The following is a 57,671-nucleotide window of genomic DNA, read 5'->3' as shown; positions in this document are numbered from 1 at the left end:
TTCCGGAATACCAACATTATACAAAAAGAGTCCGGCGTCCTGCCATAGATTGGGCTTACATTTTGCTCCGGTTCCTTACAATCATGTAAGGTTCCTCCGTTACTCTGCCTCAATCCGGGCCGTATCGAGATTAATCCGGATCCTGGTTCCCTTTCCCGGCTCCGATTCCACCGAAATCGTATGCGACAGCCTGCTTAAAATCCGGCGGCATAAATAAAGGCCGATTCCCGTTGATTTTTTGTCACTGTGTCCGTTGTATCCGGTAAACCCTTTTTCAAATATTCTTGGCTGATCCTCCGGTGCAATTCCGATTCCTGTGTCGCTGATGACCAGGGTTTTTCCCTCCTCTTCTTCCATATAAATGGAAATGCCGCCCCGCTTTGTATACTTTATGGAATTGGATAAAATCTGCTCTATCACAAAAACAAGCCATTTTTCGTCCGTCAGTACCTGGCAGTTCAGAGGTTCATAGGACAATGACAACCGTCTTCTTACAAACATGCCCGCGTACTTGCGTACAGCCTGGCGGACAATGTCGTCCAGGCTGTACGTGTTGAGGACCAAATCGCTCCCGCCGTCCAGCCTCAGATACTGGAGCACCATATTGACGTATTCTTCTATCTTAAACAACTGCTCCGCCAGTTCTCCGTCTTCACAGGCCGTCTCCTCCCCCGTCTGGAGCAGGAGACGCATGGCTGAGATTGGTGTTTTTATCTGATGGACCCACATCGTATAGTAGTCCGTCATATCACCCTTCGCCGCCTCAAACTCACCGTTCATCCGCTTCATCTTTTCGCACAGCATGAAGACCAGCTTCTGATACCCGTTTTCCCTGACGGAATGCGCCGCAGGAAGCTCATCCAGGTAAAAGCTGTCCGGATCCGTATACAGTTCATTCAGTATCTTCTCCATCAACCTGTACTCTTTTGCAAACCTGCCGTAATTCATGATTACAATGATGAGCCCCAAAACGCTGCAGAGAACAAAGCCATACAGCACGGCCTCCGCCGGAAGATGGTAAAGGTAAAATACGGCAGCAAATATCCCGCAAAACAGCAAAAAGAGGCCAAACGGCCTCTTAAACTGTGAAAGATAATTGCGGATAAGTTCCGCGTTCGTGAGCTTTTTCTCCATATTTCTGTTCCTCCCTGCACCTATCCCGGTGCTGCCCTCCTTCAGCCGATCAGATACCCGCTGCCCTTCTTAGTCGTAATAAATTCAGACAGCCCCGCCTGCTCCAGCTTCTTTCTCAGCCTGGTCACATTGACGGTCAGGGTATTATCGTCCACATAACTGTCCGACTCCCACAGCCGGGTCATCAGCGCGTCCCTGCTCACAATCTTTCCCCTGTGTTCCAGCAGGACCTGCAGGATTCTGTGTTCATTTTTTGTAAATTCAATCTTTTCCCCATTGTATGTGAGCGTTCCGTCATCACAGTTAAAGACCGCGCCTCTGTGTTCAATGAGGCGGCTCTGCCCGGCAAATTCATAGGTCCTGCGGAGCAGGGCCTGCACCTTTGCCGTCAGCACCGTGAGGTCAAACGGTTTTGCGATAAAATCATCGCCTCCCATGTTCACCGCCATCACAATATTTAAGTTGTCCGAAGCGGAAGAAATGAAAATGACCGGCACCCTTGAGACCGCCCTGATCTGGCTGCACCAGTGAAAACCGTTGAAAAACGGCAGTGAAATATCCAGAAGAACTAACTGCGGATTAAACGCAGTAAATTCCCCCAGCACATTTTCAAAATTTTCCACATTCCTGGCATCCCATCCCCAGGTCCCCAGGTGTTTCCGGAGGGCCGCCGCAATGACCGGATCATCCTCCACTATCAGAATCCTGTACATTTACTTTCCTTTCCAGGCCGTAGCTCAGGCAAGTCTGCCCCTGCCCTGCCTCTTTCGCGGGAATAAGGTTTCCGCCATCACCGTGAGCACCAGTCCCCAGCAGCCGATGGCCCGTATCGAATATGAAAAATCAGAGTTGAAGAAATTTTCCAGCCCCTGTGTATTCCATAAAAGCATCGTAAAGATGAAGGCAAAAAACACCTGATACAGGACGTCGGTAAATCCAGAACCTCTTCTGTCCACGTTCCCTCCGCTCTTCAAAAACAGCACCAGCGGAAGCGTCATATAAATTATCGTATAAGCTCCGCTCCACACCGGGAAGAATATCATGATACCCGACAGGAGCGCCATCTTTTTCCACAGTTCTTTCTGCAGCAGCACACAGCCGCAGGACAGTAGAAAGAAAAGGACTGAAACCACTTTCCCGGCCGCCAGGAGAACCAGCATTGAGATACCGAATTTCTGCCCCACCCATACCGTCGCATAGGTGGCGCTCCTCAGATCACCCAGCACAATCTCGCTGCTGATCGCTTTAAAATTAGAAAGGAGCACCGGAATTTTCCCAAACCCTCCGAAAAACACAAAGGGGAAGAATACGAGGAAAAGACCGTAAAACGTAAGTCTCGCAGCCTCCTTCCATCTCCCTTCCTGAAGGTACAGGAGCCCGAAGACGGCCGGATAAAGTTTCAGCCCTGCGGCCACAGCCAGAAGAATCAGCGCCGCCTCCCTCTTCCATGTCTCCTCGGAGTCCTTCAGCGCGGTGAAAGCAAACAGCAGGACCAGCACGATAAACGCCGAATTTCCCCGCTCATAAAGACCGATAAACGGTGCTGATAACAGTATAACCACCATCAGAAAGCACTGCTCTCCCCGGCGCTTCTCTCTCAGAAAATGCTGAACCAGAAAGATGAGAAGCACTACCAGGATCGCCGTATAGGCCACATACAGATTCAGTCCGAACAGGTTGTCCCTCACCGCCCGGTTCCCCGGCCCTTCAATGGCGCTGGCCGGAATAAATTTCCCCAGGAAATAGTAAAGGACGTAGGCAAGGGGAGGAAAACTGGCATAAATACTGGTGTCATACACATGAACCCGATCCCTCACATACCAGATATGGTTGAAAAAATCCATAAAATAATCATGCCCATAGTAAAAGAAAGAACGAAATACCTCCCCGTCCGTCTTCAAAATCAGTAGAAACGAAATTGCAAATCCCAGCAGGCTTAGGCCGTAAAAAAGCTTCTTTCCCTCTGTCATCTTAAAATACCTCACTTCATGCTGTATCAAATTCTCTGCCGTCTGCCATTATTTTTTGCTGTCTGCATCCGGCGTCTTTCCTATCAGGTATTATACAGACTGATCCGTTTTGTTGCAACCTTCTCCGTAAATGCCCTGTCGTGCTCGACAAAAATCATGGTCAGGCCGTATGACATTACAAGTTCCTCGATCTGCATCCTGGAAAACACGTCGATAAAGTTAAGAGGTTCATCCCAGATATAGAGATGAGCCTGCTCACAGAGACTCTTTGCAAGCAGGACCTTCTTTTTCTGCCCCTCGCTGTAATACTGCATCTCCTTTTCAAAATGTGTCCTGGAAAAGTCCAGTTTCCGAAGAATTGCCCGGAATAATGTGTCATCCAGTCCATATTTTTCCGTAAAAGCTCCGATACTGCCCGTCAGCCAGGACGTATCCTGGGCTACATAGGATATAATCAGCCCGGAAGCCGTCTCTATCCGTCCGGACAGCACATCGGGGGCATCGCTGCTTCCCAGTATGGCTTTAATCACCGTCGACTTTCCCGACCCGTTCCGGCCGTCCAGGGCAGTCCTGTCCCCCACCCTGATTTCCATGGACAGATGCTCACAGACCGTTTTCGCTCCCTGCGGATAACCAAGTGAGACGTCCTCCATTGTCACAAGAACCTGTTTGTGATGGCGCAGCGGAATAATTTTTAACCGTTCCGCCGTCTCCACGTCCTTTAAAAGCTTCTCCTTTTCCGAAGCCGCATTTTCCATCCTGTGTTCCGCATTTTTGGAGCGTTTCATCATCTTTGCCGCCTTATGGCCAATATAGCCCCGATCTGGCCTCAGTCCGGCAATCCTTGTTCCCTTTTTTGTCTTTTCCACGTCATCCGACCACCGTTCCGCCTGCTTTGCCGCCTCTTTAAGCCGTCCAATCTCTTTCTTCAGCTTTAAGTTCTCCTGGGCCTCGGACTCATCCCTCCGTCTCTTATTCTCCCACCAGCTGCTGAAATTTCCCTGTACCACCTCAATTGTATTCCGGTTCAGGGAAAGGATATGATCGATGCATCCGTCCATAAACACCCTGTCGTGGGATACCAGGATAAAACCCGTTTTTTTATTCAGATAGCGGCTTACCGCCTGCCTGGCGTCCATATCCAGGTGATTGGTCGGTTCGTCAATCAGCAGAAAGCTGTGTTCTTTTAAAAAGAGCACGGCCAGCATCACCCTGGTCTGTTCACCATTGCTCAGGGTGTCAAAAGGACGGTATAGGACTTCCGGATCCATCTCCATCAGATTCAGTTCCCTCATGAGCCTCCACAACTCACAGTCCGGATAAATCTCCTCCACAAGCTCCATCGTGAGCCTGGCCTTATCTTTCACCGGATACGGAAAGTACTCAAATTCCACCGGAGCCAGAATTGTACCCCGGTACTCATATTTCCCCATCAGAAGATTCAGGAACGTCGTCTTACCTCTCCCGTTCCGCCCCGTAAAGCCCAGTTTCCAGTCCGTGTCAACTGCGAAGGAAACGTCGTTAAATATCTCCTCGTAGCTCCCTTCATAATAAAATGTTAAATGGTTCACCTGTATTTGTGCCATTCTTTCATCCCTCCATTTCGAAAACCTGCATATAAAAATGCATTGAAAAAGGATGCAAGAATATTCCTGCATCCTGTATTCCGATTCCGAAACCCGGCTGACGTTCTGCCGGTATCTGCCCGCCGGCAAATGCCGCGGCAGCGGACAGCACAGACTTCCACCCGGAAGCACTCCGAAGGAAACCGTACTTCTATCAAATTCTAAGATGAGAGGATTCATACGCGACAGTCCGTCTAAGAACTGTAACTTCATATTCTTGCATCGCACGAAAACAGACAGATACATATGCCCCGGTATCTGAACGCCCTTCATGCCGTCTGTTAAATTCATTATCTGCAAGAATACATCTTCATCCTTCCATCTCCCGTCTTTCGAATATTAGCGGCAGCGATTCAGCGCCTCCATGGTTACCGCTTTGCGGAACGCTGTCCTTTACAGCTGCTGCAATTGCTACTATAACAGCAGAACGGGCTTATGTCAACCACCAAAGGTTTATGTTAAACTTTTAACTTTTTCTTAACACCAATTTCTTCTTTTCCGTCGTATAATATACTTTATCAATTTGACGGAATAAAAGGACACAGTTATAAAAAAGCATAGTACATATCCTGAGGCAGGCCGGCGTACCCTCACGCCGGCCTGTTTTTTACTGATTTCTGCTTACTTTTTCCCCGTTTACTCTTTTCCCCGTTCACCATAAATGGCATTTGTCCAGGCAGTCCTTCCATATTTATCGCTGACCTGGATTCGGATATAATCCTCATCGCCACGCAGCGCGTACTCTCCTCTTTGCAGCGTTTCCCCACATTTTCTGCAAACAAGGGAACGCCCGTCGTTTATATGGTTTCCCACGATAAAATCGATTCTGTATACCGGTGAGCATTCAATCCAGGCCGCCCCGTTTTCGATTCCCCAGCCGTAAATCTCCGGACCGGCAGAAGAATAGTAATTGCCTTTTATCATATTTTGCAAAATATCTTCATGAGTCAGTTTTTCCGCCCTCACCATAATAAAACCGCCGCAGGCATCGTCAAAGATACCTTCATTATGGTTATCGTCGGCCGCGGCCGCGCCGATGTTCTTCCCGCCGCGCAGCATCCTGTCCCAGCTGATGCAGTCATATCCCGTATTGCTCTCATTTACGGTGTTGTAATTGAAGATCTCCAGGGCCCAAAGCCCCTCCGTATGGATGAATTCTTCCGGCTCCACCCGCGACCATACGGGATGGTTATAGACCGTGATGCAGCCTCTGCTTCTGAGGTAATCACAAAGTCTCTGCGCCTCCCCGGCTCCGTCCCAGGTTCCATAGAATTTTTCCGGCTCCACAAATTCCTGCTCTTCAAACACCTTTGCCCCGGCCGCTCTCTGCATCTCCTCCGTTCCCAGGATCCCATGGATATGATGCACCTTCAGGCGCCGGCCCGGCCGCTCCTTCTCACACAGAATAACGGATGCCTCCAGCCCCGGAAGGATGATAAAATCTTCACAGTCGAACTCATCCCTGCGGTCCGTATACAAATCATGCTCGGAAAAGCAGAGAAAACTGTATCCGTTTTCCTTATAAAGCTCCACCGCCTCCTCCGGCGTCAGCCTGCCGTCGGAGCTTGTGGTGTGGCTGTGCAGATTTCCCTTATACCAGTTTCCCGATTTGTCAAATCCCATCTGATCTTTTATCATTTTTACTCCTCTCCTTCGGCTTATGGAAGTGATATACAGTTTCTCTCCGCCACGGACAGATAAACCCTCTCCCCATTATTAAACAGCACCCGGCTCCTGAACAGCACATCCGCGTGGATTTTCACCCCGTTCACATTAATCTGATACCGGAGTACATTGCCCCTGGGCATATTATCCTCGACAATTCCTTCAAAATGGTATTCTTCGTCATTTACAAGCGGTGCGGATGAGATGGAAAATGTCTCCGGCCTTATGGCGGCTTCCCCTGTCCTCTTTTTCCCCGTCATCGCATAAAATTGTTCCGGCGTCACCTGATTGTAATTGCCGATAAAGCTGGCGGCAAAACTGCTGACCGGCCTGGTGTAGACAGAAACCGGATCGCCGGACTGCTCAATCCGGCCCTCGTGGAAGAGGTTAATCACATCCGACATAACCATGGCCTCATCCTGATCGTGGGTGACAAAGATTGCCGTGAGCCCCAGCTTCTTTGTAATCTGCTTAATGCTCACCTGCAGGGACTTGCGCAGTTTGGCGTCGATTGCGCTGAGCGGTTCGTCGAGAAGCAGCACCTTCGGTTCCATTACAATGCTCCTGGCCAGGGCCACCCTCTGCTGCTGCCCTCCCGACAAGCTGGAAGGATACTGCTTTTCCTTCCCGTTCAGTTCCACCATCCTGACGGCGGCTGCCACTTTCTCCCGGATTACCTCCGGAGCCATCTTTTTCAGCTTCAGTCCGAACGCGATATTTTCCTCTGCCGTCATGTTGGGAAAGAGGCTGTACTGCTGAAATACCATTCCGATATTGCGTTCCTTCGGCTCCTTATCCGTGATGTCCTCACCATCCAGGAAAATCCGCCCTCCGTTTACCTCTTCAAGCCCGGCAAGACAGCGCAGGAGCGTACTCTTGCCGCAGCCGGACGGCCCCAGCAGGGTGACGAACTGCCCTTTTTCTATATTCAGGTCAATCCCCTTCAGGACCTGGTTGTCCCCATAGTATTTTTCTATCTTTCTGAATTCTATATATGACATTTCTTATCCTCTCTTTTCCCTCCCAGAAATACAAGGCCGGATATCAGCAGCGTGACACAGAAAAGCACAATGATAACCGCACATGTCCTCTGGCTGGATTTTTTCATCACGTCGTACAGATACATCTGCGCCGTTGGAAAATAATTTCCCGCCATCGTATTAATGACGACAAAATCCCCGAACACAATCGCCATTGCAAGCATCGCGGACACCATGACGCCTCCCATAATGTTTGGGACGACAATGTGAAAAAAGGCATAAAACGGTCCCGCACCCAGCATCTGCGCCGCCTCGATCAGCCGAGGGGCATTCATCCCGTTCAGATTATTGCGGATTCCCTGATACACGTAAGGCAGCACCACGATACAGTAAGTGGACGTCAGCATGAAAAAGCGGTTACTGAAAGGTTCCGGAGCGTCGGCATATAATGACAGCACACTGATTGGAAGAATGACTCCCTGGATTGCATAGGGCATCGTGCACAGTATTTTCATGTATTTATCAAGCCGCGGGCAGTAAACCACCACAACATACATCGCCAGAAGAACGGCCAGCGTGCAGAGGACAATCGGCAGGACCGAAATCAGAATGGTTCTTCCAAGCGACATCCAGAAAGCCCTGTCCGAAAAGATTTCCGTGTACGCCCTCAGGGTAAATCCCTCCGGCATAATCTCCATCCACTCGCTGAACATGGAGTACAGGAATGTAAAAAAGAGGGGAATCAGAAGATAAATTCCTATTGCGGCCAGGACGGCGCCCGAACCTGTTTTTTTCTTTTTCATCGGCTCTCCCCTCCCTGTTTTCGTGTAAGTGACTGTGTTATAAAAATTGACATTGTCATCATCATCATTAATACAACGGCCAGAGCACTGCCAAACTGTGGCCTCTGCACCACGTCCCCGGTAAACTGTTCCGAAATCCGGATCGGAAGGATGGAAAAGTTATTCATGAGCAGGGCGTAAGCCGTCGCATAGGCCGAAATGGCATTGGCAAACAGGGTGGAAAATGTTCCCAGGATGCTCGGCATTAAAACAGGAATTCCCACCTTTCTCCAGAATACGGCGCTGTTTCCTCCCATCAGGCTGACCGCCTCTTTCCACTCATTTCTGATTGAATCAAAGGCGGGAATCAGAAGCAGCGTCGCCAGCGGAATCTGAAAGTACACATAGGTCAGCATCAGCCCCCAGACCGTGTACAGAGGAAATTCAACAGCCCCGCCAATCCCCAGGCTGCGGCCCAGGATTGTGATTACTCCGGCGTTGCCGAGCAGGATGATAAAGGAAAAGGCCAGCGGGACTCCGGAAAAATTGGAGACCATGTTGAGCAGGCTCATAAAAATCCGCTTCGGGCGGCCTCCCCTTTCACATGCGGCCCGGCCTCCGGCAAAGGCGACGGACAGGCCGATTACAGCGGAAACCACGGAAATGAGCAGGCTGTTTTTGATTGCCGTCAGATACAGCGGTTTGCTGAATATATTCATATAATTTTGTATTGTAAAGCCGGTTTCTCCGCTCTCAGGCATAAAACTTTTCACAATAATAGTGAATACCGGCAGGATTTCAAACATTCCTGCCAGTATCAAGAACGGGATCAGAGCGGCGAAATAAGTTCTTTTCTTCACGCTTTCACTCTCCCCGTATTATTTTGCGTAAGCCACTACTTCTTCCTGCCACATGGCTCCGATTTCTTTCGTCGTCTTATCCCAGGCTGCCTGATCCTTCACCATGCGGCTGTTCTCATACTGCTCGTCAGGCAGCATTTTTTCCTTCACTTCCTGCGGAAGCTCCACGTCCCTGACCGGTCTTGCATACCCCTTTGCCAGATTGATCTGTCCTTCGTCACTCAGTATGTATTCACGGGCCATTGCGGCTGCGTGAGGTCTCTGGGAATAGGCGTTTAAAATCGTGCAGTATCCGCTCTGGATGGAGCCCTCCGACGGGACGTTGATTTCAAAATCGGCACTCGGATTGTTCTCCACAAACTGGTCACGGTAGCCGAGGGCATTATAGTCCCAGAGGAAAGCGACTCCCACTTCACCCTTTTCAATGCGCGCCATGGAGAATTCACCCAGGTCGAGCCTGCCCTGCTCGGCAATCTGCTTAAAGAAGTCAAGTCCGGGTTTAATATTGCTCTCATCCCCGCCCATTGCAATGGCCGCCGCCAGAACTGCGAACTGCGCCTGGTTTGCCGCCGATACGTCGCCTACCGCTATCTTGTAGTCGCCTTCCAGCAGGTCGGCAAAGGACTTCGGCGCCTCCTTGACCAGCTTTTTATTGGTCATCATCGTCATTGTGCCGTAATAGCCGATAATCCAGTCTCCGTCATCGTCCTTGGCCCAGTCCGGAATGGAATCCCAATAGCTTGTCTTATATTTTAAGGTGACTCCCTTTTCCTCGGCAATCGGCCCGAATGCCTGGCCCACATCCCCGATATCCTTTGTCGCCTTTTTTTTCTCCGCCTCAAAAAGGGAAATCTCCTCCGCGGACGACATGTCGGTGTCCGTATGCTCCAATCCGTATTCGGTCTTGATTCCTTCCCACGTCTCAATCCAGTTTGCCCATGTGTCCGGCATTCCAACTGAATCAACTCTTCCCTCTTTCTTCGCCTCCGTCAGGATTGCATCTACGCTCATACTGTTTAAATCTACTGCCTCCGATGCAGTCTGGCTGGAACATCCCGCTAAAGCTCCCACCGTCACGGCTGCCGCCAGCAGTATCGATAATCCTCTCTTTTTCATGTCATATCCTCTCTTTATTTATTATTCTGAATCACGTTCCGGTACTCCGCCGTCCGCGTTTTGCCCGGTGCAGTATTAAGTATACGGGAGTAATGTAAAGTCTGTTATCAGGGTTTTGTAAAGAGTTGGGAAAAGTTGGGTGGAAGAAAAGCTATGGCCAAAATTTGCACCATAGCTTTCGTAGAATTTGTTTTTCTTTTTTATAAATTACAGCATTTCTTTTTTTGTACCCATTACAGTTCCACTTCACGGAATCCGCCTCCCGGCGCCAGCACCGTCGTATGGGTAAAACCGCATTCCGCCGCCAGCCTGGCCGCCTGTTCGAACCGATATCCTATCGTATCGGCACGGTGGCTGTCCGAGTTGATCATAATCCGTCCGCCCATGTTCTTCAGTTCTTTCAATAGAATCCGGTTCGGGTATGGCTGAGTCTTATATCCTCTCGACATGACACCCGTGTTAATTTCAAAGGGCAGCCCCTCCGCATTCAGTTTTTTCATCGCCGCCAGGGCCGGTTCCAGGTATTCATCCCTTGTCTCGTCAAAGTCCCTGTAACCTTCATTAAACTTCGTCATCAAATCAAAGTGTCCCACCCAGTCACAGTGGGTCCTGTCATAGACCGTCGCCTCCAGCTCATAATAATCGCGGGCCAGGGCATACCAGTCTCCGTTCCACAGGCGGTTCACCGCAGCCGTCAGCCTCTCCCGGCCGGCATCTATCTCAATATATTCCCCGTTTTTAAAAACACAGTGGGTGGAACCAATGGCGTACTCCGCCTCCTGTACGGGTCCCAGGCAGTCCAGCTCTATTCCAACATAGAGATTCATTCTCCCCGCATATTCCTCGCGCAGTCTGTAAAGCTCTTCCCTGTATTGTTTCAGAACCTGATCCGGCATTCCAAAGTCTTTCAGGCAGAAAGAAAAATCGGCATGGCCGGAGACTCCGAAATCGGTCATCCCCATCTTATAGGCCGCCTCCACCATCTCCGCGGCGGTACTTTTTCCATCGCAATATGTTGTATGTGTATGAAAATCAGCTCTCAGCATAAATGAATCCTTTCCGGTTTGTTTCCTGATGCATTTATACTCTAGCCGATTATTTCTACGGAATCAAGCACTTTTCCAAAGTTTTACCGGAGCTTTACCTCCCCTTTGCCGGAAATCAACCGCAGGAGGGAGCGAAGCGGTTCCGTCATATACTTTTCTTTGTGCCGGATAACGAGAAGATCGTTCTTAAGCTGCAGGCCGTCCATCCGGATCGATATAAGACTCCCCTCCTCAAGCTCCTTCCCGACCAGTATATCCGGCAGCACCGTAAGGCCAAGTCCTGCCTTTGCCGCTTCGATCAGCGCGGTGGAATTGACGCTGGTCCATGCGGGATAAGCCGTGTAACCGGCCAGATACAGTGCGCTGTCCAGCGTGTCACGGATAGCGCTGCCCTTCTCGCGAAGCAGCAGACGCTCGGCACAAAAACGTTCCAGAGACAGACACGCGGCCTCAGCCGGATAACCGGCCAGATACCCCGGGCAGCACAGGATATGCATCTTATATGAATCAAAGGCTTCACAGATAAATGGCCCCTGGGGAGCCGCCCCTTCTATCAGCGCAAAATCGGCCTCGCCGTTTCGCAGCACTTCAACTGCCGTCGCCGCCGGGACCACTTCCACAGTGACCGGAAGGCCGGGCCACAGCTCCCCAAATTGTTTCAGTATGGCAGGCAGATAAAACGCCGCTATCGTAATGCTGGAAACAATGTGGACCGGAGCCTGCTTTTCCAGGCAGTTGATCCTGGAATCCAGCACTTCACACGACGCCAGAATCGGCGTCACCTCCTCCAGAAGCAGCCTGCCGCTTTCCGTTATGCTGATGCTCTTCGACAGCCTGTCAAACAATGCCGTACCTGCCCTCTCCTCCAGTTCCCTGATGGCGTGGGAAACTGCGGACTGCGTAATATACAGGCTCTCCGCCGCTTTCGTGAAGCTGCCTGTCTCCGCCACCGCCTTAAATATTCTGAAATGCCTGAGTGTCATCGCCAAACCTCCCGGTAATTTGTGCATAAATCAAAGTTGCAAAAAGCAATTTCATATGAGCTAAAATCGTACGAACCAAAGTCACATAATTGAAAATAGCATGAAAAAAAGTAATCGATATAACAAAATTATATCATTTTACAGATGGGTATGCAAACGGTATAATTAAGAAATGAGAACGCCGGGCGTCCCCGCATCTCAACAAAACTTATCATGATATCCCCAGGAGGAAAAACAAATGCGTCAAAACAGTGTTTCCATAGAAGAGGCATCCGTGAGGAAAGCCCCTTTAAAGAAGGAATCCCCAAAAACAGACCCCGGCCTGTACCTATGGCTGTTTTCAATCAACCTTTTTATCAGTGCGTTCACATTTGGCGGCGGATATGTCGTCGTTCCCATGATACGTAAGTACTTTGTCGAGCAGAAAAAGCTGTTCACCGAGGAGGAACTGATGAACATGGCGGCCGTCGCCCAGTCCGTACCCGGCGCAATCGCAATCAATCTGTCCGCTCTGGCCGGATACAGAAGCGCTGGCATAATCGGCGTATTTCTGTCCTGTCTCGCGGCAGTGCTTCCTCCCGTTGCAATTCTGTCCGCTGTCTCCGCATGGTACACGATCTTTTCAACCAATGTGATGATTGCGGCTGTCCTGAAAGGAATGCAGGCGGGCGCGGCGGCTCTCATCGTAGATTTAGTAATCGACATGACAGATATGATCGTAAAGGAACGTTCCATTTTCCTCACAGCGATGGTCCCCGCGTCCTTCATTGCGGGTTTTATTTTCCATATCAATGTGGCCGTGATTCTGGCCGTATGCTGCTTTTTATGTATTCTGCGCCTTCTCATCGGGGAACAGAGACGGGTCAGGGAAAATGAATCAGGCGGGGAAACCGCTTAGAATGAAAATAACAACAGCCTCAGGAGGTAGACAGACGTGAATCTTTTATGGAAACTTTTCACCGCATTTTTTCAGATAGGGCTTTTCAGCATCGGCGGCGGTTATGCCGTCATCCCCAATATCCAGGAGCAGGTTGTGGGAAAATACGGCTGGATCTCCCAGAAGATATTTACCGACATTATTACCATTTCCCAGATGACCCCCGGGCCTCTGGCCGTAAATACTTCCACCTTTGTCGGAATCCGGATCGCCGGGATCCCCGGCGCAGCCCTGGCTACCCTCGGCTGTGTCATATCGGGCATCAGCCTGTCCGTGGGCCTGCACTGTCTGTTCAACCGGTATAAAAAATCACAGTATGTGACAGAAATCCTGAAAGGCCTTAAGTCCGCGTCATTGGGACTCGTCGTCTCGGCCGCAGCCTCCATCATGCTGCTTACCTTCACAGGCTCGTCCGTCTTTACAGCTCATCCCGACATCGACCTGGGCGCCGTCCTGGTGTTTCTCGGTTCCATGCTGATTCTGCGGAGAAAAAAGGTGGGGCCGGTCTTTCTGATGTCACTGACGGGCCTGGCAGGTTTATTTTTATACCGGTAATTTCCGGTTCAATCAGTTTAGACGTGGAATACATCCCCAGTGAACAATAACCACTGTTTTCTTAATTAATTGCTTCAAAGAAAATTCAGTTGTATTTTCTCCCGTTGTGAAATACAATAGAAAAGCATGTGTAAAGGAGAAAACAGCTTATGGATTTTATCGAAATTGTAAAAGCCGTCATTCTGGGAATTATTCAGGGAATTACCGAATGGCTGCCAATCAGCAGTACCGGGCATCTGATTCTATTTGACAACATCTGGCCGATGGCTTCAAGCCCTGAGTTTTTTGAAGTGTTTAAGGTTGTGATTCAATTCGGTTCCATTCTGGCCGTACTTGTCTTATTCTTTGACAAACTGAATCCCTTTTCTCCGAAAAAAGGTTACAGGGATAAAAAAGAGACCTTTGACTTATGGAAGAAAGTAATTGCCGGGTGCATCCCCATCGTGATTGTCGGCCTGCCCCTGGATATGATACTGGAAGATTATCTGTCGGGCGTCTATGTGATTGCCGCCACACTGATTCTCTACGGTATTGCTTTCATTGTGATAGAGAGCAGAAATGTTTCACCCTCAATGACTTCACTACAGGATCTGACCTACAGGACGGCATTTTTCATCGGCTGCTTTCAGGTTCTGGCCGCAGTCCCGGGTACTTCGCGCAGTGGAGCGACGATTCTGGGCGCCGTCCTGCTTGGCTGCTCCCGCTATGTGGCAAGCGAATTTTCCTTCTTTCTGGCCGTTCCGGTTATGGCCGGAGCCAGCGGGCTGAAACTGCTTAAATACTTCCTTAAAGTCGGAATGTTCTCAGGTGCGGAATGGATCCTTCTGATTATTGGGACTATGGTATCCTTCATCGTTTCCATTTTTGCCATCCGGCTTCTCCTGGGTTATATCCGCAACCATGATTTCAAGGTATTCGGCGTATACAGGATTTTGCTTGGTATCGTCGTAATCGTATATTTTTCTTTCCTTGCATAACGGCCAGGGAAAAGCAGGGAAAAGACCGGGATTCCGGGTTTCCACCGCCAGTAAGCGTATGGAGCCCCGGAATCCCGGTCTTTTAATGATTTATCTTATTTATTCCGCATATAAGCTCTCTAAGAACTGCTCTGAAAACGCCACAGCAGCTTCAAACCTCTGATAAAACTGTCCGTAAAAATCATGTTCCGCTTCATAAGGCAGCATATAAAACTGCTTCAGGATATACATACTGATTTTCTTGATATCCCCTTCCTCCGGCTTATCCTTTACCGCATTCTGCAGCTTCTTCAGAAAATAATGCCAGTCCGAAACAAACTGCTCGTACTGTCTGATATCCGGCGTATCAATCCATTTGCGGACCTTTACCTTGGTCCTGTTCTCCTTCCGGCACTCATTTGTCTGGAGAAAATACCGGAAACCGCCGTCCTCATAGAAACGCCCGAGCGGGAAAAGCCGGCAGATTCCCGGCCTGTATGCATGAATGCTGCACCTGCCGTTTCCGTCCAGAAAGGCACACCGCTCATCCTGCCCTTTCATTCCGAGATTAGGGAGTATCAGCCCGTCTGCCAGGTTCAGCTCCACTCCGGACGCCAGCAGTTCCTCAAAGCTCATGCCCAGATGAACCGTCAGACGGTAAATATCAAGCGGATCGAGGACAATCGAGGTTCCCATCCCTCTGCAGCAGGCAGAACAGCCCTTACAGTCCTGGCAGTCTGCTTTCACCATATCATTCGGCCCGTACAGCTTGCCATCCGATATCTCTTCCATATTCACATTGCGTTCCATTATCTTATGTCAACCTTTCCAATCTCTCATTTCTTTCAGGCCCGGCACCAGGACCCTGGCGCTTGTTTCCAGGATAATCCGGCCCTTTTCGGCCGTAGCCCCGGCAGGATCCCCGCCGATTCCAATGGGTTTTCCGTCTTTTGTCTTCCAGTCCTCGGAAACCCATCCAATGGAAACATTGCCGTATGGTTTCAGAGCTTTATTATGTTCAAACGCCGTGGGGATACCCGCCTCGGAGAGTTCCAGCTTCACCAGGCTCTCATCCACGGCCATCACCATCGATGTCTCCATCTCGCCGCCATGGAAATCCCATATATTACCCTCGGAGATTGTCGCCGTCACATCCGGATGGCTGAATGCGCCCGAGGAGAGGATAAACGGGGAAATCGAAAACTCACTTCTCAGTTCTCTGCTGAGCACCTGGACAATCGGTGCATTTCCTCCATGACAAATCAGAAACGCCAGCTTTTTAAAACCGTGATGCACCAGGCTGACACTGATGTCGTAAAGCATATGGTAATAAGTATCCGGCTTCACCGTGATGGAGCCGCAGAAATTTTTATGTTCCGTGCTGAGTCCGACGGGAATGACGGGAAAAACCAGCATGGGGAAGTCTTCCTCCCCCTCCTTCGCCAGCGCTTTTTTTATCTCCTCCGTCATCGCTTCCGCGATAATATCATCCGTGCCCAGCGGAGCCTGGTTTCCATGCTGTTCCAGCGCTCCCAGGGGAATCAGGACAATTGTCTCCTCCTTATCCACCCGTTCCATTTCCCATCTTGTTAAATCCCGGTAATTGCGTATCATTTTCTTCACACCACCTTTGGAACGATCTTGGCTGCCAGCAGACGGCTGTAAAGCAGATGCGCCACCACGCTGTTGAGGCCGATTTTCAGGATATTAAACGGTATTGTTGCCAATATGATAAATCCGTTGAGGTTCTGGATAGCCGGGTTCACGGCCGCCACCATTGTAATCACCTGGTCAAGAGGCAGGTTCATTGCCTGTGCATAAAGGGGAAGGGTAATAAACGCGTTGGTAAAGCAGGCAAATGCCGTTCTGATCGGAATGCTTACCGCCAGGGCCTCAATTGCAGCCCTCTTACCTGCTCCCCTCTTTTTGTATACAAACCAGAGCGGCCCCACAAACAGGATAATTCCCATCAGGTTCGCGAACTCGCCCACATACATGGTGTTCGTTCCAACCGTGATTAACTTGATCAAGATCTTTATCACTTCCACACACACGCCGGACATCGGTCCCATCAGGAATACGGCCACGATAGACGGTACATCGCTGAAATCCACCTTGTAGAACGGCGGCATAAGCGGTACGGAAAACTCAAGCGACATCAGCACACCTGCCAGCGCCGCCAGCATACCCGTGTAAATCAGTTTCTGGACACTCCATTTTGAATTTGTTTTTGTTCTCATACTTCATTTCTCCTTTCGGTTATGTCGGTCTTGCAAATTTCTTAAATTCTCCGAAAAAGAGTCTGCCGTCATGATAGAATAAAAAATCCCAAATCGCGGGGATCTGGGATTAAAATTTCATCATATCAGACAACATCACACCGCGTTTTGAGTATATCAAAATAACGATGTATCTAATTGACTCTAATTTCTTCTCTCATCCAGACTATACTGTCGGTTTTGGATTTCCACCAAATCAACCGTTTAAAACGGGTCGCGGACTGTGACCGCCGGTAGGGACTTGCACCCTGCCCCGAAGAACTTATTCAACTTGTGATTTAAAAATAGCACAGATTACTATTATTGTCAATAGGGAGTTGAGGGTGTGCGGAAAACCTGTTTATTCTTAGTCCGTTTTGAAATGCTGAAGTTTATGGCTCTGCGCGGTAATTGGTGACTAAGTCAATGAAATATTTAATATGGTCCGAAAGGTAAAGCTCTTTGTCCCAGATCAGGTATATTTTCTGGATTACCGGGCCTTCTGATGAATAAAGCGGGAAAAAATTAATGTTTTTCTGTGTGAAATCACTGGTCGCCATCAGCGCTGATTTCGTTATAAAACTTACAGCCTGGTTCTGGATGCATATTGATGAAGTAATTCTGGAAAACGCGCTGGTCATGTAGATGTTTGGAGTCAGTCCCGCCTCTGCGAAACATCTCTCTATCTGCGGCCCCATACTGTTGGAAAGCATACAAAACGACAGTTTTGAAAAATCACTGACGTAGGCCTCTGTTTGTGATTTTCTCTTTAATGCTTCCGCTTCATTTGGATAATGCAGTTTTAACAATTCCTCCGGTACACACATAAGAATCGGATCATCTGCCAGGTAACGGAAATTCAGGCGGCTGTCCACATTGGAAGAATACGTAATTGCCAAATCCAAATCTCCCGTATAAATCATAGATGCCAGCTTTGAAGATAATGCACTGTTTGTATGAATCTCAACATTAGGGTAACGTTTTACAAATTCAGGGATGATTCTCGGAATACAGCTTTCAATTTCCAGAAGACTTGCCCCAAAACGGATTACCCCTTTCTCCCGTTTACAAATTTCTGAAATCCTGTCATTTAAATGATCCTGTTCTTTTAAAACTAAATTGGCAAACTCCAGCACGGCTTCTCCTGCCGGTGTAAAAGCCAGTACCGGTTTTCTTTTTAGAAGTTCCACACCATAGTGTTCTTCAAGCCGCTGTATATGGTTACTCAACGTTTGCTGCGACAGATACAGACGTTTTGCCGTACGGGTAATATGCAGATCTTTTGCTAATTCGGAAAAATAATACAGGCTTTGTATATCCATTGTCGGTCACCTTGCACAAAGTAATTTTGTTATGTTTAAAAAAAGACTGTTTGCATAAATTATATCCATATTCTACAATGAATTCATCATAATAACAAGGAAATCATGCATGATGCCCTATATGTAAATTTTGGTGTATAACGATTCACTCCGTGCCATGTAACACGCCTCGCGGAATACTGCCTGTGAACTGTGATTCTGGCGTTGCTGATATGGAGTGAACTGTAGCATTTGATGAGCAGTACAACAAATTTGTACGAAAGAAAGGGTGTGTTTTCTATGTCAGAAGTTTTAAATGATCTGGTTATTTTTGGTGTGTTTATGTTCATTGCCTTTTTTATCCGTGAGCGGATTAAAATATTCCAGAAACTCTACTTTTCAACTGCTATGCTGGCCGGTATCCTGGCGCTGATTTTGGGAAGTAATGTTCTGGGGCTTGTCCTTTCACCGGAAACATTTTCATCTTATGCCGGCGTGCTTGTCCGTCTTGTAATGTCTTCTATGGTATTTGGCGTACTTGTCAGTGTAGAAAAACTCCGTTCTGTCGCCGACTTTTTATGCATTGAAACAGGCGCCTTTGGATTCCAGTTAGCGTTAAGTGTTGGTGTCGGCATGATACTGTGTCTGTTTTGGCCCTCACTTCCACAAGGTTGGGGGTATATGGCCCTCACTGCTTTCTATGGGGGACACGGTGCGGCCGCCAATGCCGGGAGTATTCTTCAGTCCCTTACCGGAAATGCCGACTATACGACCTATGGCGCTATCCTATCTTCATTCGGCCTCCTCATCGCTGTGTTAGTCGGTATGGTCATCGTAAACATTGGAATACGAAAAGGTTATGGCACCTATGTAAAAGCGCTGGATAAGACAAAAGATCAAAGTGATGTACTTGGCGGAGTTCTAAGGGAAGAAAAGCGTGTCGTCCTTGGAAAGAGCATCGTTACCAGTTTGAGTATTAACGCCATTACTCTCCAATTCATTATGATACTGTCAGGCATGTTTCTCGGTGAGCGTCTTTTTGCAGCAATTGGCAGGTTTATTCCGTTTTTTGCAACGCTCAGTATTCAGGCTTGTGATGTATTTGGCTGCGTTATATTATTCTATCTTATGCGGGCCGTTAAACTGGATTCCTATATCGACAGAAAAACCGTTACGCAAATCAATGGCTTAGTTCTGGATCTTGTTGTATTTGGAGCTTTGGCTACTTTAAATGTAAAAGTTTTATTAGATAATTTTATACCGCTTCTCACGATTACGATTATTGTTTGTGCCGCCACGATAGCTTTTCTCTATTTTACCTGCAGGAATCTTTGTAATGGGGAATGGTTCGAAAAAACAGTTTTCTTTATCGGACAGATGACCGGAACCAATGCGACCGGATTTGCCCTTGTCCGTACCCTGGATCCGGATTCCCAGTCGATTGTATGGGAAGCCCAGGCTATTGTTGCCGGTGTCGGCCTCTATTTCGATTTGGCATATACTCTGGCCCCACAGTTTATCGCATCAGGCAACTTAACCGGCACTATTGGTATCGGTATTCTCATGTTTGCTGTGGGCATCGGACTGGCCTGGATTATTCGCAGAAAAAGAACAAATTAAACTGATATTATGCAGAGGATGATGATAGTATGAGTAAAAAAGAATTTAATTACTACTGTTTTAAAGGATCGTATCGTGAAGTGGGAATCCAATACGGAGAAGCCATGAAAGATGATTTAAAAATGTGGAATTCGCGGCAGTTGGAAAATCTATCAGAAAAATTCAGTCTCACAAAAGAAAACGTTTACCATCGGGTCAATACGTATTTGCCAATTATTAAAAAGTATGCTCCCGAACATATTGTACAGCTTAGGGGAATGGCGTATGGTTCGGGCCTTTCACTGGAAGATGCCTTACTTTTTCAGGTTTATGGGGAAATTACGTATGAGGGCAGCAATCCTTTACCTGAATGCACTGTATTTTCTATCTCTTCTGATTACGCCGGGAATGGTAAGCACTATGCGGGCCAAAACTGCGATATGAACGCCGCTTATGCGGAAAAATGCAGTGTTGTTACGTTTGCTGTGGAAAATAAACCGCGAATTACATACCTTTTGCCGATTGGATATTTAAGTTATCATGGACTAAACAGTGAAGGTATTTCCTGCGATCACAATGCACTTTTTGGTTCTCCATGGAGATTCGGTTTACCGCGTTTCTTTACCTCACGGCTCGCTCTTGAAAGCCATACCATGGAAGAACTGAGAGAAACGCTTGCCCGGATTACGCCCTCGGCATCACGGCACTCTTTTTTTGCAGATCGTTATGGAAACATGACATCCTATGAATTTGACGCAACGCATTGCGGTATCTACACACAGAAAGACGGTTATTTTGTTCATACAAACCATTACCAGTCTCAAAAAATGCAGTCGTTTCAAAGGATGACTCCCGAGGAACTACATAACTCTGAAGTCCGTCATGATCAGATGCAGCAATTAATCGAACGCAAAAAGGGAGTTATAACCGAACTGGAAATTATGGATATGCTTAGAAACCATGATAATGGAAAAGACAGCATCTGCGTTCATGACTTTGACGGTGTTTCTACATTTGCATCCATCATCAGCTGTCTGGATGAAGGAAAAATTCTGATTGCAAAAGGGAACCCCTGCTGCTCGGAATATAAAGCCTATCCTGTATAAAATTATTGAAAAACGAGAGGGACTCTTCCTAAATTTATCATTGCCAATCAATAACATAGACTGATACGCAACAGATGCATCAAAACAGCCTGAGCGTATCAGTCTTTCATTTATTTCTCTTCTCTCCCGCTCCGATTCACAGGATATCCGTTTCCCTGGAGGTCGGTGGTCAGTTCGTTTAAATGGCCGCACTCGTCAGTTCTCATTTCCCGGTCTGTGGTTCCGGCTTCGTATGCTCCCCTGGGGATTGTGTTGATTGTTTCTTTGTCTCTTGGTTTCTGCATAAATTACCTCCATTTTTTGCATTCATATTAAAAATAGTATAACCGGCCGCGGCGCGGATTATGATGGAGGCTTATTCCATATGCATTTTTCCGTTATGAAAATTTTAATATAAAGATAGAAGGGATTTACTTTTTTTATGATTTTCCGTCTCTCTGCCTTCCTTTACTGTACATTTTTTTGGTTCTTTATCGGTTAAGACAAATTATGTATATCAGTTTAAATTTTGTTTATTTACCGTATCTGTAATATGACATATAGTCAGATCAGCTAAACCAATTGCCCGAGAGGCTAAATTATCAAGGAGGAAATCACAATGAAAAAGCATTACCCAACCATCATCCTGACGGCCCTGGCACTGACGCTGGGACTGTCGGCCAGTGCCGCGGCCGCGGGGCCCGGCTCTACGGCGCCCGATGATCTGAACGCCTATCTTCTGGCCCACACCACGGTCAGCGACGGCGGCCGTTCGCTGCCAATCGATCGCAGCGAGGTCAATGAACATGCCATTACAGGTTATTACACCTACACATTTCAGGAGGGAAAAACAGCCGGGCGTTCATTTAAGCTCTATGCCGGCCGTCATGCGGCGCTGCGCTCCTATATTACCGTGATCGCCGTTCCCGACGGAACCGCCGACACCTATGATTTTCTGGAAAAACAGGGATGGCTGAAACAGGCCGATACATACGGGGAACTTCTCTTCGTCCTGGAGCCGGAAAACGGAAGCTGGAAGACTCCGGACGACGAGGCCGCCTATCTGGACGCCTGCCTGGGCGAGAGCGTGGCAACACTGCCTTCGGTACCCGTGAAACAAGTTCCGGCGGCATCGTCCAGAGCGGAAGGATTCCGGTCAGCGACGGTACATCCTGCCCTGTCTTCACCGGACATTCCTGTAACTATTATGTCGGTTATGGCAAAGGCTGCGCTGTCCTCGAGTCCTGGACCGCCAATCATCCTCTCTATGTCATAAGTCAGGCGTTTATTGAAGGAACGGGGGTGGGGACGGAGTATCTGCAGCGCTCTGCGGCCCGGACCTACAACGGCATAAATACCGGCTCCTACTATCCCGGCTTTCAGGATTCCTCTTTCTCAGCCACCCTCAGGAAAATGCAGAAAGACGGAGTGGGCAGCGGCAAATTTATCTCAAACGCCGATATTCCGGTTCCCACGCTGTTTGCCGGATACAGTGACGAAGACACGAGTATTCCTTACTGGATCAGCGTAAATGATGCCGTGCCGGTGCCCGGTGAACAGGGTCTTTACCGTCAGAGCATCTCTTCCGATGCATGGCAGACGGCATATGCCAACCAAAATGCCGCGAACTGGGAGCCGGGAACTGCTTACGGCATTTCCAAAGTCCAGGTTACCCGGGACGGCAGCCTGACCGCCTCCCAAATCCGCGGTTTTCTGGCCGGATATACCAGATACACCAATCCCTTTGCCTACAGCAATAATCTGTCCTACCGCCTGGACTATTACAAAGCAACCGAGGCGGCCCGCATTTCCGCCGGGAAAGGTAAGACCGTCGCCTCCTATTCTTATCACAGTTATGATGGAAAGGAAGCAACTGTAGAACTCCGTGCCCTGGAATCAACACGGGTAGCCGCTCCCGGCTGCAGCACCGAAGGCACCGTCTATTCCTGTATTTCCGCTTTCGGAGATTATAATGACGATGGGGTAATGGATCCGAGGGAATCTCTTATCTATGTCCCCGATACAGCCAAAAATTCCGGCCCGGACGGAGCTCCCGTCGTAGTTGTTTTCCCCGGAAGCACACAGGCTGCATCCACCTTTATGGATTGTTCCGGCTGGTGGGCCGTGGCGAACGATGAGGGTTGTGTAGTCATTATTGTAGGACAGTTCTGCCGTAACAGCGCCGCCAGTCTCACTTACGGCGAAGAAGGAGACAGCGCCAATTTTGCCCGCTCAAGCCTTGTTCTGCTGGATCGCGTAATCAGCCGGGACGCGGGCGTTACACCGGACTTCACCCGTGTGTATGGCAGCGGCCACTCCCTCGGCAGCAATACCATACAAACACTTTGCAATAATACGGAGGCCTACTATTTTGCAGCCGTTGCCTCCACTTCCTTCCCCAACCCGCAGTTTACCGCCGCACAGATGCCCTGCTGTCTTATCGTCGGACAGTCAGACATCAGTGAACCGCTGCCCGACCCAAGAGCCAGGGATCTTGTAAAAAATCCATGGGACACCTCGGCCGACAGCGCCATCTACAACTGGGTGACGGGAGCCCAGGCCATGAACGGACTGACCGCATCGTTCCTGCCCAATAATCATGCCAGCTTTCTGGCTGCCTGCTCCAGCTTTCAGGAAAGCGGACGGTATTACACCTATACCTGGAATAATAAAAATGACATTCCGGTAGTCCGTTTTACCCGCACCCTGGCCCGCGAACATAACTGCTACCCGGAAGAATTCCGGCTGGCCTGGGATTTCCTCAAACACTACCGCCTGAATCCGGACGGCGCCCGCGCCTACAGCGCATCCGCCTTTGAAGCGGATGACTCCGTGTTCATCGTTAAGTAAAATATCATTACCGGGCACGGAATGAACCGTAACAACATGCAGCTTCGGAATATCAATGCCATTTCATCCGGCATTGATGTTCCGGAGCTTTTTTATATCATAGGAAAGTTCCGGACCCGAATTTAAATCCGCTTTAAATCGAATTCAAATTGAATTTAAAAATTTAGGAATAACAAGGATACCGCAGGCCGGCGCAAGGAATACTATCAGGAGACACTCATTCATTCCACCTCAAAACCCACTTCAGGAGGTTAAAAAATGGAAACAGATATGACAATGAAAAATGATACCATCAGCCTTGCCGGCCACTGTGACGCCGGATGCAAGATGGCGATCGACAGCATGGAACAAATCAGCCGTTATGTGACCGATGAGAACCTGAGAACCGTTATAAACTCCAGTAAAAACAGGCACCAAGATTTGGAGCAGGAAGCTTCCGGCCTGCTGAACAAGTACGGCAGAAATGAAAAGGAGCCTGCAAAGATGGCCTCTGCTTTTTCCTGGATCAGCACAGAGATGAAAATGATGTTTAAGGATGACAACAACCAGATCGCCAAAATCATGATGAACGGCTGCAATATGGGAATCCAGTCCATCAGCGGGGATATTAACAAGTATTCTAATGCCTCGGGCGAAAGTGTATCTCTGGCTAAAAAAATCGTCAAAGCAGAGGAAAACTTTATGAAGGATCTGGAACGTTTTCTCTAAAACGGTTTGAACGTGCCGCCCTTTTTTGAAAAAAAGTGATATATATTATCTGTATGAAGTGAATATATAATAGTTAAGAACATACAGAGACAGCAGGTCATTATGCAAATATATATAGTAAAAGAGGGCGACACAATCGATGCCATCGCAGGCGCTGCCGGTATGGATCCGCTGCGTCTGGCTTTTGAAAATCAAATTGACGCTCCGTACCGTCTTGCTGTGGGACAGTCACTTCTTGTTACCGGCGGCGGTAAAAACGGTGAAGAGAGCCGGCTGGAGGGAATTCAGATCCGTAATGAACAGACTGGCCCCGTAATCATGAACGGATATGCCTATCCCTGGATAGAGGAAGCGGTGCTGACCGAAACCTGCCGGTTTCTGACCAGCATTTCTATATTTTCCTACGGTTTTACAGAGTCCGGGGAACTGATTCCGCCTTCCGGAGAGGGGGAGGAGGATGTGATACAGGAGGCCAAACGGCAAAATGTAATTCCGGTGCTGGTTTTGACCCCTCTGGGAGCAGACGGCCGTTTTAACAACAATCTCGTTTCCATCCTTGTGGGCAGTCTGGAAATCCAGCAGAAGCTCATAAGGGAACTCTGGTCCGTGGTCCAGGAAAAGGGGTACGGCGAGGTTGATGTGGATTTTGAATATGTGCTGGCCGAAGACAGGGAATTATTCGCCGACTTCGTGCGGCGTCTGAGAATCATTATGAACCTCTTCGGCATCCGGGTGACCGTTGCCCTGGCGCCGAAAACCTCCCGGGACCAAAGGGGGCTATTGTATGAGGGAATTGACTATAAAGCGCTGGGAGAGGCAGCCAACGGCGTTTTGCTGATGACCTATGAATGGGGGTATACCTACGGGCCTCCAATGGCCGTTGCCCCGATCAATATGGTACGCCGCGTTGTGGAATACGCCCTGACTGAAATTCCTGCCGAAAAAATCAGCCTTGGGATTCCCAACTACGGTTATGACTGGCCCATTCCCTACGAGCAGGGGGTGACGAGGGCGATAAGTATCGGTTACACCGAGGCAATCCGGCTGGCCGTCGATCACGGCGTGCGGATTTACTTTGATGAAACCGCGCAGTCACCGCATTTCCGTTACTGGCAGTATGGAATCCAGCATGAGGTATGGTTTGAGGATGTCAGGAGTATGCATGCGAAGTTCGGACTGATAAAAGAGTTCGGGCTGGCGGGAACCGGATACTGGCAGTTGATGAGACTGTTCCGTGCCAACTGGCTCCTGGCCGATCATGAATTTTTAATCCAAAAGGGAAGGTCTGTTATTTAGAATCATTTTGTGATAGAATGGCATTATTTCAGAACCGGCAGGGGCACTGTCCACAGGAAATACCGTGAGGTGTTTTCGCGCGGGATGCGCACGGGAATCACGAGTTACACGGCGCAAAACGGCTTTTTTGCCTTTCTGTGCAGATCATACCGGTACAAAGGAGAAAATATGGAATATACATTGTATCAGCTTCTCTGGTTCTTCCTCATCTATGCGGCCGCAGGATGGTGCGCCGGAGTCGCATTTTTTGCCGTGCGCAAAAGACGTTTTATCAATACGGGATTTTTAAATGCTCCCTGGTGTCCCATCTATGGTCTGGGCGCCGTGGTATTTTCAATTTTTCTGCAGGAGTTGAAGGGAAATCTCTTCTTTCTGTTCCTGGGAGGAATGATTCTGTCCGCTTTCCTGACGTTCATTACCGGATTCATCCTGGAACGCCTGATACACAGGCGCTGGTGGGATTTCACCAAACAGCGGCTGCAGTTTGAGGGTTACATAAATCTGCCGTACATGGCTGTCTGCGGCCTGGCTGCCGTGGTTTGTATCCATTTTACAAATCCCCTGGCGGTGAGGCTGCTGGAACTGATACCGGCATTCATTGGGAAAATAACGCTAATCGGTTTGTACTGTCTGCTGGCGATCGATCTTTCTGTTTCCCTGGCCGCCGCATGGCGCATGAGAACCAGCCTGAAGGAACTGGAACAGGTGGCTGAGGAATTGAGGCGCGTCTCAAATTCGTTCGGCAATGCAATTACATCCAGAATTGAACGTAGGATGGTGCGGGCCTACCCTAACCTGAGGGAACAGGCGGCCGAAAGGGCAGTGGCTGATCTGGCCGCGGTTCAGGCCGGCGCGGCGGATTCCGTTTTTGCAAAGGGCTGCTGTTTTTACAAGCTGACCGGGCTGTTTTTTCTCGGAGCATTCCTGGGAGATATCACGGAAACGATTTTCTGTTACGCCACCACCGGAGTCTTAATGAGCCGGAGCAGCGTCGTTTACGGGCCCTTCAGCATTGTGTGGGGGCTCGGCTGTGCCATGCTCACCGCATTCCTGTATAAATATAAGGATCGAAGCGACCGGTATATCTTTCTCGCAGGCACGGTCCTCGGCGGCGCCTATGAATATATCTGCAGCGTGTTCACCGAGCTGGTTTTCGGCACCGTTTTCTGGGACTACAGCGCCATTCCGTTTAACCTGGGCGGGCGTATCAACCTATTATACTGCTTTTTCTGGGGCATTGCCGCCGTCGTATGGCTGAAGGGGCTTTATCCCATTCTTTCCGCACTGATAGAGAAGATTCCCAAAAAGGCAGGAACCGCCGGAACCTGGATTCTGATCGTATTCATGGCGGTTAATATCACCCTGTCGGGGCTTTCGCTGGCCAGGTACTCGGAGCGGCAGACAAACCCGGCCGCGGAGCAAAACGCGGTCACCCTGTTTCTGGACGTACACTTTCCCGACAGCCGGATGGAACGGATTTATCCGAATGCGAAGCTGGTGGACTAGGTTTTAGCCGAATGTCTCTGTACGAAGCGTTGCGATATCAGACCTGGAGTTCCGCAATGGAATACAGCGCCGCTTTTCCGGCTAATTTTACCCGTTTCCCATCCAGACGGCAGTACAGAATACCTCCCCGCTTTGAGGCCTGAACGGCTGTAATCCGCTCTTTTTTCAGCCGTTTTGCCCAATAGGGGACGATGTGGCAATGGCCGGAACCGCAGACCGCGTCCTCCGCCACGCCGCACTTTGGTGCAAAGGAACGGGAAACACAGTCTCCATCCGTCCCCCTGGCTGTGGCGTGAAGGAGCAGGCCGTCCAGCGATTTTACTTTTTCCTGATCTGGGTTCAGTGCCCTGATTATTTCCTCGTTTTCAAAAATACAAAGCAAATCGCGCCCCATGTAGGCCTCCGAGGGTACGGCCCCAATCGCACCGGCCATCTCTTCCGTCACAGGCACCGGTGTCAGTTCATACGCCGGAAAGTCCATCTCATAAAGGCCGTCCCTTTTCTCAACAATCAACTCCCCGCTCAGCGTTTTAAATGTGATCTGTCCCGCTTCCGTTTCATAGTAGTTGAAAAGAACGAACGCACAGGCTAATGTCGCATGTCCGCAAAGGTCAATCTCACCGCCGGGAGTAAACCAGCGCAGTCGATATGTTTCACCTTCTTTTACCGCAAATGCGGTCTCGGAAAAATTATTCTCTATCGCTATGTTCATCATCAGTTCTTCTGAAATCCACGCGTCCAGGATACAAATAGCCGCCGGGTTTCCGTGAAACACCTGATCGGTAAAAGCGTCTGCCACATACTGTTTCATTTTGTAAATCCTCCCTTTATTAATCTCTATTGAAAAACTGCTCTTTCATGCGGATTGAACCGTCCTCTCATTGACCGTCCACCCTTTGCAGACATCCACCCAGCCCGCCGCGTGGGAATGCGTTTCCAGCTCCGCCAGATCCAGTTGAATCGTAGCGGTATCGATTCCCCCTGCGGTATGGACGGTGGAAAACCGTTTTAAGGAGATATCCAGATAGATCTCCACTCCCTCATTGACAGCAAAGGGACACACCGCCCCGGGCCGGTGTCCAATCAGCTCCTCTACCCGTTCACGGGGAACCATACCGGGTTTTTGATGAAAATACTGCTTAAACTTGGAACTGTTTACTCTTGTGTCTCCGGCCGTAACTATCATCACCGGCTTCCCGTCCACAAGAAAAGTAATGGCCTTGGCTATCTCAGCCTGAGTACAGCCAATGGTCTCGGCCGCATGTTCCACGGTATCTCCCGTCTGCGTGCGGACCGTAATGCGATCCGCCAGGCCCGCCTGTTCAAAATAGGTTTTTACGTTTTGATATGACATGTACTTTCTCCTCATTGTAATTTGCTCTTGCCTCTGATTTGCTCTTAGTATATACTTCAGATATACATAAGTAAAACGAATATTTCTAATGATTACTTTAGAGAAAGTGAAGTAAAAACATGAACCGATATATTGCCTTACAGAAAATCGTGGAGCTGGGCAGTTTTGCCAAAGCCGCCGACGCCCTGGGTTATACCCAGTCGGCCGTCAGCCAGATGATTTCCTCCCTGGAAAATGAACTTCAGATTAAACTGGTAAACCGGTTCCGGACAGGAACGAAACTTACCATTGAGGGCGAGGAACTTTATCCCTACATCGAGCAGCTTGTTTATCAGTATTTTTCCATGCAGGAGAAAACGAAAGAGATTAAGGGGCTGGAGACCGGAGTCATACGCATGGGAACGATCGCCAGCATCTCGGCCCACTGGCTCCCCGTACTGTTTAAAGAATTCCAGGCGCAGTATCCCGGCGTTGAATTTATTATCCACCAGGGCGACTACACCTCCATCCAGGACTGGATTAAAGCAGGGGCTATCGACTTTGGCTTTATCAACCCTAACGCTGCGAGCGGGATTAAAACTCTGGTCCTGAAAGAAGGAAATATGCCTGCCGTATTGCCGGAACATCATCCCCTTGCCGAAAGAGACGTCATTCCTTTAGAGCTGCTGTCTTCCGAGCCGTTCATTCTGCTGGAAGAGGGTCATTATTATGAGCCTTTAGAGGCATTTAAAGCCATCGGCTGCAAACCGAATATTAAATACACGATCCACGATGACTACTCGATCATGACGATGATTGAGGCGGGATTAGGGGTCAGTATCCTGGCGGAGCTGATTTTGCACCGTACAAATTACCGCCTTGCGTTACGTCCGACCGATCCGCCGGTTACCCGCACGATCGCCATCGGATACAAGGATAAGGCAGGCCTGCCCATGGCCGCCAGACGCTTTATTGAGCACCTTCAGCTTCATATTGCGGAACTTCCGTAATAAGCTGTGTAATAGCTTCTCTAATAATTCACGTAATAAAAGATAACAGCAGACAACTGAGGAAACATTAAAAACTGGGAGCCCGGGAAGTTTTTCTATCTCAAAAAAGAAGCAGCGCATATTTTACGCTGCTCAGCTTGTCGACAAACTATACTTTCCTTATATCAGGAGTTTGAGGGTGTAACCCTCATTTCAAATCACGTAGGTGGAATTCAGTTCCGCCGTAGTGCTGAACTGCCGATTTCTAGGGGCTTTAGCCCTTGCGCGAGGAAATCGGCAGTTCTTCCTCCTGTGACTAGAATTTATGGCGTTATGCCATAAATTCTACAGAGTGGCGACTTTGTCGACACTCTGAGCAGCGCATATTTTACGCTGCTTCTTTTCTCATCATTTAGTACGTATCCAGCGGAGGTTTCACAGAATCGGGAAGCGGGCAGGTATATTTTCCTCCGTTTCTCTTCCTTACCTCTGCTTTGGCGGCTTCAATTACGTCCGGCCGCTCCATGGTTCTGACCGATGCAAGGGCCATCACCTTGGCCGCGGTCAGCAGGCCTTTATGGGCCAGCGGGCTGCAGGACTGGGCCGTCATCTGCCATGTGTGGCCCACATTGCCCACGCAGCAGGTAGCGATATTGATATTCAGTGTCGGAACCGCGTAGCCTACGTCGCCTACATCGGTGGAGCCTGCCTCCAGCCTGATCTTTGACGGATCGAAGGAATGGATTTCACTGTCCAAAGGTTTTTCAAGGATTTCCTCCACCCGGTCGTCGCCGTACCGTGCGGCGATTTCGTTCCGGATCATCACCTGCGTCTGCTCATTATAAGTTTCAAGGAACTGTCTTGCCAGACGGTAATCTTCATCCGTCCACTTGGGAGCCCCTATCTCCTTCATACATTCATCCGCCACACCGGCCAGGGCAATATTGGGAATATACTCGGTAAATGCCATTGCCAGTTCGCTTTCCACCGTCGTTCCGGTCATCATGGCCGCTCCCTTTGCGACATTGACAACGCGCTCATAAAGCTCCTTGACCTGGGAAACGTACGGCGCCCTCACCTCGTAGCGCACGGTTGCATGATCCTGAACCACGTTCGGGGCCGTACCGCCCGCATCAATATAGGCATAATGGATTCTGGCTTCTGGTATTACGTGTTCCCTCAGATAATTGCAGCCCACGCTCATAAGCTCCACACTGTCCAGGGCGCTTCTTCCCAGATAAGGCGTTGCCCCTGCATGGGAACTGAGGCCCTTGAAATAGAAATTGGCTCCCATAATTGCATTGCTGTGCATCGGATCCACCTGGTTGGCCGTAGCAGGATGCCATGTGTATACAAAATCCACATCATCAAACATCCCAGCCCTGGCCATGAACTGCTTGGAACCGGCTCCCTCCTCGGCCGGACAGCCAAAGTAAATCACGGTCCCGTCCTTCTTAAATTCTTCCAGGTATTTCTTCACTGCGATCGCCGCAGCCAGGGAACCTGTTCCCAGTGCGCAGTGGCCGCAGCCGTGTCCCGGAGCGCCTTCCTCTTCCTCTTTTTTCACCGGAACTCCCGCCTCCTGGCTCAATCCCGAAAGTGCATCGTACTCTCCCAAAATTCCGACAACCGGCTTTCCCGTACCAAAGGAAAATGTGCCTGTAAAACAGGTAGGGATTCCTGCTAACCCCGTTTCCACAGAGAATCCCGACTCTTTTAAGAGACTGCAAAGCAGCTCCGCCGATCGGTTTTCCTGAAACGGCAGCTCGGCAAATTTCCAAATCCGGTCATTGGCCTCCAGAATCCGTTTTTTTTCTTCCTCCACCGTTTTTTCAATGTACTCAATATCCGTCATGCTTGATTCCTCCTTCACTCATCCGGTTTTCATTCCTTCATTCTACAGTACTTTTCCGAGGAATTCAATGGTTCTGGGATTCTTTGCATTTCCGAATATTTCTTCCGGTGTTCCCTGCTCCTGGATGGTCCCGTTATCGATAAAAAACACCCGGTCGCTGACCTCTTTTGCGAATCCCATCTCATGGGTGACAATCACAATCGTCATTCCCGACCCGGTCAGGGTTTTGATAACATTTAAAACTTCTTTCACCATCTCCGGATCCAGGGCCGAAGTCGGTTCGTCAAACAACATCACTTCCGGTTCCATCGCCAGCGCACGCACGATGGCCAGCCTCTGCTTCTGGCCGCCGGAGAGCTTGCCAGGATAAACGTCCTTTTTATCCAAAAGGCCGACACGCTCCAGAAGATCGCACGCTTTTTTCTCCGCCTCGGCCTTCGGAACCTTTTTCTCGAGCACCGGGGTGAGGGTAATGTTGTCAATCACCTTCAGGTGGGGGAATACGTTGAAACTCTGAAACACCATCCCCATTTTCTGACGGTACTTATCGATGTTGACGGACGGGTCCGTGATATCGGTTCCTCTGAATGTCACCCTGCCCGACGTCGGTTCCTCCAGGCAGTTGAGGCACCGCAGAAACGTGCTCTTTCCTCCGCCGCTGGGGCCGATTACGGAGACCACTTCCCCCTCGTAAATACATTCCGTAATTCCTTTCAGCACTTCCAGAGTCCCAAAGGATTTTTTCAGATTCTCCACACAGATAACAGGCACGGCACCGGCCGTAACGCCTGCTCTCTCTTCACATAAACTGCCGCAATCTCTACCGCTCATTCCGGTTCATCCTCCATTCCGCATATTCCATGATTTTTCCCAAAACGGTTGTCACCATCAGATAAATAATTCCCGCTATCATCAACGCCTCCACAGGACGGAAGGTCGCCGACGATATGGTTTTATACGATGTGGTGAGTTCGTTGATAAAAAATACGGAGGCGAGTGACGCCTGCTTAATCATGGTGATGAACTCATTGCCCAGGGCGGGCAGAATATTTTTCACGGCCTGAGGCAGGATAATCTGCGTCATGGTGTGGCCGGCCGTCATGCCGAGGCTTCTTGCAGCCTCGGTCTGGCCTTTATCCACCGCCTGGATCCCCGCCCTGATTACCTCGGCCACATAGGAACTGGCATTGACAATAAGGGCGATGATGATGCAGGCGGTATCCGATATTTCCAACGGAAGCGCCCTGGGTAAAAATATCCAGAAGAAATACAGTTGAAGCAGTATCGGAGTGCCTCTCAGCACCCAGATATAAAATCGCACAAACCACTGAAACGGCCTGATGCGTGTCAGCCGCATAACGGCCAGAATTGTTCCAATCAATGTGCCGCACAATACCGTGATTGCGGCCAGGCACAGGGTGCCGGCAAGACCCTGTATATAGACAAAGCCGTACCGTTCCCACATTTTTATCATTGTCTCTATCATATCCGAAGTCCTCCCGCCTTAATTCCGGCCCTGTTACAGGCCCAGACTCCGGGCATATTCCTTGTACTCTTCATACCACCTGGAATATACGCCTTCCTCAACGACTCCGTCTATGATTTCATTTACCTTATTCAGAAGCTCCGTCTCACCTTTTGTAATCCCGATCCGCGTTCCCTGCGTGGACTCATCCACGGTAAACGCAAAATCCGGCACTATGGTCATGTCACAGCCGCTGTTGGCATCGATATAAAGCTGCGCTGTGGTGATTGAGGTGATGACGGCGTCTGCTTTTCCTTCCTGTACCATCAGGAAACCGTCCGTGGTAGCCGAAACGCGTTTCAGTTCCCTGTAAGCCGGAACCTGTTCGCCTGCAAACATCTCCTGCAGGGAACCGCTCTGGACGACAATCGTCTTGTCGGCCAAATCGTCCGCATTTCTGATTTGATCCAGATTTTCTGTGCGCACCATGAGGCCGTACTCTATCTTCTCATCATCGAAATAGTATCCGTTGGAAAGCTCCATTGCCTCTGCTCTGGCGGGAGTGTAAGCGAGGGCCGAAATGGCCATGTCATATTTGCCTTCCGTGATACCGCTGAGTACGGATTCAAAATCCAGAGGGACAATACGGCACTCGACTCCCAGTTTATCCGCGATATACCTGGCGAGTTCAATATCGGCGCCGACGTACTTGTCGTTCCCCTGCTTGGAAGGATCGATGAACTCATTCGGCGCAAAATACGGTTCTGTTGCAACTTCGATGTAACCGCGCTCTAAAATGTCGGCGAGGCGGCTGCCGGATGCAGAATCTGAATGGGCTGCTTTAGAGCTTTCTGAACCGGATACGGGCGATGACGACTCGTCTGTATCATGATGCAGAGAACTCTCCTCACTTGCTACTGTCGGCGCCTGACCAATCATGGAACAGCCACTGAGCATTGTCGTGGACAGTAAAGCGGCGGCTACGGAAGCGGCCAGCTTTTTCACTTGATTCTTTCTCATGTTTCCTTCCTCCTATCTTAATATTTTAGCCTCTGGTGCTTATTTCAGATGAAGCTCCCGCCGGTTTGAAATGATTCCAGCGTTCGCTTTAGTCTGCTACCATGCTAATTCATGAAATTATATCCGGCGAATTGTCGGATGTCAAGTATTTTTTACTGTACAAAAATACGGTTTTCGTTTGTATACATTGATTTTACAAGGAAAAAAGGTGCTGATTTTTTTCAAAATGCACTTTCCTTTAAACAAAAAAGAGTCCGGCTTGCCGGACTCTCACGCCGAGCGCGGCCGCATAGCGGCATATTACATCTTCGCGCGAGTGCGCATCCTGCCCGGATTCTCCGCCTGGGCACGTTTTTGCGGCATAATTTCCTCAGCCACCATGCGATCCGGCCTGGCCTCAGCAAATCGCCGAGGCCAGGCCGGATGGTTATCAATATTTGGTTGTATGCCTGTTCGTCGTTCCGTTTACATTACAAAATGTCCCGTTTCATTCAAAGCCCTGCTGATTTCCTGTTTCATGACAAAAAAATCCAGCGGTTTTGCCAGATGGCTCGTCATTCCTGCCGCTTTCGCCGCTCTGACATCCTCCGCAAACGCATCGGCCGTCATTGCCAGAATCGGCACCGAGGCTGCGTCCCTGCGTCCACTGTTTCTGAGACTGCGGATTATGCGGGCTGCCTCGTATCCATTCATAACCGGCATATGGATGTCCGTCAGGATCAGGTCATAATGATATTCTGCCGCTTTTCTGAAACATTCCACCCCTTCATTACCGTCCCTGGCGGTGTCCACCTCTGCCCCCATGCCGAGCAGCAGTTCCCTTGCAATCTCCAGATTCAGTTCATTATCTTCAATCAATAAAAAATGTTTTCCACAAAACTCCGGATGAACGTTCCTGTTTTCCTCAGATTGACCGTGTTTTTCCGCAAATTGTATAGATTTTTTTATTCCGTTGTCCACTGCTTTGCCCATCGCCTCAATCAGGCTGTTCTCTCTGTCTGCCGCAATAAAACCGTTCCCCGGCACATTCAGATCAAGAATTACGGCAACCGAGGTTCCCTGTCCCGGCGTGCTCTGTACTTCAATTCTGCCTTCCATCAGTTCCACCAGTTTACCTGCCATGGACATTCCGATACCGCAGCCTCCGGTCCTGTCAATTCTTCCATCCTGTTCCCTCTCAAAAGTGAGGAACAGATTTTCCATAAATTCTTTTCCGATTCCCGTTCCCGTATCTGAAACGCAAAACCGGAACCTGGCAAGCTGCTCCCTGCCTGGCTCCGGTTCCGTCACCTCCACCCGAATCACTCCACCCTCCGGAGTAAATTTAATGGCGTTGGATATCAGGTTCGTCATGACCTGACTCAGTCTCAGAAAATCAAATTCTGCAATTTCGTGGTTAAGCCCCCGGCAATCCATAATCAGCGTTTGGTTTTTGACGGCCGCTGCCGGCTCCATCATTCCTTCCAGACACCCCATGAATTCCCTGATGGAAAATACTTCTTTTTTCAGCGCCAGACTCTTTCGCTCCATGTTTGACATTTCCAGCACATCGCTTACAAAGCCGGCCAACACCTTTCCGGAGCGCTCCATTTTTTCAAGGCAGTCCAGGACACGGACGTGATCCTCCAGATTGGCGGCAGCCAGCCTGGTCATTCCCAGAATTGCATTTAACGGCGTACGCATATCGTGAGACATGGTGGACAAGAAACGCCTTTTAGCCAATTCGGCTTCCCGCCTTGCCCTGTACGCCGCTCTCTCTCTTTTTGCCAGTTCTCTTCTGTTCCATCTTCTTCCGCCGTAATGCTCGTGTTTCACAATGTTTTCTTCCCCTTCTATGTAGTTCCTGATATTCCCCGATCCCCATTCGGGTGCTGATACGATTCTATGTTACGATTCACAGTCCCGCTGAAGAACGCAGGTCTGCAAACAGCAACATGCTTCGCGATGCACAGAAACGGCAAAGTACCGTTTCGTGCTGCCACCCTCGGGTTTTCTGTGACTTTTGCTTTGCTGCACTCACAAAAAACACCTCGCAGGATTGCGGCTGTGAATAGTATCTATTCTATTCATAAAAAGTGAAAACATTCCAAAAATTATTTTTCCTTAACTATTTTCTAATACGGCGTCTCCTGTCATAGATAAACCTGAGGCAGGCTGCCGCCACCAGAAAAGATATCACCGTGCTGATAATTATAAAAATCAGGCTTCCAAAAAATGTTGGGAACGCACCAAAACATGCGGTCAGAATGATCGAGGTGAGATTGGCGCTAATATGAAACCAGACGGCTGGGAAAAGTCCGTCAAAGTGTTCATACACCAGAGCCAGCAGGATTCCCAATGCAAACGCATAAACCATCTGAACCAGATTTCCGTGATAAAGGCCGAAAATCAAAGCCGACACAACCGCGGCGGGAATAATCCCCATTGCAGACCGCAGACGGCCGTAGCACAATCCTCTGAAAATCAGCTCTTCCACAACAGGTGCCGCAAGTCCGGTGGACAATATCTGAAGCACAATGGACACGCTGTAAATATCCTCATTGATCTCATCAAAACCCTCGGACATATGTACAATACCGGTTAATTCCATCAGGTTGTTTAAAAATATACAGGAAGCAAAGGCAAGTATGAAAACCAGAGCCGCCCCGCGCCCCATATCGATTCTCACGCGCCAGGACGGACCATAATCTCTTCGTCTCACCTGCTCTCTTCTTCCGTAAACGTAGAAAAGAAACACCGAGCTTATCACCGCCGCCAGAGTGACCACCCACATTACGTTGAGAAATCCACCCATAAAAAAGGCGATTACCGCGGTCACCGCCGTATAGAACAAAATCGGCCAAATCACCTGCCAAATCATTGAAATCACTCCAAAATTTCTTCTTACCATTATTGTACTCCTTTGTAACAGATTTGCTTCCGGTTTCACGCTTACCTTCTTTGGTGCGTTTTCCCTCCTGCCCCGGCATTACGTTCTATTGTAACATGGCGTTCCCCGAAAGTCTATTTACACGGATTTGAATTCTTTTTTTCTATGGATGATGCTGTCACATATTTTGTAGAATACAACGGCAAGCAGAATTCCCATCATATTAGCCAGATATCGGTTCAGAACGGCTCCCGACGCCCCATATATACCGGCTGCCACGGCAAGGGCGCCAAAGGAGTTAAACACAGTCTGCCAGCCGTATGTTGCAGAAAAACCGACGCAGATACCGCCGATAATCCCCAGTAGCCCATATCCTTCCTCCGGAACTATCAGGCAAATGAGCAGAAAGAGAATTCCTCCCACAATCGTTCCCGGAACCCTGTGTCTTACCCTCATTTTTAAATCCTCGGCAAACGGCTGCAGCACCGACATGGCCGCAAATCCGGCCCACATTGGTCTTGAAAGTCCGATAAGCCGGGCCAGAAACATCACAAGGGCGACTCCCACCGCCATTTTAAACTGCCATCTGGTCCTGGCGGAGTGCAGGCGGAACTCATGGAAGAGGTCTCCAATCCGCCTCTTGTACGTAATCTTGCGGTGATTGCGGTAGAAAATCAGCGCGGTCAGCAGACCTCCCGCCGCCAGTCCTAAAAAGCGCATACCATACGCTTCCCCGGTCACATCATTACCCGATAAAAGCAGGTAGCCCAGGACAAATGTTGCATGGTTCGACATCAGAACATTATGGCAGCCAAAAAAGGTAAGAGCCAAAATACAGACAAAGTCAACAATCAGTGCTGCAAACGGAGACGACGTTGCCGATATATGAGGTCCAACCGCAAGAATTCCAAAGATTCCGAGGAGTACAAAAAAGCTCTGTTTCGTGTCGATCCCCAAATCCGCCTGCCTGAATACCATGACGGCCAGCAGTACCGCCACTCCCGCTATGCTGTTCTCAGAACCGAAAAGCTTAGAATAGATAGAGATAAACGCTACACAAAATACCAGCGTTAAAAACACCTTGAAAATGTAGGTAGCAATGTGGCGCCGTTTCTCCCTGCCGTCTTTTGAATTTCTGATGAGCGCTTTCGAACCGGCCTGGTTTAACTGTAATTCCTGATAAAATGTCAAATATGACACCTTCCTTTCTGTCTTGTCATTGCTGCATAAACTCGTTGCTCTCGCGGATCAGCACGGCCAGCTTCCCGAACTTTTCCTCCCCAAGATTCCTTCTTAACCGGTATACGGGTTCCAGGTAATAGGTGTAGGTCTCCTTCAATACCTGACCTCCCTTTTCCGTGATTTTCAGAAAATAACTTCTCCTGTCCGCTTCACTGACTTCCTTCAAAAGAAATCCTTTCATCTCCAGATTTTCAATCAGCCTGCTGCCCAGCGGCCTGCTGATTCCCATACTTTCGCACAGCGCATGCGGTGTAAGGCGTTCCTCCGACATCTGTACTCTTGAGAGAAGATCCAGTTCCTGTGCCGAAGAAATGCCTCCCTGGGGGCTGCGTTTCACATGCAGGCTGCAAAAATGCCGGATATCCTGCATCGTTTTCATCATTGCCATCCAATCTTCATATTCCTGTTGCTTTTCCATTCTTTCTCTCCTATTTACCCCCATAAACACTGGGCACCGCAGCATACGGTGTGTTTCAAATCAGCCTTTTTCGATTTTTCCTGTCGGTGTCGCGGCCGGATATGATCGGCGGGAATCTATATGATACTGATATGTCGATTATCTGAAAATAGTTCACTTTGTTAATAAATGGAAATTTTACTCCTGATTATTGACTTTGTCAACTAGTTTATAGTTATTTTATGATTGGCCGCGGCATTTTGCCCTCTGCCTCTATTATGTTCTTCCAGAGCATCAATTGCATCTCTTTTATATATTTACATATTTATAATGTGTTCTCCGTTTATGGAAGCTTTAAGAAAATTATGGTATAATTTTCCCAAGAAGAACCGAACAACATAAGATAACGACCGGCAAGCAAATCTGTCATTGCCGGCCCGTCATAATGTGCCCCCGCAGGTCACTTCCAGCCATAGCAAAGTGATTCAATTCTGCAACCGCACGGATTCATCAAGGAGGGAAATGGAATGGGATTATTCAATAAAAAGAAAAAACAGACGGAACTTACGCCGGATATGGCCGGATACCGCCCGTCCAAAGACTGGTGGCCGGATTTGACCGCCTATAAAAAAGCGCTTCTCCTGCATAATATTTCTCTGGATGATATAAAAACACTTCTGGTAGAATATGCGTCTATCACCAACGATGCCAAAAAAGTGATATGCGAATTTAATTATTTGCTGCTTCCTGGGAGTGACGGATGGGTTTACCTGGAATTTCCCGATGCAAAAGACGTTCCTCATTACCGCAATTTCTGGAACTACCAGAATTTAATGATATGGCTCAGCCAGAAATCGGATCGGGAATTTTGTTTTGCAGTTCCTGCCAGTCCGGCTTTCCCGTTGTTTGTTTCAATGAGGGACGTAAAGAACCCCTGCGGCGATTCGACCATGGGCATCTACGGCGGCAGAGACTTTTATTTTACCGTGCCGGGAGAAGTTCTTGAATGGGGTCCGGTTCCTGAGACAGGTTTCGACTATGCCGGTTCCATAAAATCTCTGTTCGGTTTTGATCTGCAGTTACTTTCCGGCGAAGAAAACCGCATATGGGAAAAAACCGTCGTTACTTTCTCTTTTCCAGAAGAATAAATGGGAGCGGCAAAAGAGGAAGTACACACTACACCAATAAACCGGATTTAATCTGGCGCCAAATTACACCGATACGGTCTTTTGACCAAGTAAATACCCGTACCCACCAACATGAACCGAATCAATTACATCCTCGTGATATGCGATATTTACGATAATCCGGGAAATTGCTCCCATGTTATACCCCTGTTCAAAAATATATTGATCCTGCTTTTTATAATATTTAAAAAGGTAACACGCTAAGGCACAATTGGATGTTCCAGTTGCTGATTCTTCATCAATCCCATACAATGGCGCAAAATTTCTGCATATTGCAGTGATTTCAGATTTCTCAATCAGAGTAAAAGCATGGACGCCAACCACATTTTTTTCTTTGCTTAATTCTGCCATCATTTTAAAATCAGGCGATAATGTTTCCAGATGTTCCTTCGTATCAACAGGAAGCATAACATCGCTTAGTCCGGTGGAAACTATTTGTATTGGAAAATCACCATTAATAAAGTCTTTCTCTATGCAATCGGAAAATAAATCCGGGGGCAGGATATCGAAATATGCAGGAGAATTCTGCTCCATAAGTATCAAGCCGTCTTCTTTAACCTGGATATTAAGAATTCCGGATTTTGTTTCGATTGTAAATTGTTCTTTATCCAACATGCCCAATATCCTGAGAGTAGAAAACGCTGCGATTGTAGCATGGCCGCATAACGGAACCTCTTCTGTTGGAGTGTAATATTGTAACTTAAAATCCGCCATACGGGAATCCGATACAAAAGCAGTTTCAGAATATCCTAATTGCCTTGCAATCTCCATCTTTTGGCCGGTTGTTAAATCCGGTCTGTTAAATACGATTCCCGCCTTATTTCCGCCTTTATTATTTTTACTAAAAGCACTTGCCACATAAACGTCAACCATTCTCTTTCTCCCTGGGAATTCCGATTTGCCGGGTACGCCTTCTTTGTCTGAGGTGGACAAATACATAACTGGCTTTTTTCATTCGATATCATCGTATAGAAACTGGTCTGCCGTACATTTAAAAGCCTGACAAAAGCAAATTTTTATATCATCAGCTCCACAGGCCTCCGATACTTAACATATATATTTAACAATGAATTCTCCGGCCTGCCCGGCCATTTCTTTATAGGCGTACTTGTACAGATTATGAGGAAAATCAAACAATCCGTATTGAGAACATTTAAGTTTGCCCAGATACTGTGTGGCATGGCTGATCCAGGAATCCTTTTCCAGAGTTGTCCCTTCTCCGTTTGAAATGAAAAACAGCATCGGGAGCTGCAGACATGGATCCTCCGCCTCTATCTGGGCAAGAGTATCTCCAATATTGACCGCTTCGCTGATCCAGTTCTGATTGGCAAGATTTTGAACGGCTAAGAGTTCATAGTGTTCTGCTTCCTCCGGTAAAATGAGATTTTCCTGAAGCAGCTGCGAGATCAAAGCACCCGCCGTATTTTTACGAAGCTCTTCATTCCCCGAAAGCTCCCTGAGGCCGGTAACCGCATTGTCCAGGTTAAAATCCTGGTAACACTGCGGTGTTGCCGGGTCGACGCCAAGGATACCCAGAATTTCGGAAGGATACCTCTGCCCCCAGTAAAGCGCTTCCAAAAAGCCCATACTGTGTGCCGCCAAAACAACCGGTTCCGTTATTCCAAGCTCCCGCAGCACGCACCTGTATTCCCCCACTGTGACATCGACCGTCCTGTCTTTTCCTGATACATCGCTGTATCCATATCCCGGCTTTTCAATTCCCACCACCCGACATATCCCTGACAGCGCTTCCTGAAAGGACTTATACTCCAATTGAGGAAATAACACCCCCGAACCCGATAAAAAAACGATTGTCACCGGACCTTCACCATATGAATATACATGTATTTTTTCTTTCTCCGCAAAAATAAACTTATCCATTTATCTGCTCCTTCTTTGTCAGCACATCATGTGCCATTCTGTCAATCATATCATCCACTGCAATGCACTCCGCATATCTGCCGTCCCACATGAATTCATTGTAATAGCGATAGCTGTTTTCGCCCGTCATATAGGCATTATCAGTCGTCGTATTGGCAAAAGCAGGCACAAACACGTGAAATCCGTGTTCAAAAGCACACTTAACGCTGGCATCAATACAGTAATCTGTCTGAAGCCCGGTTATGATAACGTCCTTTTCCCCCTTCTCCATCAGGTATTCCGTCAATCCCGTGTCACGGAACGCGCTGTTTACCGTCTTATCATAGATCTTTTCTCCCGGAAGCGGCCGGAATTCATCATAAATTTCAAAGCCTTCCGTCCCCTTTGTAAGAGCCTCACCATCTCCATCGTCGTGACGGATGTATATTACTTCGATTCCGTGAGTTCTTGCCGCTTCAATTAGTTTTTTCACGTTAAACCGGAACAAGTCAAAATGGGATAGTGTTTTATTTGTTATTAATTTCTGTGTATCTATTACGAGTAAGACCATTTTCGTTCCTCCAGGCTATTCCCTTCTATATTCCTTCCCGCTCAAAGATCCCACGGAGCTCCAAGGCGTCTTCAAAGGTATTCTTCCACCCATACTTTTTCAAATCCACTCTGTTCTCCGGAGACACCTCAACGCCCTCTCCCATCAGCAAAAGTCTCTGGGTTTCCGGATATTCAAAGGATGCTGCGCCGGACAGAAAACCGCTGCTGTTTACAATCCTCCAGGCCGGTATTTGGCCATCCAGGCTTTTGTGGCTCAACGCATATCCCACCTGCCTGGCATTGCGGGGCCTTCCACAGAGAAGGGCAATCTGGCCATAAGTTGCCGCCTTACCGTATGGAATCATATGGCAGACCTTTTCCATCCTTTTATAAAAATCCATGTTCCCTCTCCTTTCCGCCCGCGGCTGAGTTATTGTTCTATCTGATACGCCTTTATCCTCCAGTAACGATAAATACTAATTTCTATCTCAATGTTTTTTACTCATATCCCCATATCCGGTTCTTTACTGTAGTTCTCCCCGATTAAAAGCGGCCTCCGCATCTTCGTATGCCTTCCTGGTTCTCTCATCAAAACATACCATCGTAACATCCAGTTCCGGATACCGGTGAATCGTTCTGACTGCGATTTTGGCGGCCTCGTCCACAGGGAAACGGTAAATCCCGGTGCTGATGGATGGAAAGGCAATGTCGTGAATATCGTGTTTTACAGCAAGTTCAAGACAGTTCTTGTAACAGGATTCCAACATATCACGCTCACCGTGTTCCCCGCCGTTCCATACCGGCCCAGGGGTGTGGATAATATATTTTGCCTTCAGGTTATATCCTTTCGTCATCTTGGCCTGACCCGTCTTGCATCCGTGAAGCATTCTGCACTCTCCCAGGAGTTCCGGGCCAGCGGCCCGATGAATCGCACCGTCTACGCCCCCTCCTCCGAGAAGCGAGGTGTTAGCGGCGTTTACAATTGCCGTTGCCTCACATTTTGTTATATCACCGGTCATTATTTTAAAAGACATTACTTCGCTCCTTCCGCTTGTTTTCTATCTGCGCCTATACTCGATTTACACATGTTTTCTGTTTGCATATATTTTCTGTTTGCACATGTTTTCTGTTTGCACATGTTTTTTAACTTACACACGTTCTATGTTTACGAGCTTAAAATCACTGTTTTTCTCCCTCATTCGCCTCCTCGACAATCAGCTCATCTACAGGAAGTTCCTCTGCAAAGGATACCTGCAGCACCGCCTGAGGCCAGTTGAGTCCTGTTCTGGCATGTCTTCCCTTCATTCGGGCGGTCTGTTCCAGTAGTTTTAACAGTTCAGACAATACATCCCGTGTCAAGTATCCGCCGCGCCAGTGGAATATCAACGGTTTTCCTTTCCGTATCGCCTGGATTGCCCGTTTTTCCACGTCCTCGGTCTTTGTGAAAGAGAGTTTCTTCTCTTTGTAGTAGAATTTATCACCGTCATTGCATTGAGGGATTGCATAAATCACCGGCTCATGATCCCGGAAAATCTGTTTATCGTCCAGGTTAAAATAATCATACCGGATCACGTCACCCGCCCCCAGGGTATTGTCAAACGTGGCATCCAGATGGTAATACGTTCCGCCCATTTTAATGATATTCCATGCATGGCGGTACTTGATGTTTTTATCCGGATTGGAATCCGAGATTGCAATAATGCACCATATGCCCAACGCATCACACAAAATTTTAACCGTCTTTGCAATTCCCTCACAGACTCCGACTCCCTGTCCAAGAGGGCCGATTATTTCATGGGAATATGGTTTCTTTAATTTATCATAATGGACATTGTTACAGATAAAATCATGAATGTACTGCTCTTTATCACGCTCCGTCAATGACTGGGCCGGCCGGCTGAGTTTTTCCACTCTGGCCCTCATGGCTTTCTGGTGTTCTTTGATTTTTCCCTTATCAAATAAATATTCCGGAATCATCTCCACATTGCCGGAATCCGGGAAGAAACGGTAGTGAAAACCCACCGCGTAAAAAATCTCCGGACAGTCCAGACGCAGTTTAAAAAATATATCGCTCAACTCATGGTTTTCCAGACGTGGTACCGGAAAGGACGTCGCCAGGTCGATGAGTCCGGTCTTCATGGCGTGGTAGGCCATTCGCTGTGGTTTGTTCATTTGGTTATAGTAGTATGGTTCCATAGGGTGTCTCCGTGTTTGTATTCGTATTTATTTTTAATGCCTTTACTCGTTCTTTATTCCACTGTTTGATAATAAATTTTCATATCTCTTTTTGTTTTCTTCTGCAATGTTGATTATAAAATTCCGCCTGGAAATTCCCAAAATCCCTTTAATGTGCCATAACTTCTCCTGGCAATTAATAACTTTCCCGCCTCATAGACAGCGGCAGCGATAATTCTTTTCATCTCTTTTCCTCTTTTTACGCCATTCCGTTATCTTTTTCTTTATACATCTTACCAAAACTCATCAGACCACCAATCCCTTCTTGATCCCAATCGTTTTTCTTCAATACACTAAAAATGCCTTCCAAAGTCGTTGCAAAATCCAGTTTCTTTTCGGTAAATAAGGATATCTTTCCTACAGGCATTCCATAAGCATCTACGAACTGTTGGACTCTGCTACAAATGTATTCTTCCACCTCGTTGACTGTGTTTCCAATCTCTATCCGGTAATCGTTTTTATTGACTCGATTTGGATTCCATTCTTTTGTATCTGCCGCCAGATAGCGGTATCCTTTTGACGGCACCATACGCACCGTGATGGATAGTTCTATCTCCCTGGAATGTCGGCCGCTTATTAAAAAGGAGTAGGGATTTTGGCCGCCCCCTACCCAGACACTAAAATTATATCGCCGGGCAATTTTACAGATACCGGTAATCAACTGCTCAAATTCTTTATCTCGAAACTCCTTCCAGTTACTGTTTTTACTTCTTGTAAACTTACGCCAGTTGTTTTCTGTAATTACATCAAGTTCTTTTATACCAAAGACCTTAGCTAAATCACTCAGTCCCGTCTCATAATTCGTCCGGAAATCAGCGTACTTTATGCCTTTTAAAAACAAGGGTATTTCACAGTCTCTATAATAAATTGGAAGTACAAATTTGCCTTTCTGCTGTACCTGTTTCTGCCACGCCGCGGAAATCTCAGTTTTTACCCATTCCGATTCCCAGGCCTCCCTGGAGATAACAATCCCTAAATATTCAGATTCCCGAATCCCCTCATCTATCTTCCAAAGGATTGATTCTCCTACCTTTATCTCGTATTTGTCAAACCAAACCCGGATTCCCAGCCGTTCTAAATCTCCGGCAAGTTTTTCTACAAACGGTTTATCAATGCTTGTATGACTTAAAAATATTGCAGGCATGTTCTTCTCCTCTTCCGTACAAAGGGCTAAATCAACTTTTTACAATGTTCACCAGTAATGCAAAACAATTATTTACTGCAACTTTTGCAGTTTATCCATCAGAGCATTCTGCCTCGGCTATTTTGTTCTCTTTACGATATCTTTATTATACCTTCGTTTCATACTTACTGCAAATCTATTGTTTTTACATTAACGGTATAAAATAAGCGCTCAAATGGCGTAAGCCAAACGAGCGCAGAATCAGCAGGAAGTAAGTAATATATTATCTTTTATAGCGGCCGGTCTCGCCCCATCTGCTATTGCCGTAAAAGCCCCTGTTCTCTATAAGACAATTTCCATGCCATCATAAGCAAAGCATATATTGTCTAAGGTTTTTTCAATTTCCTGATAGTAAGCATAAGATTTTCCCCAGTACTCGTCTATGTGAGTGATAATAATGCGCTTTATTCTGTATGTGCGCTTTATTTCCATCATTTCATCCATGGAAAACATATCACCTCTGAAAGGTGCATCATCAAGTTTTGATCCATCTTTCAGTATGCCGTGGTCAGAAACAAGCCCGATTATTAAAATATCTGCATCATAATACAGCTCATTATGGACAAACGGTTTCACATCGCAGCAGGCGTAAATAACCTTTTTACTCCCCTCCGATATAACATAAAATGTCATGTTGCCACGATGAGTTTTGTTGTTCACTAAATGCAAGTCTATATTTCCGATTTTAGTATACCTTGTCTTATTCATTGTAATACAGTTGAGAATATTCTCATAGTAGTATAGACCATCACCGTTCCAGGCGTTGATATCGTCTATCACCTCGGGCAGCGCAATGAATTGGATGGGGGTTCCCTTGTCGGAAATGCAGTCGTAACCCAGCGGCTCCACGATACGCATTCCCCGCGTATGATCGGGGTCCTTATGTGAGATAGAAAGATATTCAATATCGGAGATTCCCTGCCTGTCACAAGCGACTGCAATGTCCTCCGGTGTATCAATGAACATCTTGATATCCTCAATATACAGGCTCGGCCCTAACCGCTCATATCTTCCTCTCTTAATCCTGGCCTCCTCGCAGATGGAACATTTGCAAAAAGGGTTGGGGATTAAAAACATTCCACCGCTTCCTACTATTTTCAATTTCATCTGTGTTCACCCCACAATCATTTTTATTTTACTATCATCGCTCTAATCTCACGAATCATGCCTGTTGCTATTCTATCATCATCCAGCGGCATGATACTGCTTAGCATCCGTACGCCCTGATAAGAAAAAAGCAGTAAATCCACAACTGCATTTATATTGACCTGCTTAAACTCGCCGTTTTGAATGCCGTACTCGATCAGGCTGCAAAGCATTGCTTTTGAAATATAGTACTGTTTTAGCAAGGCATTGTCACCTGATAACGGTCTGCCGCTGTAATACTCATAAAAAGCAAGTCCAAGTGAACCACTCCGATCCAGCATTTCCGATTGATAACGCTCTAATAAATCATCTAATATATGGGTTGCGGATCGGCCGTCTTCTATCTTTGCCGCAACCTCCCCTTCAAGATCGGACATAATTTCATTTATAATGGCCGCGAAAATCTGCCCGGTACTTCCATAATGCATATATAAACCGCCGCGGCTCAGGCCCGTTTTTTCACAGATATCTTTCATCGTGACGTCCTTAAATCCCTTTTGGACAAATAGTGTCAGTGCTGCTTTCCGTATTGCCGCCTTGGTTGTATCACCTTTCTTACCCATGCCCACACCTCTCTCTTTGTTTCCGACACTCATGTCTGTTTTTTGATTATACGACACACGTGTCGGAAAGTCAACGTAAAACCTTTTTCAATTTACAAATATTGAGAGGCGAAGCGGCCGGATTACTCTGTATTTACAAGCAGCATTATCCTCTTTACGAGACTTGTACCTTTCATTTCCCACTCCTTAAAAACCGCCTGGTAAAAAGAAAAGGCCGACAGAAGCGCTCTGTTAACAGCTTCTATCAACCTTTACCATTTATTTATCCCAACTAATACATTTCGTTACTCTTAGATCGTGATAAGTATTTATTCAAACCACGTATGCCCATACCTCTCGAGCAGCTCCTCCGCCTCTTTCGGCCCGCTTCCGCCCTGTGCATATTCATACGTCGGCAGCCCCTTATTCCGGTACTGATCCCGCACCTCATCCACATACTTCCAGCTTGTTTCAACCTGATCCCACTGAGAGAACCAGGAGCGTTCTCCGCGCATGCAGGCGCCGAGCAGGCGCTCATAAGCTTCCGGTGTATTCATCCGGTTTACAAAAGAACAGCTCTGGCAGAAATCCATTTTTGCCTGGATCACTTCCTCGGTTTCTCCCGGTTTTTTAATATTAAACTGGAGATAGACGCCCTCTGTCGGCTGGATTTTAATATTCAGGATATTGGACTCTACTCCTGCCACAGGACTCTTAAAGACGACAGCCACCTGCATTTCACGCTTTCCAAGTTTTTTCCCGGTACGCACATAAAACGGCATTCCTCTCCATCTGTCATTATCCACCAGAAGCCGCAGGGCGGCATAAGTCTCTGTGGTTGATTCCTTATCTACGGACGGTTCCCCGCGGTATCCCTCATATTGACCCAATACCATACTTTCCGATATATCCCCGGGTATGCTGAGCGCCTTCAGCACCTTGATCTGTTCCCGGTGCATATCCTCCACAGCCAGGGTCTCCGGCTGCTCCATCGCAACAATGGAAAGAATCTGGAACAGGTGGTTCTGCACCATATCCTTAAGGGCGCCGCTGTGGTCATAATAACCGCCTCTCGTCTCTACGCCGACCTCTTCCATGGCGGAAATCTGAATGCACTCGATATGCTCCGCATCCCAGACATTGCTGAAAATCGGGTTTGCAAAGCGGATAATCTGAATGTTACGGACCATTTCTTTTCCGAGATAATGGTCAATCCGGTAAATATGATCCGGCCTGAAAAACGATTCCATTGCCTCATTGAGTTCGGCCGCCGCCGAAAGATTTTCACCAAACGGCTTTTCCAGCACCACTTTTCCAGCCTCGGCGCCTGCCACTCTTTTCAGTCCGTTTACAATCGTCCCAAAAAATCTGGGAGCAACCGCAAAATAGAATATATGGCTTCCGGCTCCCATTTCCCGATAGAAATTGTCGAGTCCGTCATATGCATTTTCGTCCGTAAAATCCATCCGGTAATATACAATATTTTCCGCCAGCTTTTGATAGGTTTCTTCTTTAAAACGAAGTCTCGCAAACTTCTCCACCCACTCTTTCGCTAAGTCACGGTATGTTTCACTTGTGTAATCTCTTCTTCCGATTACCACCACCCGGGAACAAAGTTCCTTGTCTTTTGCCGCCTCTATATTATAAAGAGCCGGAAGGAGCTTTCTGAATGTTAAGTCTCCGGTTCCTCCAAAGATTGTAAATACCTGCTCTTTATTCATGCTCGAACCTCCAATCGTGGTGGAAGATGCCTTCCCGGTCTGTTCTCTCATATGTGTGCGCGCCAAAGCAGTCTCTCTGCGCCTGAATCAGGTTTGCCCCCACCGGTGTTCCACGGAATGCGTCAATATAGGCAACCGCCTGGCTCATGGCCGGAACCGGGATTCCGTTCTGGATTCCTGGTCCCAGGATATCTCTCAGGCTTTCCTGTCCCATGTTAATTTTGTCTCTGAAGAAAGAATCCATCATCAGGTTTTTAAGATCTCTGTTTTTCTCAAATGCCCTTGTAATATCGTCCAGGAACTCAGCCTGTATGATACAGCCGGCCCTGAAAATGGAGGCGATTTTACCGTAGTCCAAATTCCATCCGTACTCCGCAGATGCATGCGAAAGCAGGTCAAAACCCTGTGCATAGGCCACGATTTTGGCCGTATAGAGACCTTTTCTCACCTTTTCCTGAAACTTCGTCTTATCCCATACCAGCCTTTGCTTCGGACTTTCAATCAGTTCTTTTGCTTCTTTTCTTCCTGCCACCCGGTTTGACATAATTCTGGCATTGCAGGCAGCCGTGATCATGGACACATTCACTCCCTGTTTCAGGGATTCCAGACTGGTCCATCTTCCGGTTCCTTTCTGTCCCGCGCTGTCTAAAATATAATCCACCAGCTCTCCATCCGCAAAATCATCCTTCTCGCGGAAGATTCCTGCCGTAATGCCAATCAGATAACTTTTCAGTTCTCCCTCATTCCACTTGGTAAAGATATCCGCCAGCTCCTGATTGGTAAATCCGCCCGCATATTTGAGCAGCAGATATGCCTCCGCTATCAACTGCATATCGGCATATTCAATGCCGTTATGGACCATTTTCACATAATGTCCGGCGCCGTCCGGGCCCATATAGGCACAGCACGGTTCTCCCTGCGCCTTCGCGGAAATTGCCTCCAGGATTGGTGCAATATGCTCGTACGCCTCTTTCTCTCCGCCCGGCATGATAGACGGGCCGAAACGTGCTCCCATCTCTCCGCCGGAAACTCCTGTGCCGAAATAATAGATTCCTTTTTCTTTCAGGCTCTTCTCTCTTCTTCTCGTATCTTCAAAGAATGAATTACCTCCGTCCAGGATCATATCGCCCTCGTCCAGCAGGGGGATGAGCTGGTCTATCACCATATCCACCGGTTTCCCCGCTTTGACCATTATGAGAAATTTGCGCGGTCTTTCCTGGGACTCCACGAGCTCTTTCAAATCATAAAAAGGAATAAGGTTTTTATGGGGATGTTCTTTTATCAGTGTCTCCGTCACTTCTCTGCTGCGGTTGTAGCCGCCTACTATAAACCCGTGATCCGCCATATTGAGGGCAAGGCTCCTGCCCATAACCGCAAGCCCGATGATACCTATCTGTGTTGTCTGCATAAAATACCTCCTGTCGATATTATCTATGAATCTGTTAACTGGTTTTCTGCCCTTCATTGCCGCCAAGTGTCAGGGATACGCCCTCCGGCATTGAGACGGAATGCAGGGGGATTTTCAGCATTCCGTTCTCCGCATTTCTTTCCATACTCACGATTCCGCCCTCAAAACGGTTTGCCACTAACAAAAATCTTTCATCTCCACTCAGAATGAAATCCCTGGGATGCACCCCACCGCAGGAAATATGTTGAATGATGGCTGCCCCGCCTCCGCTTATATCGAAAACGGCCAGAGTGTCAATGCCCCTTACCGAAACATATAAAAAGCGTTCATCCTTTGTCATTCTGATTGCCGCTGCCGCCGCATTTCCGTTTTTCTCACGCTCCCGTTCCGGCAGGACTGTAACAGTCTGCATCAGGGTAAACTCGCTGCCCTGGACACGGAATACGAAAAGCTCGTTGCTCCATTCACTTACCACATAAAACATGGTGTGCCGCCTGTTAAATATCCCATGTCTGGGTCCGCTGCCCGCCGGGAAAGTGATTTCTCCAGCCGGTGTATAATCATGATCCGTATCAAACAGCCTGATCCTGTTTTGTTCCAGACAGGGAACACAAAGATATGATTCATGTAATAAAATCTGATGGCATCCGGCCTTCTCTCCGTTTTCTATCCGTTTTACCAAAGAAGGCATTCCTTTTTCCAGATGATATACCATTACGTTTCCTTCATGATAATTTGCCGTATAGACGTAATCATCCTGCCAAAGGATATAGCACGGCGTCTGCTTTTCTTCCAATATTTCCGCCGTGTGGCTTACCCTTCCCTCCTTCAGTTCCAGGAAGCAGGTGCCTGCTTTCCCCTGCTTTTCGATAGGAAACGCCATGGAACAGCCATTTAAGCAAACCCATTTTGCATTGTGAGCCTCGTAGAACAGCTCCGGCTCTGTAAGCGAACCGTTTTCACTGTCAAATGTAAAATGATAGATTCCTCTGCTCTCTTCTGAATAATAAGTTCCAATATATCCATCTGTAAGATTCTTATTTGCCGATGTTATTGTTGACGTATTTATCTCTTTTTGTGTATCGTTTGCCATATATTATACCTGCTTTCCTGCCATATCACACTTCGGTTCGTCCCTGTTTATCGAAACAGCGCTGTCAAACTGGATATAAATGAAACATTCCGCTATACCTCAACGGTTCCGTCCGCTTTTGTTTTCAGCTGCTTCCGGCTTTGCAGCTGGTTCAGAATCTCCTTTGCGCCCGAATCAGTTCCTACTATGATCCGGCTGCAAACCGGATTAAAATATCCCGTTTCAAGGACTCCTGGTATCTGTCTTATTTTGTCGGCAGCCGTATGATATGATATTTCCGGGGCAAATGTTACATCCAGTATATAATTGCCGTTATCTGTACCATATATTTTGCCGTTCCGTTCTCTCAGTCTGGCCTTGCCGCCTGATTCCTCTATTCTCTCCGCCGCCCATGTATGAGCAAATGGGAGTACCTCTACAGGGAGAGGGAAACGGCCGAGACGTCGAACCAATTTGCTCTCATCCATTATCCATATTACATCGTCCGCTTTATATGCCACGATCTTTTCTCTCAGAAGCGCTCCGCCTCCACCTTTTACCGCATAAAAGCTGCCGTCGATTTCGTCAACTCCGTCAATCGCCAAATCGATATGATTCACTTCCTCCGGCAGACAGACAGGGATACCGCAGGAAACAGCCAGTTCTCTGCTCGATTCGGATGTAACCACCGCGCGGACGTTAATTCCTGCCGTTCTAAGCGTTCCTATCTCCTGTATCAGATAGTACACGGTAGAACCGGTCCCTATCCCAAGCGTCATCTTATCGCGAATAAAAGACGCCGCCGCTTTTGCCGCCGTTTGTTTCTGCTTTTCTCTCGCATCCGTACTCATATTATCACCGCCTTAGATGGATTTGCTGCTCTTTCCTATCTGTAATTATAATTGTTACAGTTCCAAAAGTCAATCGTTTCTTTAAAGAGATTTTAAAAGAGATTTTGAAAGGGATTTTGTATTGTTATTGTTCGCAGCACAGCTGCTTTCAGCTGGGATATGAACAGTAACTTTCTATTCCTATGATACTCCCTATTTCTTTGTGCTGATATGGAACTAAAATAATAAAAGACTGGGCAAAACAGATGTCTCTCACCGCTTTTTCCAGCCTCTTGTCGTTATTTAGTATGTATTATTTCTAAAACCATGTTTTCTTATGCTTCTACTTTACATTATCCGAATCTGATATTGCCCCCGATTAGCACTTAGTCACACTTCGTGGGAAATTTTGCCCAGATTGGAACCATCCATTCCGCTAACGCTTATACTTCCCTGTAATACTCCCCTGCTGCAGCACATGTCCCTGCATTTTGGCAAGCAGTTCCTTTTTCGTAGAATTGCAGTCCAGTTCAAAATAACAGTCCAATACATAGAAGTTAAAAACATATCGGTGGGTATTGCGTATAAAAACAGGCTGTTTCGGCCCTCTGTAGCGGTGTCTTCCATACCCGAGCCCCTGCACTGCATTTCCCAATGTCCCTTCTCCCGTTCTTGTTTCTGCTCCATAGGGAATATTTTCCGGGATTTCTTCCATGGGCGGAACATTCCAGATCAGCCAATGGTTATACGCACTGATAAAGGGAATGTCTAAATCATCCATAATAATTGCAAGAGAAACTGCTTTATCCGAAAGATTTAAAAGATGAAATGCGGGAGAAACGTCTTCACCGAAACCCGTGTGCTTTTTCGGCATAAAACCGTTGTCCTCAAACGAAGGGCTTTTGATTGTTAAAGTATCCATTTCAGACTGCTCCTATCTATGGGTCTCACTTTTTTGTTTATGTTGTTTATGATATTGATAAGCGTCGAACTATAATAATTTTATCACACCCGGTGAGATTTGTATATTCATAAGACTTTGTCCCCGCCTGATAATAGCTTGTTCTTTTTTTACGGATCATTTATAATTAGCGTATCATAAAGAAGTATAATTGCGCCCCCAGAAAGGACCGGATACCCATGATTCGTATTGCAATCGTCGAAGATGACAGACATGACGCAGAACTTTTACAGGACTATCTAAAACGCTACGAAAGGGAGAACTCCGTCCATTTTCAGATTACCGTATTCACGGATGGTTTAGACATCATCTCTGATTATCGGGCGGACTATGACATCATTTTGCTGGACATTCAGATGAAGCATTTAGATGGCATGAGCACCGCCGAAAAAATCAGGAAGCTGGATGAGGACGTGATTTTCATTTTCATCACCTCCACGGTACAATTTGCCGTTCAAGGCTACACGGTGGACGCCCTGGGTTACGTGCTCAAACCGGTGCCCTACCTTGCATTCTCGCAGATTCTGCACAAGGCGGCGAGACAGATTGAGAAAAAGCAAAACCGTTTTTACCTGACCCTGGATACGGACGGCGGACAGCTCCGTCTGGATACGGCTCAGATATATTACATCGAAAGCCAGAAGCACGATATCCTCGTACAGTCGGAGAAAGGCGGTTTCCGGACCGCAGGGCCCTTAAAACGCATGGAGGAAATACTTCTGCCCCTTGGTTTTGCCAAATGCCACAATGCATATCTGGTGAACCTTCTGCACGTCACCGCTCTCCTTCCTAATGTGGTCCGCCTGTCGAACGGGACGGAGCTGCCGGTCAGCCGCGCCCGCAAGAAAATTTTTCTGGATTCATTTACCGATTATGTGGGGGGCATACAGCGATGAATATTGCCAACCTGATGGACACGCCCAGGATATGCACGGCCATTGCCGAGTGGGCGGCGTGCGTCTCCTATATTATGATGCTGCGAAGAAAAATTTCCGGAATAAAGCTTTACGGCGCGTTTGCCGGAATGCTTTTATGGTTTCTGCTCTATCAGCACCTGGCCGGAATTGCCCCGCTGTTTCTCTGGATACCCGGGATGCTGGGCGCTGCTTTCTGCATGTATCTGTTTATCTTCCGGATATGCGATGTGACGCCCCAGGATGCAGGATTTTGCTGTATCCGCGCCTTTGTGCTGGCGGAATTTGCCGCCTCCCTGCAGTGGCAGCTTAATGTCTGGCTGGTGGTTCATTTCCAGCTGTACAATTTCTTCATAACCGCGGCTATTATGACTGTGGTGTATCTGGTGGTCTATTTCGTATACTGGTTTCTGGAACGTGAGCACATTCCGCAGGATGAGAATATGAATGTGGGAAATAAAGAGCTGGTGGGCGCCACCACGATTGTACTGGCGGCATTTACTATCAGCAATCTGAGCTTTATCATGCCGGACACTCCGTTTTCCAGCGCCACCAGTTCGATCCTGTATGTCCGCACTCTCGTGGATTTTGGAGGCCTCGTCATGCTGGCCGCCCAGATGGAAAAACGGGAGGAGCTGCGGATGCGCGGCGAAAACCAGCTCATGAACGTGATGCTCCAGAGGCAGTATGACCAGTACCGCATGTCCATCGATAATGTGGAGCTGCTGCGCCGGGAATTTCATGACTTAAAACACTACATGATTGCCATCCGGGCGGAGGAAGATCCGGAAAAACGTAATCAATATCTGGCGGAAATGGAACAGGCTATTCTCACGCAGGAAGCCCTGACCAATACCGGAAACCGGGTGCTGGACGTCGTGCTTACCACGAAAAGCACTTATTGCTCCCAGAAAGAGATTACCTTCACCTGTATGGCGGACGGAAGTCTCATTTCCTTTATGCATGTAAAAGATATCTGCTCCATTTTCGGCAATGCCCTGGACAATGCCATCGAATGCGTTTCCCAGTTTGAAGATCCGGAAAAACGTCTGGTGACCCTGTCCATGTTCAGGAAAAACCAGTTTTTAATGATCCAGTTTGAAAATTATACGGAAACTCCACTGGAGTTCAATTCCGGCCGGCTTCCCCGCACAACGAAGGGCAACACCCAGTATCACGGTTACGGCCTTAAAAGCATTCAAGCCGCCGCACAAAAGTACGGCGGCTCTATGACCCTTCAGTCCAAGGACAACTGGTTTACCCTGTCTGTTTTGATTCCTGTGGAGTGCCTTCCGGAAAAATAATCTTGAATACAAAGAAGAATATCACCATGGAAACTCCGCCCGTGATAAATGTCACAAGCAGATTATAAACTGCAGGCGGCATGTAACTGTAGGCAATCGGCATCCAGAGATTATTAAATCCGTTGCAGATCAGGGAAATCACAACCCACGCGATAAAATACCACATTGCCTGGTACGCGGGATTTCCATGGCTCTTGAAGGTAATATTTCTCTGCAGTGGAAAGTTAATACATTGGGCGAGGAATGAGCCCACCTCATAGCTGATAAAATATCCCAGCCCCCCGCCGATGACCACCGCTCCGGAAGCGTCCCGCAGTACGTTATATCCCAGCAGGCTCCATGTAAAATCCACGCCCAGGATGCTGAGTTCCTTCTTCGGCCACATAAATTCCGTTCCCGCCAGGCCGATTCCCAGCATTCCCGGCATGAATGTGAACACCAGATACTGAAAGATCGTAACTCCCATGCTGAAAACAAAAAAGTAAAAAATCTGATAAACCCATTTCGACAGTTTTGGATGCTGTTCTTCAAATTGCTTATAACGCCCTGACCAACTGTCATATATCTTTTTCAACTGTCTTGCGCCTCCTTATTTTCCAACCGATTCCGCTGATGGACACCCCGTGGGAAACAGCCGCACGACTCGGGATTTTCACAAATAATCATGTGAAAACGCCTCGCGGAAAGCAGCCTGTGTGTTCAGTTCCCTAATTTCTTCTCATACTGCTTATTCGCCTTTAAATTGCGGAAGAATCCGGCTATAATCCGTCCGATTCCCCGGAAGAAATGTCCGTTCACCACGGTCACAGCCCCCTCCGCCATTTCCATGCTGACCATACCTCCCGTCATCTTGGCAATCGCCCGGAACGGGATATTATACTGGAACAGCAAGTTGAGGTCCGGAGTCCCGGCCGCCTCGTTTTTATTCTTTTTATCGGTCAGCACCTTATAAATGAGCCTGGCGAGTCCGCTCTTTGCATAATACATCTGGCAGACTGCATCGTTGAGCCCCAGTTCTCCCATCCACTTGCCGGAGGGAAGGGGATGCCCAAGAAGTTTCTCATACTCCTCCCGATCCACATTCTGAATAAAGCCGGTACGGTAAGACGGCAGTTCCAGACCTTCATAGGGCAGTCTGTCCGTTGTTCCCGTACGAGTGATGCTGCCGCTGAGCCGGATATCAAGCACGCAGGCGCCGACCAGAATCTGGTAGGTTCCCGCCTCCGTCTCCCACTGGTTTGTCGCAACGTTCCAGTACCGGAATGTCTTATCGTCAAACGGGATTGAAACCTGTTTTTTCTCTCCCCGTTTCAGGAATACCTTTTTAAATCCCTTCAGCTCCTTTTCCGGGCGGAATACGGCTCCGTCCCAGCACCCGACGTAAAGCTGCGCCACCTCCGCGCCGTCACATTCCCCGGTATTCTCAAGGCAGAAGGTTACCCCTGTCTCCGTCACCGTCAGCCCGCTGTAGACAAAAGACGTGTAGGACAGGCCGTAACCAAAGGGGTACTGCACGCGGACCCTGGCGGTGTCGTAGTACCGGTAGCCGATATACAGGCTCTCCCGATATTCCGAATTCCGCTCCGTACTCGGGAAGTAGCGGAATGCAGGGGTATCCTCATACCGTACCGGATATGTCTCGGCGAGCCTTCCGGACGGATTAACCTTGCCGGTCAGCACATCGAGCATGGCGCCCGCTCCCGCCTGGCCGCCCAGATAACCGTGGACAATCGCCTTGCAGCAGTGGTGCCATGACATTTCAACCGCGGAACCGCCGCTCAATACACCGACAATATTGCTGTTTACCTTTACGAGCGCTTCCAGCAGTTCAATCTGGTTCTGCGGAATCCGCATATGGCTGCGGTCCATTCCCTCCGACTCGCTGATCTCGTTGAGTCCAAAGCAGTAAATTACCACATCCGCACTCTGCGCCAAATCAAGCGCTTCTTTTTTCAGCGCCTCATCCGCCTCACCGGTGCGCCGGTAGCCCGCCGCGCATCCGGCGTTGACGAGCGGATAGCCGGAAATCATGGTTTCCATCGTTGCGATTTCCATAATCGGATTCACCAGAGAGGAACCGGCTCCCTGATACCGCGGGCGAATTGCAAAGTCTCCAATCAATGCCACGCTGCATGATTTTTTAAGGGGCAGCAGAGGTTCCGGATCCGGCACATTTTTCAAAAGCACAATGCTCTCCGACGCAGCCTTCCATGCTATGGCATTATGAGCCGCCGCGTCGAATCCGGCAGCACTTTTACCTGACTTTCTATCTGCTGGTCCGGCTGTCTCTCCGTCCGGCTTTTCCTCTGGCTTTGTCTCTTTCCCTTCTTCCGCTCCTGCGCCGGCCCGGCTGTTTTCCGTCAGCGACAGCACC

The 57,671-nt window shown here is 48.2% G+C and carries 56 protein-coding genes and 1 riboswitch (1 of these 57 cut by a window edge); of the genes, 14 read left to right on the top strand and 42 right to left on the bottom strand.

Going from position 1 to position 57,671, the window contains the following annotated elements; all coding sequences use genetic code 11:
• Window positions 1-99: 99 nt before the first annotated feature.
• The 11 genes from V3C10_02725 to V3C10_02675 all read right to left on the bottom strand — a co-directional run bounded on the left by V3C10_02725 (window position 100) and on the right by V3C10_02675 (window position 12,161).
• A complete protein-coding gene (locus V3C10_02725) occupies window positions 100-1,134 on the bottom strand; it encodes a sensor histidine kinase (GenBank protein ID WVP62752.1) in 1,035 nt (344 codons plus the stop codon).
• A 41-nt stretch (window positions 1,135-1,175) separates the two neighbouring features.
• Window positions 1,176-1,847: a response regulator transcription factor gene (locus V3C10_02720; GenBank protein ID WVP62751.1), complete on the bottom strand. Its 672-nt coding sequence runs from the start codon at window positions 1,845-1,847 to the stop codon at window positions 1,176-1,178.
• A gap of 24 nt (window positions 1,848-1,871) precedes the next feature.
• Complete coding sequence (locus V3C10_02715; GenBank protein ID WVP62750.1) at window positions 1,872-3,104, bottom strand: glycosyltransferase 87 family protein; 1,233 nt, start codon at window positions 3,102-3,104, stop codon at window positions 1,872-1,874.
• Window positions 3,105-3,187: 83 nt separating this feature from the next.
• Window positions 3,188-4,690, bottom strand: a complete 1,503-nt coding sequence (gene abc-f / locus V3C10_02710; GenBank protein ID WVP62749.1) for an ABC-F type ribosomal protection protein — start codon at window positions 4,688-4,690, stop codon at window positions 3,188-3,190.
• Between the two features lie 675 nt (window positions 4,691-5,365).
• Entirely contained in the window at window positions 5,366-6,367 is a 1,002-nt protein-coding gene (locus V3C10_02705; protein WVP62748.1) for a PHP domain-containing protein, read from the bottom strand.
• A 20-nt stretch (window positions 6,368-6,387) separates the two neighbouring features.
• Window positions 6,388-7,395 (bottom strand): ABC transporter ATP-binding protein, encoded by a 1,008-nt coding sequence (locus tag V3C10_02700; protein ID WVP62747.1) that lies wholly within the window; start codon window positions 7,393-7,395, stop codon window positions 6,388-6,390.
• Window positions 7,383-8,177 carry an ABC transporter permease subunit gene (locus V3C10_02695; GenBank protein WVP62746.1) on the bottom strand — a complete coding sequence of 265 codons (795 nt, stop codon included), beginning with the start codon at window positions 8,175-8,177 and terminating at the stop codon, window positions 7,383-7,385. The genes V3C10_02700 and V3C10_02695 overlap by 13 nt, the downstream gene beginning before the upstream one ends.
• Complete coding sequence (locus tag V3C10_02690; protein ID WVP62745.1) at window positions 8,174-9,016, bottom strand: ABC transporter permease; 843 nt, start codon at window positions 9,014-9,016, stop codon at window positions 8,174-8,176. Before V3C10_02690 ends, V3C10_02695 begins: the two co-directional genes overlap by 4 nt.
• Before the next feature lie 18 nt (window positions 9,017-9,034).
• A complete protein-coding gene (locus V3C10_02685; protein ID WVP62744.1) occupies window positions 9,035-10,132 on the bottom strand; it encodes an ABC transporter substrate-binding protein in 1,098 nt (365 codons plus the stop codon).
• 233 nt (window positions 10,133-10,365) lie between these two features.
• Window positions 10,366-11,178 (bottom strand): histidinol-phosphatase HisJ family protein, encoded by an 813-nt coding sequence (locus tag V3C10_02680; GenBank protein ID WVP62743.1) that lies wholly within the window; start codon window positions 11,176-11,178, stop codon window positions 10,366-10,368.
• Between the two features lie 83 nt (window positions 11,179-11,261).
• On the bottom strand, window positions 11,262-12,161 hold the full coding sequence (locus V3C10_02675; protein ID WVP62742.1) for a LysR family transcriptional regulator: 900 nt from the start codon (window positions 12,159-12,161) through the stop codon (window positions 11,262-11,264).
• 238 nt (window positions 12,162-12,399) lie between these two features.
• Between V3C10_02675 and V3C10_02670 the strand changes: the two genes are divergently transcribed.
• From V3C10_02670 to V3C10_02660, 3 genes are all read left to right on the top strand, one after another.
• The gene (locus tag V3C10_02670) at window positions 12,400-13,059 is read left to right on the top strand and encodes a chromate transporter (protein WVP62741.1); all 660 of its coding nucleotides are present in this window, start codon (window positions 12,400-12,402) and stop codon (window positions 13,057-13,059) included.
• A gap of 36 nt (window positions 13,060-13,095) precedes the next feature.
• Window positions 13,096-13,653: a chromate transporter gene (locus V3C10_02665; protein WVP62740.1), complete on the top strand. Its 558-nt coding sequence runs from the start codon at window positions 13,096-13,098 to the stop codon at window positions 13,651-13,653.
• Window positions 13,654-13,802: 149 nt separating this feature from the next.
• A complete protein-coding gene (locus tag V3C10_02660; GenBank protein WVP62739.1) occupies window positions 13,803-14,630 on the top strand; it encodes an undecaprenyl-diphosphate phosphatase in 828 nt (275 codons plus the stop codon).
• 99 nt (window positions 14,631-14,729) lie between these two features.
• Here the strand turns inward: V3C10_02660 and V3C10_02655 are convergent, their stop codons facing one another.
• The 4 genes from V3C10_02655 to V3C10_02640 all read right to left on the bottom strand — a co-directional run bounded on the left by V3C10_02655 (window position 14,730) and on the right by V3C10_02640 (window position 18,189).
• A complete protein-coding gene (locus V3C10_02655; protein WVP62738.1) occupies window positions 14,730-15,419 on the bottom strand; it encodes a YkgJ family cysteine cluster protein in 690 nt (229 codons plus the stop codon).
• A 9-nt stretch (window positions 15,420-15,428) separates the two neighbouring features.
• Window positions 15,429-16,223, bottom strand: coding sequence for a creatininase family protein (locus V3C10_02650; GenBank protein ID WVP62737.1), 795 nt, complete (start codon window positions 16,221-16,223; stop codon window positions 15,429-15,431).
• Between the two features lie 5 nt (window positions 16,224-16,228).
• The gene (locus V3C10_02645; GenBank protein WVP62736.1) at window positions 16,229-16,849 is read right to left on the bottom strand and encodes an ECF transporter S component; all 621 of its coding nucleotides are present in this window, start codon (window positions 16,847-16,849) and stop codon (window positions 16,229-16,231) included.
• A gap of 184 nt (window positions 16,850-17,033) precedes the next feature.
• Window positions 17,034-17,153, bottom strand: a riboswitch (FMN riboswitch).
• Window positions 17,154-17,259: 106 nt separating this feature from the next.
• Window positions 17,260-18,189 (bottom strand): LysR family transcriptional regulator, encoded by a 930-nt coding sequence (locus V3C10_02640; GenBank protein ID WVP62735.1) that lies wholly within the window; start codon window positions 18,187-18,189, stop codon window positions 17,260-17,262.
• Between the two features lie 279 nt (window positions 18,190-18,468).
• Here V3C10_02640 and V3C10_02635 point away from each other — a divergent pair, with 279 nt between their 5' ends.
• Window positions 18,469-19,788, top strand: coding sequence for a sodium:glutamate symporter (locus V3C10_02635; protein ID WVP62734.1), 1,320 nt, complete (start codon window positions 18,469-18,471; stop codon window positions 19,786-19,788).
• Between the two features lie 29 nt (window positions 19,789-19,817).
• Window positions 19,818-20,873, top strand: a complete 1,056-nt coding sequence (locus V3C10_02630) for a C45 family peptidase (GenBank protein ID WVP62733.1) — start codon at window positions 19,818-19,820, stop codon at window positions 20,871-20,873.
• 110 nt (window positions 20,874-20,983) lie between these two features.
• On the opposite strand, the gene V3C10_02625 is transcribed toward V3C10_02630, so the two are convergent.
• The gene (locus tag V3C10_02625; protein ID WVP62732.1) at window positions 20,984-21,157 is read right to left on the bottom strand and encodes a hypothetical protein; all 174 of its coding nucleotides are present in this window, start codon (window positions 21,155-21,157) and stop codon (window positions 20,984-20,986) included.
• A gap of 314 nt (window positions 21,158-21,471) precedes the next feature.
• Between V3C10_02625 and V3C10_02620 the strand changes: the two genes are divergently transcribed.
• The 5 genes from V3C10_02620 (at window position 21,472) to V3C10_02600 (ending at window position 27,212) form a co-directional block, all read left to right on the top strand.
• The gene (locus V3C10_02620) at window positions 21,472-22,128 is read left to right on the top strand and encodes a hypothetical protein (GenBank protein ID WVP62731.1); all 657 of its coding nucleotides are present in this window, start codon (window positions 21,472-21,474) and stop codon (window positions 22,126-22,128) included.
• Window positions 22,129-22,154: 26 nt separating this feature from the next.
• Entirely contained in the window at window positions 22,155-23,702 is a 1,548-nt protein-coding gene (locus V3C10_02615; GenBank protein ID WVP62730.1) for a hypothetical protein, read from the top strand.
• Between the two features lie 258 nt (window positions 23,703-23,960).
• On the top strand, window positions 23,961-24,410 hold the full coding sequence (locus V3C10_02610) for a hypothetical protein (GenBank protein ID WVP62729.1): 450 nt from the start codon (window positions 23,961-23,963) through the stop codon (window positions 24,408-24,410).
• 102 nt (window positions 24,411-24,512) lie between these two features.
• Window positions 24,513-25,706: a glycosyl hydrolase family 18 protein gene (locus V3C10_02605; protein ID WVP62728.1), complete on the top strand. Its 1,194-nt coding sequence runs from the start codon at window positions 24,513-24,515 to the stop codon at window positions 25,704-25,706.
• A gap of 168 nt (window positions 25,707-25,874) precedes the next feature.
• On the top strand, window positions 25,875-27,212 hold the full coding sequence (locus V3C10_02600) for a putative ABC transporter permease (protein ID WVP62727.1): 1,338 nt from the start codon (window positions 25,875-25,877) through the stop codon (window positions 27,210-27,212).
• 37 nt (window positions 27,213-27,249) lie between these two features.
• Here V3C10_02600 and V3C10_02595 read toward each other — a convergent pair whose 3' ends face one another.
• Together V3C10_02595 and V3C10_02590 are read right to left on the bottom strand one after the other, a co-directional pair.
• The gene (locus tag V3C10_02595; GenBank protein WVP62726.1) at window positions 27,250-28,023 is read right to left on the bottom strand and encodes a PhzF family phenazine biosynthesis protein; all 774 of its coding nucleotides are present in this window, start codon (window positions 28,021-28,023) and stop codon (window positions 27,250-27,252) included.
• A 45-nt stretch (window positions 28,024-28,068) separates the two neighbouring features.
• Complete coding sequence (locus tag V3C10_02590; GenBank protein ID WVP62725.1) at window positions 28,069-28,566, bottom strand: YbaK/EbsC family protein; 498 nt, start codon at window positions 28,564-28,566, stop codon at window positions 28,069-28,071.
• Window positions 28,567-28,685: 119 nt separating this feature from the next.
• Here V3C10_02590 and V3C10_02585 point away from each other — a divergent pair, with 119 nt between their 5' ends.
• The gene (locus tag V3C10_02585) at window positions 28,686-29,555 is read left to right on the top strand and encodes a LysR family transcriptional regulator (protein ID WVP62724.1); all 870 of its coding nucleotides are present in this window, start codon (window positions 28,686-28,688) and stop codon (window positions 29,553-29,555) included.
• A 391-nt stretch (window positions 29,556-29,946) separates the two neighbouring features.
• Here V3C10_02585 and V3C10_02580 read toward each other — a convergent pair whose 3' ends face one another.
• The 8 genes from V3C10_02580 to V3C10_02545 form a co-directional block, all read right to left on the bottom strand.
• The gene (locus tag V3C10_02580; GenBank protein ID WVP62723.1) at window positions 29,947-31,389 is read right to left on the bottom strand and encodes an amidohydrolase; all 1,443 of its coding nucleotides are present in this window, start codon (window positions 31,387-31,389) and stop codon (window positions 29,947-29,949) included.
• 42 nt (window positions 31,390-31,431) lie between these two features.
• Window positions 31,432-32,220, bottom strand: a complete 789-nt coding sequence (locus V3C10_02575; protein WVP62722.1) for an amino acid ABC transporter ATP-binding protein — start codon at window positions 32,218-32,220, stop codon at window positions 31,432-31,434.
• Window positions 32,210-32,875 (bottom strand): amino acid ABC transporter permease, encoded by a 666-nt coding sequence (locus V3C10_02570; GenBank protein WVP62721.1) that lies wholly within the window; start codon window positions 32,873-32,875, stop codon window positions 32,210-32,212. The genes V3C10_02575 and V3C10_02570 overlap by 11 nt, the downstream gene beginning before the upstream one ends.
• A gap of 33 nt (window positions 32,876-32,908) precedes the next feature.
• Complete coding sequence (locus V3C10_02565; protein WVP62720.1) at window positions 32,909-33,874, bottom strand: transporter substrate-binding domain-containing protein; 966 nt, start codon at window positions 33,872-33,874, stop codon at window positions 32,909-32,911.
• A gap of 465 nt (window positions 33,875-34,339) precedes the next feature.
• Window positions 34,340-35,689, bottom strand: a complete 1,350-nt coding sequence (locus tag V3C10_02560; protein WVP62719.1) for an ATP-binding protein — start codon at window positions 35,687-35,689, stop codon at window positions 34,340-34,342.
• A gap of 292 nt (window positions 35,690-35,981) precedes the next feature.
• Window positions 35,982-36,764 (bottom strand): type II CAAX endopeptidase family protein, encoded by a 783-nt coding sequence (locus V3C10_02555; GenBank protein ID WVP62718.1) that lies wholly within the window; start codon window positions 36,762-36,764, stop codon window positions 35,982-35,984.
• Window positions 36,765-36,881: 117 nt separating this feature from the next.
• Window positions 36,882-37,934 (bottom strand): FUSC family protein, encoded by a 1,053-nt coding sequence (locus V3C10_02550; GenBank protein WVP62717.1) that lies wholly within the window; start codon window positions 37,932-37,934, stop codon window positions 36,882-36,884.
• Window positions 37,935-37,959: 25 nt separating this feature from the next.
• Entirely contained in the window at window positions 37,960-38,403 is a 444-nt protein-coding gene (locus V3C10_02545; GenBank protein WVP62716.1) for a MarR family transcriptional regulator, read from the bottom strand.
• Between the two features lie 506 nt (window positions 38,404-38,909).
• Between V3C10_02545 and V3C10_02540 the strand changes: the two genes are divergently transcribed.
• On the top strand, window positions 38,910-39,530 hold the full coding sequence (locus V3C10_02540; protein WVP62715.1) for a hypothetical protein: 621 nt from the start codon (window positions 38,910-38,912) through the stop codon (window positions 39,528-39,530).
• Between the two features lie 63 nt (window positions 39,531-39,593).
• Here the strand turns inward: V3C10_02540 and V3C10_02535 are convergent, their stop codons facing one another.
• From V3C10_02535 to V3C10_02470, 14 genes are all read right to left on the bottom strand, one after another.
• Window positions 39,594-40,442 (bottom strand): PhzF family phenazine biosynthesis protein, encoded by an 849-nt coding sequence (locus tag V3C10_02535; GenBank protein ID WVP62714.1) that lies wholly within the window; start codon window positions 40,440-40,442, stop codon window positions 39,594-39,596.
• Between the two features lie 174 nt (window positions 40,443-40,616).
• On the bottom strand, window positions 40,617-41,450 hold the full coding sequence (locus tag V3C10_02530) for an alpha/beta hydrolase (GenBank protein ID WVP62713.1): 834 nt from the start codon (window positions 41,448-41,450) through the stop codon (window positions 40,617-40,619).
• Window positions 41,443-42,000 carry a cysteine hydrolase family protein gene (locus V3C10_02525; protein WVP62712.1) on the bottom strand — a complete coding sequence of 186 codons (558 nt, stop codon included), beginning with the start codon at window positions 41,998-42,000 and terminating at the stop codon, window positions 41,443-41,445. The genes V3C10_02530 and V3C10_02525 overlap by 8 nt, the downstream gene beginning before the upstream one ends.
• Before the next feature lie 25 nt (window positions 42,001-42,025).
• Window positions 42,026-42,382, bottom strand: a complete 357-nt coding sequence (locus tag V3C10_02520; protein WVP62711.1) for an MGMT family protein — start codon at window positions 42,380-42,382, stop codon at window positions 42,026-42,028.
• Between the two features lie 123 nt (window positions 42,383-42,505).
• A complete protein-coding gene (locus tag V3C10_02515) occupies window positions 42,506-43,015 on the bottom strand; it encodes an O-acetyl-ADP-ribose deacetylase (GenBank protein ID WVP62710.1) in 510 nt (169 codons plus the stop codon).
• 145 nt (window positions 43,016-43,160) lie between these two features.
• The gene (locus tag V3C10_02510; protein WVP62709.1) at window positions 43,161-44,177 is read right to left on the bottom strand and encodes a transglutaminase domain-containing protein; all 1,017 of its coding nucleotides are present in this window, start codon (window positions 44,175-44,177) and stop codon (window positions 43,161-43,163) included.
• A gap of 238 nt (window positions 44,178-44,415) precedes the next feature.
• The gene (locus V3C10_02505; protein WVP62708.1) at window positions 44,416-45,360 is read right to left on the bottom strand and encodes a toll/interleukin-1 receptor domain-containing protein; all 945 of its coding nucleotides are present in this window, start codon (window positions 45,358-45,360) and stop codon (window positions 44,416-44,418) included.
• Window positions 45,361-45,681: 321 nt separating this feature from the next.
• The gene (locus V3C10_02500) at window positions 45,682-46,506 is read right to left on the bottom strand and encodes an MBL fold metallo-hydrolase (GenBank protein WVP62707.1); all 825 of its coding nucleotides are present in this window, start codon (window positions 46,504-46,506) and stop codon (window positions 45,682-45,684) included.
• Window positions 46,507-46,529: 23 nt separating this feature from the next.
• Window positions 46,530-47,108, bottom strand: coding sequence for a TetR/AcrR family transcriptional regulator (locus V3C10_02495; GenBank protein WVP62706.1), 579 nt, complete (start codon window positions 47,106-47,108; stop codon window positions 46,530-46,532).
• 308 nt (window positions 47,109-47,416) lie between these two features.
• Window positions 47,417-48,808 (bottom strand): glucose-6-phosphate dehydrogenase, encoded by a 1,392-nt coding sequence (gene zwf / locus V3C10_02490; protein ID WVP62705.1) that lies wholly within the window; start codon window positions 48,806-48,808, stop codon window positions 47,417-47,419.
• The gene (gndA, locus tag V3C10_02485; GenBank protein WVP62704.1) at window positions 48,801-50,216 is read right to left on the bottom strand and encodes an NADP-dependent phosphogluconate dehydrogenase; all 1,416 of its coding nucleotides are present in this window, start codon (window positions 50,214-50,216) and stop codon (window positions 48,801-48,803) included. The genes zwf and gndA overlap by 8 nt, the downstream gene beginning before the upstream one ends.
• Window positions 50,217-50,250: 34 nt before the next feature.
• Window positions 50,251-51,309, bottom strand: a complete 1,059-nt coding sequence (locus V3C10_02480; protein ID WVP62703.1) for a beta-propeller fold lactonase family protein — start codon at window positions 51,307-51,309, stop codon at window positions 50,251-50,253.
• Window positions 51,310-51,401: 92 nt separating this feature from the next.
• Complete coding sequence (rpiA, locus tag V3C10_02475; protein WVP62702.1) at window positions 51,402-52,139, bottom strand: ribose-5-phosphate isomerase RpiA; 738 nt, start codon at window positions 52,137-52,139, stop codon at window positions 51,402-51,404.
• A 415-nt stretch (window positions 52,140-52,554) separates the two neighbouring features.
• Entirely contained in the window at window positions 52,555-53,040 is a 486-nt protein-coding gene (locus V3C10_02470; protein ID WVP62701.1) for a YbhB/YbcL family Raf kinase inhibitor-like protein, read from the bottom strand.
• 218 nt (window positions 53,041-53,258) lie between these two features.
• Here V3C10_02470 and V3C10_02465 point away from each other — a divergent pair, with 218 nt between their 5' ends.
• Entirely contained in the window at window positions 53,259-53,975 is a 717-nt protein-coding gene (locus tag V3C10_02465) for a LytTR family DNA-binding domain-containing protein (protein ID WVP62700.1), read from the top strand.
• Window positions 53,972-55,297 carry a GHKL domain-containing protein gene (locus V3C10_02460; protein WVP62699.1) on the top strand — a complete coding sequence of 442 codons (1,326 nt, stop codon included), beginning with the start codon at window positions 53,972-53,974 and terminating at the stop codon, window positions 55,295-55,297. Before V3C10_02465 ends, V3C10_02460 begins: the two co-directional genes overlap by 4 nt.
• Here the strand turns inward: V3C10_02460 and V3C10_02455 are convergent.
• Together V3C10_02455 and V3C10_02450 are read right to left on the bottom strand one after the other, a co-directional pair.
• Window positions 55,251-55,871: a hypothetical protein gene (locus tag V3C10_02455; protein WVP62698.1), complete on the bottom strand. Its 621-nt coding sequence runs from the start codon at window positions 55,869-55,871 to the stop codon at window positions 55,251-55,253. The genes V3C10_02460 and V3C10_02455 overlap by 47 nt on opposite strands.
• A 125-nt stretch (window positions 55,872-55,996) precedes the next feature.
• On the bottom strand, window positions 55,997-57,671 hold the 3' portion of the coding sequence (locus tag V3C10_02450; protein WVP62697.1) for a glycoside hydrolase family 3 C-terminal domain-containing protein. The gene runs 848 nt beyond the window's last position; the window shows 1,675 of its 2,523 coding nt (coding positions 849-2,523); the start codon falls outside the window, past its right edge; it ends in the stop codon at window positions 55,997-55,999.

It is taken from the genome of [Clostridium] symbiosum, from assembly GCA_036419695.1.
GTDB lineage: Bacteria > Bacillota > Clostridia > Lachnospirales > Lachnospiraceae > Otoolea > Otoolea symbiosa_A.
This window is presented reverse-complemented; position numbering and strand designations above follow the sequence as displayed.

Coding starts and splice junctions, on each gene's coding strand:
- V3C10_02725 (WVP62752.1), bottom strand. CDS start 1,134: ATGGAGAAAAAGCTCACGAACGCGGAACTTATCCGCAATTATCTTTCA.
- V3C10_02720 (WVP62751.1), bottom strand. CDS start 1,847: ATGTACAGGATTCTGATAGTGGAGGATGATCCGGTCATTGCGGCGGCC.
- V3C10_02715 (WVP62750.1), bottom strand. CDS start 3,104: ATGACAGAGGGAAAGAAGCTTTTTTACGGCCTAAGCCTGCTGGGATTT.
- abc-f (WVP62749.1), bottom strand. CDS start 4,690: ATGGCACAAATACAGGTGAACCATTTAACATTTTATTATGAAGGGAGC.
- V3C10_02705 (WVP62748.1), bottom strand. CDS start 6,367: ATGATAAAAGATCAGATGGGATTTGACAAATCGGGAAACTGGTATAAG.
- V3C10_02700 (WVP62747.1), bottom strand. CDS start 7,395: ATGTCATATATAGAATTCAGAAAGATAGAAAAATACTATGGGGACAAC.
- V3C10_02695 (WVP62746.1), bottom strand. CDS start 8,177: ATGAAAAAGAAAAAAACAGGTTCGGGCGCCGTCCTGGCCGCAATAGGA.
- V3C10_02685 (WVP62744.1), bottom strand. CDS start 10,132: ATGAAAAAGAGAGGATTATCGATACTGCTGGCGGCAGCCGTGACGGTG.
- V3C10_02680 (WVP62743.1), bottom strand. CDS start 11,178: ATGCTGAGAGCTGATTTTCATACACATACAACATATTGCGATGGAAAA.
- V3C10_02675 (WVP62742.1), bottom strand. CDS start 12,161: ATGACACTCAGGCATTTCAGAATATTTAAGGCGGTGGCGGAGACAGGC.
- V3C10_02670 (WVP62741.1), top strand. CDS start 12,400: ATGCGTCAAAACAGTGTTTCCATAGAAGAGGCATCCGTGAGGAAAGCC.
- V3C10_02660 (WVP62739.1), top strand. CDS start 13,803: ATGGATTTTATCGAAATTGTAAAAGCCGTCATTCTGGGAATTATTCAG.
- V3C10_02655 (WVP62738.1), bottom strand. CDS start 15,419: ATGGAACGCAATGTGAATATGGAAGAGATATCGGATGGCAAGCTGTAC.
- V3C10_02650 (WVP62737.1), bottom strand. CDS start 16,223: ATGATACGCAATTACCGGGATTTAACAAGATGGGAAATGGAACGGGTG.
- V3C10_02645 (WVP62736.1), bottom strand. CDS start 16,849: ATGAGAACAAAAACAAATTCAAAATGGAGTGTCCAGAAACTGATTTAC.
- V3C10_02640 (WVP62735.1), bottom strand. CDS start 18,189: ATGGATATACAAAGCCTGTATTATTTTTCCGAATTAGCAAAAGATCTG.
- V3C10_02635 (WVP62734.1), top strand. CDS start 18,469: ATGTCAGAAGTTTTAAATGATCTGGTTATTTTTGGTGTGTTTATGTTC.
- V3C10_02630 (WVP62733.1), top strand. CDS start 19,818: ATGAGTAAAAAAGAATTTAATTACTACTGTTTTAAAGGATCGTATCGT.
- V3C10_02625 (WVP62732.1), bottom strand. CDS start 21,157: ATGCAGAAACCAAGAGACAAAGAAACAATCAACACAATCCCCAGGGGA.
- V3C10_02620 (WVP62731.1), top strand. CDS start 21,472: ATGAAAAAGCATTACCCAACCATCATCCTGACGGCCCTGGCACTGACG.
- V3C10_02610 (WVP62729.1), top strand. CDS start 23,961: ATGGAAACAGATATGACAATGAAAAATGATACCATCAGCCTTGCCGGC.
- V3C10_02605 (WVP62728.1), top strand. CDS start 24,513: ATGCAAATATATATAGTAAAAGAGGGCGACACAATCGATGCCATCGCA.
- V3C10_02600 (WVP62727.1), top strand. CDS start 25,875: ATGGAATATACATTGTATCAGCTTCTCTGGTTCTTCCTCATCTATGCG.
- V3C10_02595 (WVP62726.1), bottom strand. CDS start 28,023: ATGAAACAGTATGTGGCAGACGCTTTTACCGATCAGGTGTTTCACGGA.
- V3C10_02590 (WVP62725.1), bottom strand. CDS start 28,566: ATGTCATATCAAAACGTAAAAACCTATTTTGAACAGGCGGGCCTGGCG.
- V3C10_02585 (WVP62724.1), top strand. CDS start 28,686: ATGAACCGATATATTGCCTTACAGAAAATCGTGGAGCTGGGCAGTTTT.
- V3C10_02580 (WVP62723.1), bottom strand. CDS start 31,389: ATGACGGATATTGAGTACATTGAAAAAACGGTGGAGGAAGAAAAAAAA.
- V3C10_02575 (WVP62722.1), bottom strand. CDS start 32,220: ATGAGCGGTAGAGATTGCGGCAGTTTATGTGAAGAGAGAGCAGGCGTT.
- V3C10_02570 (WVP62721.1), bottom strand. CDS start 32,875: ATGATAGAGACAATGATAAAAATGTGGGAACGGTACGGCTTTGTCTAT.
- V3C10_02565 (WVP62720.1), bottom strand. CDS start 33,874: ATGAGAAAGAATCAAGTGAAAAAGCTGGCCGCTTCCGTAGCCGCCGCT.
- V3C10_02555 (WVP62718.1), bottom strand. CDS start 36,764: ATGGTAAGAAGAAATTTTGGAGTGATTTCAATGATTTGGCAGGTGATT.
- V3C10_02545 (WVP62716.1), bottom strand. CDS start 38,403: ATGGAAAAGCAACAGGAATATGAAGATTGGATGGCAATGATGAAAACG.
- V3C10_02540 (WVP62715.1), top strand. CDS start 38,910: ATGGGATTATTCAATAAAAAGAAAAAACAGACGGAACTTACGCCGGAT.
- V3C10_02535 (WVP62714.1), bottom strand. CDS start 40,442: ATGGTTGACGTTTATGTGGCAAGTGCTTTTAGTAAAAATAATAAAGGC.
- V3C10_02530 (WVP62713.1), bottom strand. CDS start 41,450: ATGGATAAGTTTATTTTTGCGGAGAAAGAAAAAATACATGTATATTCA.
- V3C10_02525 (WVP62712.1), bottom strand. CDS start 42,000: ATGGTCTTACTCGTAATAGATACACAGAAATTAATAACAAATAAAACA.
- V3C10_02520 (WVP62711.1), bottom strand. CDS start 42,382: ATGGATTTTTATAAAAGGATGGAAAAGGTCTGCCATATGATTCCATAC.
- V3C10_02515 (WVP62710.1), bottom strand. CDS start 43,015: ATGTCTTTTAAAATAATGACCGGTGATATAACAAAATGTGAGGCAACG.
- V3C10_02510 (WVP62709.1), bottom strand. CDS start 44,177: ATGGAACCATACTACTATAACCAAATGAACAAACCACAGCGAATGGCC.
- V3C10_02505 (WVP62708.1), bottom strand. CDS start 45,360: ATGCCTGCAATATTTTTAAGTCATACAAGCATTGATAAACCGTTTGTA.
- V3C10_02500 (WVP62707.1), bottom strand. CDS start 46,506: ATGAAATTGAAAATAGTAGGAAGCGGTGGAATGTTTTTAATCCCCAAC.
- V3C10_02495 (WVP62706.1), bottom strand. CDS start 47,108: ATGGGTAAGAAAGGTGATACAACCAAGGCGGCAATACGGAAAGCAGCA.
- zwf (WVP62705.1), bottom strand. CDS start 48,808: ATGAATAAAGAGCAGGTATTTACAATCTTTGGAGGAACCGGAGACTTA.
- gndA (WVP62704.1), bottom strand. CDS start 50,216: ATGCAGACAACACAGATAGGTATCATCGGGCTTGCGGTTATGGGCAGG.
- V3C10_02480 (WVP62703.1), bottom strand. CDS start 51,309: ATGGCAAACGATACACAAAAAGAGATAAATACGTCAACAATAACATCG.
- rpiA (WVP62702.1), bottom strand. CDS start 52,139: ATGAGTACGGATGCGAGAGAAAAGCAGAAACAAACGGCGGCAAAAGCG.
- V3C10_02470 (WVP62701.1), bottom strand. CDS start 53,040: ATGGATACTTTAACAATCAAAAGCCCTTCGTTTGAGGACAACGGTTTT.
- V3C10_02465 (WVP62700.1), top strand. CDS start 53,259: ATGATTCGTATTGCAATCGTCGAAGATGACAGACATGACGCAGAACTT.
- V3C10_02460 (WVP62699.1), top strand. CDS start 53,972: ATGAATATTGCCAACCTGATGGACACGCCCAGGATATGCACGGCCATT.